At 72.8% G+C, this 57671-nt stretch carries 43 protein-coding genes, 2 tRNA genes and 1 pseudogene; 16 read left to right on the top strand and 30 right to left on the bottom strand.

What is annotated here, in order from left to right; all coding sequences use genetic code 11:
* Positions 1-439: 439 nt before the first annotated feature.
* Entirely contained in the window at positions 440-1105 is a 666-nt protein-coding gene (locus EIO00_RS11265) for a hypothetical protein (protein ID WP_140177911.1), read from the top strand.
* Positions 1106-1267: 162 nt separating this feature from the next.
* On the opposite strand, the gene EIO00_RS11260 is transcribed toward EIO00_RS11265, so the two are convergent.
* The 9 genes from EIO00_RS11260 to EIO00_RS11225 all read right to left on the bottom strand — a co-directional run bounded on the left by EIO00_RS11260 (position 1268) and on the right by EIO00_RS11225 (position 8678).
* Entirely contained in the window at positions 1268-3238 is a 1971-nt protein-coding gene (locus EIO00_RS11260; RefSeq protein ID WP_140177909.1) for a hypothetical protein, read from the bottom strand.
* Entirely contained in the window at positions 3235-4413 is a 1179-nt protein-coding gene (locus EIO00_RS11255; protein WP_140177907.1) for a 5'-methylthioadenosine/S-adenosylhomocysteine nucleosidase family protein, read from the bottom strand. The genes EIO00_RS11260 and EIO00_RS11255 overlap by 4 nt, the downstream gene beginning before the upstream one ends.
* Positions 4410-5144, bottom strand: a complete 735-nt coding sequence (locus EIO00_RS11250; protein WP_140177905.1) for an NUDIX hydrolase — start codon at positions 5142-5144, stop codon at positions 4410-4412. Before EIO00_RS11250 ends, EIO00_RS11255 begins: the two co-directional genes overlap by 4 nt.
* A 102-nt stretch (positions 5145-5246) precedes the next feature.
* Positions 5247-5372 (bottom strand): hypothetical protein, encoded by a 126-nt coding sequence (locus tag EIO00_RS25620; protein WP_277752871.1) that lies wholly within the window; start codon positions 5370-5372, stop codon positions 5247-5249.
* Entirely contained in the window at positions 5318-6061 is a 744-nt protein-coding gene (locus EIO00_RS25910; RefSeq protein ID WP_206664108.1) for a winged helix-turn-helix transcriptional regulator, read from the bottom strand. The genes EIO00_RS25620 and EIO00_RS25910 overlap by 55 nt, the downstream gene beginning before the upstream one ends.
* A 377-nt stretch (positions 6062-6438) precedes the next feature.
* Positions 6439-6511 (bottom strand) — tRNA-Lys (locus tag EIO00_RS11240).
* Between the two features lie 172 nt (positions 6512-6683).
* A tRNA-His gene (locus tag EIO00_RS11235) sits at positions 6684-6756 on the bottom strand.
* A gap of 221 nt (positions 6757-6977) precedes the next feature.
* Complete coding sequence (gene orn, locus EIO00_RS11230) at positions 6978-7601, bottom strand: oligoribonuclease (RefSeq protein WP_140177903.1); 624 nt, start codon at positions 7599-7601, stop codon at positions 6978-6980.
* A gap of 642 nt (positions 7602-8243) precedes the next feature.
* Positions 8244-8678 (bottom strand): ATP-binding protein, encoded by a 435-nt coding sequence (locus EIO00_RS11225; RefSeq protein WP_277752873.1) that lies wholly within the window; start codon positions 8676-8678, stop codon positions 8244-8246.
* A 289-nt stretch (positions 8679-8967) separates the two neighbouring features.
* Here EIO00_RS11225 and EIO00_RS11220 point away from each other — a divergent pair, with 289 nt between their 5' ends.
* The 3 genes from EIO00_RS11220 (at position 8968) to EIO00_RS11210 (ending at position 13440) form a co-directional block, all read left to right on the top strand.
* Positions 8968-9606: a DUF5753 domain-containing protein gene (locus tag EIO00_RS11220; RefSeq protein ID WP_140177899.1), complete on the top strand. Its 639-nt coding sequence runs from the start codon at positions 8968-8970 to the stop codon at positions 9604-9606.
* Entirely contained in the window at positions 9584-9772 is a 189-nt protein-coding gene (locus EIO00_RS11215; protein WP_140177897.1) for a DUF397 domain-containing protein, read from the top strand. Before EIO00_RS11220 ends, EIO00_RS11215 begins: the two co-directional genes overlap by 23 nt.
* Positions 9773-10173: 401 nt before the next feature.
* Positions 10174-13440 carry an NACHT domain-containing protein gene (locus EIO00_RS11210; RefSeq protein ID WP_140177895.1) on the top strand — a complete coding sequence of 1089 codons (3267 nt, stop codon included), beginning with the start codon at positions 10174-10176 and terminating at the stop codon, positions 13438-13440.
* 103 nt (positions 13441-13543) lie between these two features.
* Here EIO00_RS11210 and fxlM read toward each other — a convergent pair whose 3' ends face one another.
* The 3 genes from fxlM to EIO00_RS11195 all read right to left on the bottom strand — a co-directional run bounded on the left by fxlM (position 13544) and on the right by EIO00_RS11195 (position 16605).
* Positions 13544-14773 carry a methyltransferase, FxLD system gene (gene fxlM / locus EIO00_RS11205; RefSeq protein ID WP_206664107.1) on the bottom strand — a complete coding sequence of 410 codons (1230 nt, stop codon included), beginning with the start codon at positions 14771-14773 and terminating at the stop codon, positions 13544-13546.
* Positions 14774-14909: 136 nt separating this feature from the next.
* Positions 14910-15857, bottom strand: a complete 948-nt coding sequence (locus tag EIO00_RS11200; protein ID WP_161602698.1) for a DUF2510 domain-containing protein — start codon at positions 15855-15857, stop codon at positions 14910-14912.
* 82 nt (positions 15858-15939) lie between these two features.
* Complete coding sequence (locus tag EIO00_RS11195) at positions 15940-16605, bottom strand: pyridoxamine 5'-phosphate oxidase family protein (protein ID WP_140177891.1); 666 nt, start codon at positions 16603-16605, stop codon at positions 15940-15942.
* 82 nt (positions 16606-16687) lie between these two features.
* Between EIO00_RS11195 and pdxR the strand changes: the two genes are divergently transcribed.
* Entirely contained in the window at positions 16688-18190 is a 1503-nt protein-coding gene (gene pdxR, locus EIO00_RS11190; RefSeq protein ID WP_140177889.1) for a MocR-like pyridoxine biosynthesis transcription factor PdxR, read from the top strand.
* Here the strand turns inward: pdxR and EIO00_RS11185 are convergent.
* Positions 18129-18800: a hypothetical protein gene (locus tag EIO00_RS11185; RefSeq protein WP_241661275.1), complete on the bottom strand. Its 672-nt coding sequence runs from the start codon at positions 18798-18800 to the stop codon at positions 18129-18131. The genes pdxR and EIO00_RS11185 overlap by 62 nt on opposite strands.
* A 358-nt stretch (positions 18801-19158) precedes the next feature.
* On the opposite strand from EIO00_RS11185, the gene EIO00_RS11180 reads away from it, so the two are divergent.
* Positions 19159-20274, top strand: coding sequence for a phosphotransferase family protein (locus EIO00_RS11180; RefSeq protein WP_241661274.1), 1116 nt, complete (start codon positions 19159-19161; stop codon positions 20272-20274).
* A 60-nt stretch (positions 20275-20334) separates the two neighbouring features.
* Here the strand turns inward: EIO00_RS11180 and EIO00_RS11175 are convergent, their stop codons facing one another.
* Together EIO00_RS11175 and EIO00_RS11170 are read right to left on the bottom strand one after the other, a co-directional pair.
* Complete coding sequence (locus EIO00_RS11175) at positions 20335-21903, bottom strand: RNA polymerase sigma factor (RefSeq protein WP_140177887.1); 1569 nt, start codon at positions 21901-21903, stop codon at positions 20335-20337.
* Positions 21904-22170: 267 nt separating this feature from the next.
* On the bottom strand, positions 22171-24720 hold the full coding sequence (locus EIO00_RS11170) for a substrate-binding domain-containing protein (protein ID WP_140177885.1): 2550 nt from the start codon (positions 24718-24720) through the stop codon (positions 22171-22173).
* Positions 24721-25106: 386 nt separating this feature from the next.
* Here EIO00_RS11170 and EIO00_RS11165 point away from each other — a divergent pair, with 386 nt between their 5' ends.
* Together EIO00_RS11165 and EIO00_RS11160 are read left to right on the top strand one after the other, a co-directional pair.
* Complete coding sequence (locus EIO00_RS11165; RefSeq protein WP_140177883.1) at positions 25107-26111, top strand: endonuclease/exonuclease/phosphatase family protein; 1005 nt, start codon at positions 25107-25109, stop codon at positions 26109-26111.
* Between the two features lie 48 nt (positions 26112-26159).
* Positions 26160-26975, top strand: a complete 816-nt coding sequence (locus EIO00_RS11160; protein WP_140177881.1) for a TrmH family RNA methyltransferase — start codon at positions 26160-26162, stop codon at positions 26973-26975.
* Between the two features lie 25 nt (positions 26976-27000).
* Here EIO00_RS11160 and EIO00_RS24175 read toward each other — a convergent pair whose 3' ends face one another.
* The 3 genes from EIO00_RS24175 to EIO00_RS11145 form a co-directional block, all read right to left on the bottom strand.
* Positions 27001-28059, bottom strand: coding sequence for a protein BatD (locus EIO00_RS24175; protein WP_161602697.1), 1059 nt, complete (start codon positions 28057-28059; stop codon positions 27001-27003).
* A 141-nt stretch (positions 28060-28200) separates the two neighbouring features.
* The gene (locus EIO00_RS11150; RefSeq protein ID WP_140177880.1) at positions 28201-28569 is read right to left on the bottom strand and encodes a hypothetical protein; all 369 of its coding nucleotides are present in this window, start codon (positions 28567-28569) and stop codon (positions 28201-28203) included.
* Positions 28566-31472, bottom strand: a complete 2907-nt coding sequence (locus tag EIO00_RS11145) for an SseB family protein (RefSeq protein WP_140177878.1) — start codon at positions 31470-31472, stop codon at positions 28566-28568. The genes EIO00_RS11150 and EIO00_RS11145 overlap by 4 nt, the downstream gene beginning before the upstream one ends.
* A 249-nt stretch (positions 31473-31721) precedes the next feature.
* On the opposite strand from EIO00_RS11145, the gene EIO00_RS11140 reads away from it, so the two are divergent.
* A complete protein-coding gene (locus tag EIO00_RS11140) occupies positions 31722-32117 on the top strand; it encodes a hypothetical protein (protein ID WP_140177876.1) in 396 nt (131 codons plus the stop codon).
* Positions 32118-32283: 166 nt separating this feature from the next.
* Here the strand turns inward: EIO00_RS11140 and EIO00_RS11135 are convergent, their stop codons facing one another.
* The 4 genes from EIO00_RS11135 to EIO00_RS11120 form a co-directional block, all read right to left on the bottom strand.
* Complete coding sequence (locus EIO00_RS11135) at positions 32284-34503, bottom strand: transglycosylase domain-containing protein (RefSeq protein WP_241661273.1); 2220 nt, start codon at positions 34501-34503, stop codon at positions 32284-32286.
* 1655 nt (positions 34504-36158) lie between these two features.
* Positions 36159-37319 (bottom strand): FKBP-type peptidyl-prolyl cis-trans isomerase, encoded by a 1161-nt coding sequence (locus EIO00_RS25615; protein WP_140177875.1) that lies wholly within the window; start codon positions 37317-37319, stop codon positions 36159-36161.
* Between the two features lie 206 nt (positions 37320-37525).
* The gene (locus EIO00_RS11125; protein WP_140177873.1) at positions 37526-38062 is read right to left on the bottom strand and encodes a hypothetical protein; all 537 of its coding nucleotides are present in this window, start codon (positions 38060-38062) and stop codon (positions 37526-37528) included.
* A gap of 176 nt (positions 38063-38238) precedes the next feature.
* Positions 38239-39090: an acyl-CoA thioesterase gene (locus tag EIO00_RS11120; protein ID WP_161602696.1), complete on the bottom strand. Its 852-nt coding sequence runs from the start codon at positions 39088-39090 to the stop codon at positions 38239-38241.
* A 173-nt stretch (positions 39091-39263) separates the two neighbouring features.
* Between EIO00_RS11120 and EIO00_RS11115 the strand changes: the two genes are divergently transcribed.
* The 4 genes from EIO00_RS11115 to EIO00_RS11100 all read left to right on the top strand — a co-directional run bounded on the left by EIO00_RS11115 (position 39264) and on the right by EIO00_RS11100 (position 46196).
* Positions 39264-41639, top strand: coding sequence for a phosphoketolase family protein (locus EIO00_RS11115; protein WP_175596190.1), 2376 nt, complete (start codon positions 39264-39266; stop codon positions 41637-41639).
* An 83-nt stretch (positions 41640-41722) separates the two neighbouring features.
* Positions 41723-42814 carry an acetate/propionate family kinase gene (locus EIO00_RS11110; RefSeq protein WP_140177870.1) on the top strand — a complete coding sequence of 364 codons (1092 nt, stop codon included), beginning with the start codon at positions 41723-41725 and terminating at the stop codon, positions 42812-42814.
* Positions 42815-43009: 195 nt separating this feature from the next.
* Positions 43010-44434, top strand: a complete 1425-nt coding sequence (locus EIO00_RS11105; RefSeq protein WP_140177868.1) for a cytochrome P450 — start codon at positions 43010-43012, stop codon at positions 44432-44434.
* 418 nt (positions 44435-44852) lie between these two features.
* Entirely contained in the window at positions 44853-46196 is a 1344-nt protein-coding gene (locus tag EIO00_RS11100; RefSeq protein ID WP_161602695.1) for an alpha/beta fold hydrolase, read from the top strand.
* A gap of 69 nt (positions 46197-46265) precedes the next feature.
* Here EIO00_RS11100 and EIO00_RS11095 read toward each other — a convergent pair whose 3' ends face one another.
* Positions 46266-46943 (bottom strand): TetR/AcrR family transcriptional regulator, encoded by a 678-nt coding sequence (locus tag EIO00_RS11095; RefSeq protein WP_140177864.1) that lies wholly within the window; start codon positions 46941-46943, stop codon positions 46266-46268.
* Positions 46944-47355: 412 nt separating this feature from the next.
* Entirely contained in the window at positions 47356-49557 is a 2202-nt protein-coding gene (locus tag EIO00_RS11090) for an MMPL family transporter (protein ID WP_140177862.1), read from the bottom strand.
* A 246-nt stretch (positions 49558-49803) separates the two neighbouring features.
* Between EIO00_RS11090 and EIO00_RS11085 the strand changes: the two genes are divergently transcribed.
* The gene (locus EIO00_RS11085; protein WP_241661272.1) at positions 49804-50547 is read left to right on the top strand and encodes an SDR family oxidoreductase; all 744 of its coding nucleotides are present in this window, start codon (positions 49804-49806) and stop codon (positions 50545-50547) included.
* Positions 50548-50849: 302 nt separating this feature from the next.
* Here EIO00_RS11085 and EIO00_RS25610 read toward each other — a convergent pair whose 3' ends face one another.
* The 5 genes and pseudogenes from EIO00_RS25610 to EIO00_RS24790 form a co-directional block, all read right to left on the bottom strand.
* On the bottom strand, positions 50850-53849 hold the full coding sequence (locus EIO00_RS25610) for an AAA family ATPase (protein WP_140177859.1): 3000 nt from the start codon (positions 53847-53849) through the stop codon (positions 50850-50852).
* A gap of 36 nt (positions 53850-53885) precedes the next feature.
* Positions 53886-54464, bottom strand: coding sequence for a hypothetical protein (locus tag EIO00_RS11075; protein ID WP_140177857.1), 579 nt, complete (start codon positions 54462-54464; stop codon positions 53886-53888).
* 143 nt (positions 54465-54607) lie between these two features.
* Positions 54608-54790, bottom strand: a pseudogene (locus tag EIO00_RS25905) (DUF504 domain-containing protein); the annotation flags it as partial.
* Positions 54790-55407, bottom strand: coding sequence for an ATP-binding protein (locus EIO00_RS24795; RefSeq protein WP_206664106.1), 618 nt, complete (start codon positions 55405-55407; stop codon positions 54790-54792). The gene EIO00_RS24795 and the pseudogene EIO00_RS25905, both read right to left, overlap by 1 nt.
* A 21-nt stretch (positions 55408-55428) precedes the next feature.
* Complete coding sequence (locus tag EIO00_RS24790) at positions 55429-55845, bottom strand: RNA ligase family protein (protein WP_206664105.1); 417 nt, start codon at positions 55843-55845, stop codon at positions 55429-55431.
* Between the two features lie 147 nt (positions 55846-55992).
* On the opposite strand from EIO00_RS24790, the gene EIO00_RS11065 reads away from it, so the two are divergent.
* Positions 55993-56754: a hypothetical protein gene (locus EIO00_RS11065; RefSeq protein WP_140177855.1), complete on the top strand. Its 762-nt coding sequence runs from the start codon at positions 55993-55995 to the stop codon at positions 56752-56754.
* Between the two features lie 13 nt (positions 56755-56767).
* On the opposite strand, the gene EIO00_RS11060 is transcribed toward EIO00_RS11065, so the two are convergent.
* A complete protein-coding gene (locus tag EIO00_RS11060; RefSeq protein ID WP_140177853.1) occupies positions 56768-57001 on the bottom strand; it encodes a hypothetical protein in 234 nt (77 codons plus the stop codon).
* A gap of 160 nt (positions 57002-57161) precedes the next feature.
* On the opposite strand from EIO00_RS11060, the gene EIO00_RS11055 reads away from it, so the two are divergent.
* Positions 57162-57599 carry a hypothetical protein gene (locus EIO00_RS11055; RefSeq protein ID WP_140177851.1) on the top strand — a complete coding sequence of 146 codons (438 nt, stop codon included), beginning with the start codon at positions 57162-57164 and terminating at the stop codon, positions 57597-57599.
* Positions 57600-57671 lie beyond the last annotated feature (72 nt).

Genomic DNA, 57671 nt, shown 5'->3' with positions numbered 1-57671 from the left:
AGTGCGAACCGCCTTTTCCACAAGGGCTTTGCGCACACGGCGGATCATGCTCCCGAGGCGCCGAACCGGTGCCGGCGCCCTCCCCGACGGTCGCCCCGGACCCCGGAACCGGCAGGTCCCGAGCGGATCCCGAGCGAGTGCCGGGCGACTCCCCGCCGGCCGCCGCGGGACACGCCATGGGGGAGACCGGGCCCGGCGGCCGACGGCGGCCGGGGCGGACGATCCGCGCCGGCCCTCGCATTCCTCCGCCCGATCGAGCGGGATCCGGGGCGGCCGTCGATCACTTCGGGAATACTGGGCCGATATGACCGGTGCGGCCGGGCCTCATTCCCCGATCCCGTGAGCCGCGATCGTCGCCGGCGCGGGACGAGGCCGTCGGCCGTCCGTCTTCGGGCGCGGGCTTTCAGCGTCGGCTCTTCGGATGGACAGGGGCGGTCACGTGCGGAAACAGATCAGCCGTGAGACGTTCGAGTTCCTGCGCGGCTTCGGCGGCAAGCGCACCTACGAGGGGATCGACCTCGAACGGGTCACGTTCATCAGCTGCGTCCTGGGGCAGCACGACGACCCGGAGTACGGGTTCGTCGTCCGCGACGTGACCGCCACGCGATGCCGCGCGAGCGCCTGCCGCGTGCACGGCGTCCGCTTCGAGGACGTCACCGTGAACGGCCTCACCGGCGACCACCTGAGCCTGGACGGGTGCCTGTTCAAGCACGTGACCCTCAAGGGCAAGATCGGGCCGATCCTGACGACGCCGGTGAAAAGCCTCTCGCAGGAGACCACGGCGGCCATGAACGCCGCCGTGATCGACTACTACCGGGACGTCGACTGGGCGCTGGACATCTCCGAGGCCGAGTTCAGCGACGCCAGCCTCTACATGGTGCCGGGGGACCTGGTGCGTCGTGACCCGGAGACCCAGTTCCTGGTGCGCCGGGAGGTCGTCGTCCCGATCAAGGACTCGCTTTCCGGCATATTGAGGATCGAAGCGTCCAGATTCGAGGACACGCCGTTCGACTCGATCGTGGCCGTCGCGCCGCGGCGGTCGAAGCATTTCGCGCGCTACCTCGCCGAGTTCGAGCGGGCCCGCAAGGACGGCCTGGTCGAGTGAGCGACAACGTCCTGGCCGCAGGTTCCCCTGCGCCAGGACGTTCGCCGGCGAGCCGTCGGGGGCTTGAAGTCAAGGTCGCGCCTTTAAGAGTGCGCTGCACTGCGTCAGACTGATATGCCGATTGTCGGTTTGCGTCGCCCTGCTCGTCGCCGATCTGTTGGACTACCGCAGGGAATACTTCCGTTCGGTTCTTCTCCGACGCTCTTGCGTGAGCCACTTCTTTCCTTCTGCGGCGACGCCCTCCATGACATGGAGGGTGTGGTGGATGCCTGAGGCGTCCAGCGTCGCCTCTGTGATCAGGTCGAGCGGCTCATTGGCGTCGAGCTCCTCCTCGGACACCATCACCTCGGCATTGATCCGCTCCCCGTTGACCAGTGCGAGCTCGAATCTGCGTTCCTCATCGTCCTTCTGATGCACTCGGACGGCTGCGACCGATTCGTACCGGTAGTTGGTCCGGTTCCAGCCGTGGAAGGTGCCCTGCTCGAAGTCGAGCTCCACGCTGAGCTGGCGTACTCCGTCCGTGGTCAGGAGGAAGAGGAGCAGTCGGTAGCGCGTATAACGCAAAGGTCCGTTTTTTACGCAGGCCCGCCTGGCGCGGGGGACGGGTGACTCGATGAACGCATAAGCGATCATGTCGCTCATGGTCAGCCCGTAGTGCCGCAACGCCTCATCCAGCAGAACTTTGCGGTCGCAATCCAGCCATGCGGCCATCTCCGGGTCCGAGGGCGCGTCGGTTAGCTTTTCCCTCCAGCGCTCATAAGCCTGTTTGTACTCCTGCTTTCTCTGATCGTTCTCGGAGCAGTCTTCCTTGTATCTCCTTCGCTCTAGGAGAATGTGCTTCCAGGTGAGCGTGCTGACCGCTCCGGTGAGCAGCGCGAGGAGCACCGAACGGCTTGCGCTCACAGGGGCGATCTGTATCGCGCTCTCCACCGCCCGGGCGGCTCCCATGGCCAGGACGATCAGGCCGATAATCGTCAGAGCCTTCGTGGTGAGAGGAGTGGCGAGCTCTTGTCGGTAGCTCCACAGTGTTCCGTTCTCCCACTGTTTCCTGATGGTGCTCGCCTGATGGCGTATCAGCCAGATTATCCTTTCGACGCCGATCCGCTTCTCCCGATAAACATCGACGATCTCGTCCCGCAGCTTCTTGCGGATCCCTGCCGTCTCGGCCATCCAGGCGTCACGGCTCATATTGCGCGGCAGGTACTTGCCGAAGTAGTAGGAGAAACGCTGGTCGACTTTACGGGCGAACCCACCGGCCGGCGCGCGGGACGGGCCTATCCAAGAGATCCTGCGTTCGGCGTCCTTCGCCCGGATTCGTTCGATGCGGAAACGCCACTCCAAACCACTCCGGGCGGCGCCGTAGCCGCCTGCGATGCTCGCCAGATACGCCAGCAGCGCGAACCCTTGGAGCCCTTGCACCAGCAGATAGCCGATGTGGAGCACCGCCACGGTGAAGACCGCCGTCGCCACCGCCGCCTTGACCCAGGTTCCGGTCGTGACGTCGGGCGGCAGCGGCTCACGGGTGCGGGGCGGAATCGGATCGGGCTCGAAGAACTTCCAGACGCGCACGGACCGGTCCCGGGCCATCTGGTGCTCCCTGGCGTGCGCCGTGGCCCGATGCCACATCTGATCTTTGAGCGACCCTTCCAGGAACAGCTCCAGGTGGCGCAGGATCATGGAGCGTTGAGGGTCGCCGAGCCCATCGAAGTCCTTGAGCAGAGGACGCAGGTCCGCATCGGGCTGCTGTGCGGCCTCCAGCAGGCGGCACACGGTCTTCACCCCGTCCGCCCATGCGTCACCACCGGAGACCTGGCACATCTCCGGTGCGCGTCGCAGCAACGCGAGGTCCTCGTCCGGCATCTCCTGCCGCGCCCTGCCGCTGACGAGGGCCAGCTGCCAGTGGAAGCAGACCCTGTTGCCCTTGAGGCCCGCCATGACGGCTTCGCGGATGAGCTGCCGTGCCTTGCCCGGGACACCGCCATCGAGCAGGCTGACGCCGATTTCGAACTTCTCCGCGGGGGAGGCGTCCGGCGACGACGAGTAGATGTGCACGTCGTGCACGGTCGCCGCCTGAACCCCGACGAAGGCGGAATCACCGGCGTAGTTCGTCGTGGTGGCACCCGGCCCGGTCATGACAGCCCCTGCACCAGTGCGATGACGCTCGCCACCTCGGCGGCCAGCGCCGCCACATCCCCCACGAGCCCGCGGACCTTCTTCAGCGTCCGCGTCACCGCCCCGGTGTCCGGCGGCACGGTCGTCTGCAAGGTCTCGCGGGCCTTGACCAGCTCGGTCTGCGCCTCCTGGAAGGTGTCCTCATCGAGGTGTCCCGCCGCCCGCGCCTGCCGCAACCGGTCGGCCAAGCGAGTGATCGCCTCGGCGGGGTCGGCCGGCGGCATCTGCCCACCGGAGAGCTGAATGCCTCCGTGCACCTGCACCTGACCGGCCTGCACGACCACCCGTGCATTGTCCTTGGCGACGTTGTGGACCGACTCGTTCATCTGCCCGTTCATCTGCGCGTGCCCCGCCTTCTCGGTTTCCTCGTCCCGGTCACGGTTCTCTTCTTCGGCGGCCAGGTTCTCGGCCAGAGCGACGGAGAACGCGGCTGCGTTGGCCACTGCTCGCTCCTGCCACCGCTTGCGATCGGTGGCCTCCTTGGTCCCGTCGGCCCGATCGCTGACGCCCCGGACCACGACCACGGGAAGCGCCCTGTTGAGGTGCGCGGCCTGGGCCACGCCCGCCCCTTCCATCTCGATCGCGAGCGCGTCGTTGTAGTGCTGCCGGATCCAGCGGGCGTGCGCCGACACCCTGGAGTTCAAGACCACCTCGCCGGCCGCGATCGGCCCGAAGTGCACCGTGGGCGTTCTGCGACGGGGGCCCAGGCGTCCTGCCCACGAGCGGTCGCGTGCGACATGCCGGGCGATCTGGTCGGCGCCGTGCGAGACCTCCCACACTCGTGGACGGCTCTTGAACCCGTCGTCCTCGCTGGTGCCTCCGTGGAACGCATAGACATGGGTGGCGACCACCACGTCCCCGAGGGCGATGTGCGAGTGGAGGGCTCCCGCCACCCCTACGAAGATCAAGGCGATGGGGGAGAACTCGGCGATGGCGCGCTCGGCCAGGACCGCCGCGGACTGGTTGCCTTTGCCCACCAGCCCCAGGGCGATCCGGCATCGACCGCCTTCGAGCCGGCCGACTTCGAAACGGGTGCCCTGCGGGTGTCGATGCAAGCGCGGTGCGTCCAGCCTGTTGCGAACGGCTTCGTACTCCACGTCCAAGGCTGTGAGAACGACGATCTGACTGCCGCTCATTCTTCGGACTCCTTGGCGTCCGCCGGATCGACCGGCCGGACCATCGGCGGGTACAGGACCTTGCGGGGACCGGCTCGGAACAGCCGGGCGGGGCGCCCGGCCGTGACTTTGCGTTCCGGACCCGCTGGAACGATGAATCCCTTGGTCTTTTGGACCTTGCGATAGAAGTTGCGGGGGTCGAGCGGTATGCCCCATACCGCCTCATAGACCCGCTGGAGATCGGCGATCGTGAAGGTCGGCCCGCAGAACGCCGTCGCCAGCGCGGAGTGCTCGAGCTTGGTGCGGGCTCGTTCGACGCCGTCCTCGACGATGCGTCGATGGTCGAAGGCGAGCCTCAGGTCTCCGGAGAGCACCCGGTCGACGCGGTGCCACCGGGCTCCGGCCGCGTCCGTACCGGCAATGGGCTCCGGCAGTCCAGGTGCGATGGCCAGGTAGGCGATGGAGACCACTCGGCCGCGTGGGTCACGGCCGGGGGCGCCGTAGACGCCCAGGTGTTCCAGATGCAGTGTTTCGGCGTGCAGGGAGGCCTCCTCTGCGAGCTCCCGATGGGCCGCGGCGGTGAGGTCCTCTTCGGCGTGCTGGAGGAAACCGCCTGGCAGTGCCCAGGCCCCCTGGTAAGGCTCGATGCCTCGTTCGATGAGCAATACGTGAAGACGCCACTCGCGCAGCGTCAAGATCACCAGGTCGACCGCGAGCATCACCGCGGGCGGCGTCCAGTGGTCCTCGGTCACACGACGAGGCTTGCATATTGTCAGAGTGACAAAAAGTATCTTTTGGCTACCCCCTGGGATAACGCAATGTCACCTGTCGGCAATCTCGTTCTGCTTCTGTCCTCAGTCGATATTGCGGTGTGAAGCGGGAATTTCTTGGGCGGCGGCGGTGATTCGTGCTGATGGGTAATGGATCATGTGGAATGTCGGCCAGTTTTTGTAGGAAATGACGGCCTGTCCGTCGGCCATGTGAGCCTGGATCCGGTGCCGGCGGACAGGCCGCCGGCCGATGAAGGTCGTGAGGGGCCGCGGCATGAGCGGTGGCCGGGATGCGCGCTTCGGCGGCCGGACACGGCCCCCGTGTTCTGCGGGGTCAGAGCGCGGAGCGCGCACTGATCCGGGCGGAGCATGCACCGCAGCCGGTTGTCCCGCTGCCGACCTCCTCCGGCGCGTGGTCGGCGGGGTGTTCGTGGGATGTAGAGGGCGGCGAGAGTCCGTTGTCCGGCGAACCCTCTGCGCCGTGGTGGTGTTGTCGGGGTCGAGAAGGGCGCCGCCCGGCGTGGACTCCGGCACGGGGACGCCATGCCGATCGACGAGGACGGAGTGGTGTTCGCCCGACGCGGTGGCGTGGCGCTCTCCACTGCCGCAGCGTGACGATGACGGGGGAAGAGGACGTGGCCGACATCGATGATCACGTACTTCCGACTGCGGTCCGGCAGCGCGGTGCGCTGAACGAGGAGTCCTCGGGCGACGAGCTTGCGGAGACGAGCGGCGAGGATGCTGCGGGCGGTGCCGGTGCGCCGCCGGAACTCGGTGAACGTCCGCGTCCCGTTCATTGCATCGCGGATGACGAGAAGGACTCCACCTGTCCCGACGGGGTCCGGCGCGCGATGGGGCGATTTCGCAGCCGCGTATCCGGATCGCACCAGTGGCGTCATCGGCGGCCGCATGGTGCTCCACCCGCTCGGCTAGGCCTTCGGCATGGCCGCGACCATCGCCGTCTGCACCGCTGCGGTTGGGTGGGCTCCTCGGCGCCGGTTTCGCGGTCTGCGGCCGGGCGCCTGGGCGATCGATGGACGGCTCCCCGCCGCCGGCGCTCGTTCCGAGGAGGCGGGCACGCCCCAGGTACGGAGGGAGGCGCTGGGGCCCGGTGGATGCGACGGGAGGAGACGATGGTCCGGGGCTGCTGAAGCCCTGACGGTCGGCGGTGACGCTGTGAGGAGGCCCGGGAGGCGGCGGGCGCCGGCGCCTCCTGGGGCGCATACGCGACGCGGGGCATTCGCGATCGTTTCGCGAATGCCCCGCGTGCTACGGGTGCGCCGCCAGGGACTCGAACCCCGAACCCGCGGATTAAGAGTCCGCTGCTCTGCCAATTGAGCTAGCGGCGCTTGTCGTCTGGGAGGCGGTGCCTCTCGCTCGCGACGTCAGGAACTTTATCAGCAGGAAGCGCGCTACGCGAATCGGTTTACCGGACCGCTCGGAGAGCCGCCGGAAGCGGCGGCCGGCGGACATGTCGAGGGCCCGGCCACCGTGACGGTGACCGGGCCCTCGATCGACGCGGGTGAGTGAGGGGACTTGAACCCCCGACACCCAGGACCACAACCTGGTGCTCTGCCGACTGAGCTACACCCACCATGCTCCGGGTTGGACCGGCCTAGAGAAGTGTAGCGGCTTTCGAGGGGTGTTCGCGCGCCGGTCGGCTGCGCGGCGTCCACGAACGTCCACCGGGCGTTGCCGTACGGCCGTGCGGCCGGGGCGATCCGGCGTGTCGCCGTTCACGCGCATGCGGCGCCTTGCGACGTCGCGGAGCCGAGCGGGCGACCCCCTCGATCCGCCGCCGCGGACGAGGCGACGTCAGCCCTTCTGCGGGGCCGGGCCCGTGGAGGTGGCGATCACCTCGGCGGCCACGGCGCGGGCGGTGTCGGTGTCCGGGCCGGGATCGGGGACGAAGATGGCGCGGCGGTAGTACCGCAGCTCCAGGATGCTCTCGGTGATGTCGGCCAGGGCGCGGTGCCCTCCGTTCTTCGGCGGGCTGGCGAAGTAGGCGCGGGGGTACCAGCGGCGGGCCAGCTCCTTGATGGAGGACACGTCCACCATCCGGTAGTGCAGGTGGGCGTCCAAGGCGGGCATGTCGCGCGCGATGAACGACCGGTCGGTGGCGATGGAGTTGCCGCACAACGGGACCTTGCGCGGGTCGGGGACATGGGTGCGCAGGTAGCTCAGCACCATCTCCTCGGCCTCGCCGACCGACACCCCGTTGGGCAGCGCCTCCAGCAGACCGGAGGCGGTGTGCATGTCCCGGACGACCTTGGACATCTGCTCGACGGCCTCCTGGGGCGGCTTGATCACCACGTCCACCCCTTCGTCGAGGATGTTGAGATCGCTGTCGGTGACCAGGACCGCGATCTCCACCAGCGCGTCCTTGCGCAGGTCGAGGCCGGTCATCTCGCAGTCCGCCCACACGAGCAGGTCAGACATCAACAACCCCTCCTCATCTGAGACCGCGTCCCGGACGGGCGCCTGGAGCGTTCAACGATGACGAGGGGTGAAAGAGCCGGTTGCAGCAGCGTGGCGGCACAAGCAGCGGCGCGGCCACGGACGCGGATACGTACATGCGACCAGCCTATGACGACCGAAGACGACACGATCCCCGACATCGCAGTGCTCTCTCGCGGGGCGGGCCTCCCGTCCCGGCCGGCACGGACCCCGATCGGACGAGATGAACGCCTCGGCGTGCCGTCTGTTCGTCGCCCCCTTCGGCCGCCGTCCGCGGGCCGCCGCCGTCGATCGAGGCCCGCCGTCGCCGCCCCGGCCTCGACGCCCCATCGGGTTCCTCTCCGCCGGCCGCCGGAGCCGAGGCGGACGAGAGACGGCAGAGCCCTCGTCCACCTGCGTTCTCCCTGATGACGCGCGCCCTGCGTCGGACCGGCCGCCGGCCTCACCACCTCCTCTCTGCGCCACGAGTCGTCCGCTCGGGCCTGTGGCGGGGGCCCCTGGCCCGTCTTCGGGTCCAGGTGAGGCCCCGCATGGTCGGGAAGGTCGCCGGGGCGCCGGCGGCGGCGCCGACGCCCCGGCGGACACCGGCCAAGAGGGACGGCTCGTCGAAGCGATGGCCGACCGTCACAGCTCCGCCCACACGGTCTTGACGCCGCCCGGCCGCCGGGCGAAGTCCCACCTCCTGGCGACGGCCGACACCAAGGCGAGCCCTCGGCCGGTTTCCGCCTCCGAAGAGACGTTCCGGCGCCGAGGAGAGCCCGGCGCGCAGTCCGTCACCTCGAATCGCGGCCGGCCCTGGGAGGTGAGGATCAACCGGACGACGATCGGCTCGGTGGGGAAATGGTCCGCCTGTTCCCTCGCGGCGTTCGTGACCGGTTCGGACGCCACAAGGGCGGCGTCGCCCGTCAGCTCCGGCATTCCCAGCTCGCGCATGCGCCGCTTCACGAATGCGCGGGCGAGACCGGGGGCCTCTCGATTCGGCGGCACGGACAGAAATGTGTCACCGGTGGGCGAAGGAGGGTCATCGTCCCTCTTCCTGGTGGTTAAATTCTCTGACATGTATCGCATCCGCGGCTCCCGTGGTTTCGTCCATAGGATGACCGCAACTCAGCCGCCCTCGAAACGAAACATCGAGGATTGTTTGCATCCGGGAGGACCGCGTGCCCCTCGCCGATGAGATCAACCCGGACGACTCCCTGTAGAGCTGGCTGGCCTTTGAAGTGCGCAGATGGCGCACGGAGGCGGGGTAGTCGCAGGCCCGGCTCGGCCGGCTGATCGGGTGCCGAGGCAGACGGTAAACAACGTGGAGTCGGGGCTGCGCCCGCCCACCGAAGAGCAATGCGCCGAAATGGACAAGCTCTACAATTCGGGCGGATTCTTCAAGCGGCTGCTCATGTTCGCCCGGCTGGCGCACGACCGGGACTGGTTCCGACAGTACACCCAGTACGAGGCCCGTGCTCTCATGCTTCGGATCTACGAGGGTCAGCTCGTACCGGGACTGCTGCAAACGCCGGACTACGCACGAGCCTGTCTGGTCGCGGGGCGGGTGGCCGATGTGGACCTCCTGCTGGAGAGACGCATGAAGCGTCAGGTCCTCCTGGAGAGGGCGAACGCCCCCGCCGTCCAGGTGCTTCTCGACCAGGCCGTTCTGCATCGGATGGTCGGCGGCCCGGCGGTGATGAAGGACCAGCTGGCAAGGATCTTGGAGCTCTCTGAGCGCCCCAACATCATCATCCGGGTGGTTCCCTGGTCGGAAGGGGCTCACCCGGGCATGGACGGCGCGTTCAAGGTCATTCGGATTAAGGAAGGGGAGGTGGCCTTTGTAGAGGCCCCTGGAGGTGGGAGACTCATTCATGAGCCTGCTGAGGTTCTGGAGTTCACAGTAAGGTTCGACCGGATCGGGGCGAAGGCCCTGTCCGAAGACTCGTCTCGAAGTCTGCTCGTTCGAGTGATGGAGAGACTGGATGACCCCTCCGATCTGGCGTAAGAGCAGCCGGTCCACGACTCAGGGAGGCGACTGCGTCGAGCTGGCCGACCTCACCGCGGCGGTGGGCATCCGGGACAGCAAGAACCCGGATGCGGGTCACCTGGCGGTGGAGCGGGCCGCCTTCGCCGCTCTCGTCAGGCGGATCAAGTCCGGCGAGCTGCACTGACCTGCCCCAGGGAGTCCTCCGGTCGTGCATGTCCGGGGGACTTTCCTCTTCCGTCAGAAGCCGTTCCTTGTTTCTGACGTCCTCAACGGTCCTCTGGAGAGGTGCCCCTGGAAGCGCCGTGGGCGCTTTCGGCTCTCCCTTCGACCGCGCGTGCGGCCTTCGATCCGTCCGAAACACTGTCCAGGACTCATTCGCGGAGGAGCAAGGCCATGGAGTCGGCGTGCCCGACGGCCTCCTCACCGGCCCACAGAGTTCGGACATCGTGGCGGTAAGGCCCATCATTCGCCCGCTTGGTTCGTGCGGGGCCGCAAAGGCGGCGGACATCGGCCTTAAACGGCCATCTCCGGAACGGAGAGGCGGCTCGCGGCGATACTGGTTGCTTCGAACGGATTGGGGGTGCCGTGTCCGTCGAAGCAGCCGCGCTGGGAGTCGGAAAAGCGGTGGCGCAGCTCGTGGCCGGGAGGTGGCTGGCCGGTCGTACGACCAGATCGGCGGCCTCCAAGGATCTCGTCGAGCTGATCAAGACCGGGATCCCCGACGAGATCAAACGGCGGAAGACCCAGCGGCAGTTCGAAGACCTGGCCGACACGGTGACCGAGCGGCTGCTGACCTTCGCCCGGCAGGAGTACGGCGGACTGGACGACGGGGACCGCGAGGCCGTGCTGCACCAGGTCGTCCTCACCCTGGAGCGCGCCGACCTGTCGGACGAGGCGCTGCTGGCCGACGACATGGACCCGGTGAAGCTGGCGCGGCGGCTGCGCCGCACCCTTCCCGCCCGGGAGGCGGAGTTCCAGCTCGGTGAAGCCGGGGCGCGGCTGTATGAGGCGGTGCTGGAGGAGTGCTGTGATTGCCTGGCGCGCATCCTCATCCATCTGCCGCAGTTCGAGCCGCGCGCCCTCGCCGAGACCCTGAACCGGCTGTCCCGGATGACCGAGCAAGTCGAGGCGGCCTTGGCCCGCCTTCCGGTCCGGTCGCTCACCGCCCCGGAGGGCGAGACGCACGATGAGGAGTTCACCCGCCGCTATCTGGCCTTCATCAGCGAGAGCCTGGACCGGCTGGAGCTGTTCGGCGTGCGGTTCGAACGCTTCACCCGGCCGCAGACCACGCTGAGCGTCGCCTACATCAGCCTGAACGCCTCCCCCGAGGACCGGTCGCGCACGCGCAGGGGCGAGGCGGTCCCCATCAGCGACTGGCGTTCGGAAGAACGCGACGGCGGCAGCGTCCGGGTGGAGCAGGCTCTCGGCGCCCATCGGCGGGTGCTCGTCCGCGGTGAGGCGGGCGGCGGCAAGAGCACCCTGCTGCGCTGGCTCGCCGTCACCGCCGCCCGCGGCGCCTTCACCGGGGAGCTGTCCGACCTCAACGGCCACGTGCCGTTCCTGATCAAGCTGCGCAGCCACGCCGGCCAGGCGCTGCCGCGTCCGGAGGAGTACCTCGACGACGTGGCGGGCAACCTGAGCGGGCTCATGCCGCGCGGCTGGGTGCACCGGCGGCTGCTGTCCGGCCGGGCCCTGCTGCTGGTCGACGGGGTCGACGAGGTCACCGACTCCCAGCGGACGGCCGTCCGCCAGTGGCTGCAGCAGATCGTCGCCCAGTTCCCGAGCATCCGCATCGTGGTCACCTCGCGGCCCGCGGCCGCCGCCGCGGGCTGGCTGCGCGCCGAGGGCTTCGGCACCGTCTTCCTGGAGTCGCTCGGCCCGGCCGACCTGCGCGCCCTGGTGCGGCACTGGCATGAGGCCGTGCGCGACTGCGCCGACCTGCCCTGCCCGCCCGAACGGCTGCCCGCCCACGAGGCTCGGCTGCTGGCCCGTCTGGAGTCGGCGCCGCACCTGCGGACGCTGGCCGCGACCCCGCTGCTGGCGGCGATGCTGTGCGCGCTCAACCTCGACCGCCAGGCCCTGCCCCGCGACCGGATGGGCCTGTACGCGGCGGCCTTGGACATGCTGCTGGAGACCAGGGACGCCCAGCGCAACGTGCCCAGCGCCCGCACGGTCCCGCTGGAACGCGAGCAGAAGATCCGCATCCTGCAGGATCTGGCCTGGCATCTGTCGACCAGCAACCGCGTCGAGCTGCCCAAGCCGATGGTGGAGCGGCTGATCGCCGACCGGCTGGCCACCATGCCGCAGGTCCGGGCGAAGGCGGACACGGTGCTCGAGGTGCTGCTGGAGCGCAGCGGCGTGCTGCGCGAGCCGGTGCCCGGCCGGATCGACTTCGTGCACCGCACCGTTCAGGAGTACCTGGCCGCCAAGCAGGCCGCGGACCTGGGCGACATGGACCTGCTCATCCGCAACGCCCACCGCGACCAATGGCGCGAGACCGTGGTGATGGCCGCGGGCCATGCCAACGAACCGCTGCGCCGAGAATTGATCACCGGCATCCTCGACCGGGCACGGACCGAACGACGGCATGCCCGGCGGCTCAAGCTGCTGGCGGTGGCGTGCCTGGAGACCCTTCCCTCCGTCCCCGACGACCTGCGCGTCGCCCTCGACCGGTGCCTGGACGACCTCATCCCGCCGCGCACCCCCGCCATGGCGCGGTCCTTGGCCACCGCCGGCGAGCCGGTCCTGGCGCGCTTGCCGGAAACCTTGGAAGGGCTGTCGGAGACCACGGCAAAGGCGACCGTGCAGACGGCCTGGCTGATCAACGGACCTCAGGCCCTCGACGTGCTGGCGCGCTACGCCACCGACCAGCGTCTCAACGTCCAGTACGAACTCGGCGAGGCATGGGCGTATTTCGACCCCCACGAGTACGCCGAGCGCGTCCTGGCGAACATGCCACCGGGTGGACGGCTCTGGGTGAGATCACCGGCTCAGCTCGCCGCGCTCAGTAAGGTTCCCCCGCTCTCCAGTCTGGGTGTGTACAACGTGAACGAGCCGGTTGATGCGAGCTTTCTTACAGCGCACGCAGCCTCGCTCCATATTTTGAGATTTCAGTCCAATAGGTCGATTGTCGACCTGTATGACCTGCCCGAACTGCCACGGCTTCAAGGGTTCGCCACTAGTGTCTTCGGACTTGCTGACCTAGGTTTTTTGGATGAACTTCCGTTGTTGGAGAGTATCTGGATTACTGAATGCGGTGACGTGGAAGACCCCTCTTCTCTGCTGCGGTTCACCGCGCTAAAAACTTTGGGATTGCATGACTGTGGATGGTTGCATAGCCTGCGGCAGCTTCCTCCGCTCAAGACAGTGGAAACGCTCTATTTGTCGGGGGCGAGGCTTGGCCGTGAACTTGATGCACTCGTTGAGGCTGCTTCGAATGTGAAAAGTCTCATCCTTTGCAACTGTGAAGGGTTCAATAATCTTCGTCTGCTGGGTGAACTTCAGCTCACTAGCTTGCATGTCGGCGGAAACACTGCAGTGAGCGACCTGCATCCGCTCTCTAGGCAGCTCCACTTGTCGTACCTCAGCCTTTCAGAGACTAGTGTCGACGACCTGACTCCTCTGCAAGGGCTTTCCGAGCTGAAGGAGTTGTGGCTGGATGATTGTGCCGCCGTCACGGATCTGCGTCCGCTGGCGTCGCTGCCCAATCTCAGGGAACTTCACATCGAGGGCATCGCACCCGGAGTCGACCTGTCACCCCTGGCTCACAACCGGCGGCTGACCGTGTACATCAAGGCCGGGCAGGATGTGCGCGGCGGGGAGAAACTGGGGCGTCGCCTGAAGATCCGCTGAGTCCTCAGCCACGCGCAACGAGGGCCCACGTGCAACGGGAGCCAGTCGTCGGCAGGCCTCCGAGCGCGGCCTCCCCGCACGCACACCCCGCGAGGATCAAGCCCTACGACCAGGTCACCTCGACGACCCCGTGCCGTTTGGGGATGAGCCCGCCGCTCGGCTCCTCCGCCTCGGCCGGGGCGTCCACACCCCCTGGGAGGTAGCGGATCCGTGCCGCGCCGTGGCGGCGGTGCCGGTGCGCCCAGCGGCGCAACAGCTCCACATACCGCTCCGCGAGCGTCTCGGCCGCGGGACCGTGCGCGAAGACACCGGTCTCGAAACCGCCGGTCTCCTCGTTCGTCCGCTTGACGCGGTAGGCGATGCCGCCGTCGGCGATCAGCGCGGGCACCCATCCGGCGGCCGAGGGAGCGAAACGGCCCTGCCGGATGAGCTTCTCGTCGGCGTGCAGCAGCGCCGTCCGCGGCGAGCCGGTCATCAGGAACAGCTCCAGCTCGTCCGGCAGGTCGAAGGCCGCACCCGACCAGCGCTCCACCCGCGGCCCGCGCAGCGCCGCCCGCAGCTCCTCCACGTCGAACTTCAGGGCCTCGTCGTCGACGCACAGCATGACCCCCTCGTCGAGGGGGACGAGCCGTTCGCTGTGGGCCCCGGCCCCCTGCATGGGGACGAAGGCCGCCAGCCGGTAGTCGCGGCCGACGAGGGTCTCCCCGACGCGGTCGAAGGCGACCACGCGGGTCAGCCCTTTCAACCGCAGCGGGACGACGAGCCTGCCGTTCTCCGTCAGCTGCCGGATCCAGGCCGGCGGGATGTTCCAGGCCCCGGCCGTGACGATGATCCGGTCGTAGGGGGCGCCGTCGGGGACGCCGTGCTCGGCGTCGGCCTCCACCACCTCGACCCGGTCGTAACCGGTCGCCTCCAAGAGGTCGCGGGCGCGCCGCACGATGTCGGGGTCGATGTCGGCCGAGACGACCCTCCCGCCGTCCCCGACCAGCTCGGCGAGGAGAGCGGCGTTGTAGCCGCCCGATCCGATCTCCAGCACCCGCATGCCGGGCTCGATCCCGGCCTGCTCCAGCATCGTCGCGTGGATGCAGGGGGCCGAGACGGTGCTGGTCGCCGCGCCGCGGGCGTCGTGTTTGACCGGCAGCGCGTTGTCGGCGTCGTAGGCCTCCGCCGGCGGTCGCTCCGGGACGAACAGGTGCCGCGGCACGGCGGTCATGGCCGCCGCCACCGGCTCGGAGACGATCGCGCCCCTCTCACGGAGCGCGTGCACCATGGCCGACCGCAGGGCCGCCGCGTCCTGCGGTTCCTCGCCTCGGGTCGTGATCGGCGCCGCCACGGCGACATGGTCGCAGACCCGACCCGCCTCGGGAAGGCGAACGCGAATCGTCGGGTCCTCCCCGCTTCGCCCCGGCCCGAGCGGCCCCGGGCCGGGGCGGAGCGCCGGTCACGGCGTCCCGGCGTTCACGGCGCCTTCACAGCACCTTGATCGAGCCGAGCACCTGGTCGAGGTCGCCGCTGTGCGGGTGGCTGTCGGGCATGCTCATCCACAGCACGGCGGGGCGCTTGTCCTCGCCCCGGTCGATGAGGACCACGATCACCGTCTCGGAGGTGAAGTTCCAGCCCTGGCTCTGCGCCTGGGGGAAGGTAAGCTTGAGCTTGACCAGGTACCCGTCGTGCCCGTCGAAGGTGCGGGGCTCGGTCTGCAGCTCCTGGGTGCCGTGCGGCGAAGGGTAGCTGGCGTGCGGCCCGGCGGCGGAGGTGACGGTGCGGGCGAACAGGTTGGTGGCCGTCGCCAGGTCCTCGGAGTCCTTGTAGGGCACCTGGTCGGGCAGCGAGCCGGAGTAGACCGACGAGACGTACGACCCGCCCCGCCCGTCGTAGTTCTCCTGGACGACGGCGGTCTGGCCCTGGCGCATGCCGTAGACCTGGTGGCTCACGCTTCTCCGGGGGATGGGGGCCGCTCGCCAGACGCCGCCCAGCTGCGCGTACGAGACGCCGGCCTCCCGGTCGGTGATCGTGCCGGTCACCGGGGAGGTGGCGGACGGGGTCGAGGGCGTGGGGGCGAGCGGCGCGGAGGCGGTCGGGGCGGGGTCCGCGGCGGTCGTTCCGGAGTCGTCGCCGCCCAGCACGCCGACGGCGAACAGGGCGACCAGCACGATGAGGACGGCCGCGACCGCGCCGCCTCCGATCAGCAGCGCCATCAGCGCGGCGTTGTTCGGCTCCTTGGCCGGGGCAGGGGCGGGGGGCGCCCACGGCGGAGGCGTCGTCCCGCCCTTGTGCAGGCTCGGCGCAGGGGGCGCGAAGGGCGATATGTCGTCGGCGGGGCGGGTGGCGTCGGTCCACTGGCTGCCGTCCCAATAGCGCAGGTCGGACGTGCCATACGGATCGGCGTACCAGCCCGCCGGAGTCTGGCCGCTCATAGCGCAGAGGCTATGCGGCATACATCACGAACCGGTCACCCGCCCCGGAAAGCAGACCGTCGTCATGGTTCACCAGGGTTCATCACGGTTCGCCGTCCGCGGCCAGGGCCGCGATCCGGCGGGGCACCGGGATGCCCGGCCGCAGCCGCGGGTCGGGCACGGGCTGATCGAACACCTGACGGACCGGCAGCACCCCCGCCCACACGTTCAGGGAGTAGTCCTCCTCCTCGTCGACGGGCGGACCCTGGCGGATCTTGACCGAGGCCTCGTCCAGCGGGATCGCCAGCACCGCGGTGGCCGCCAGCTCCTTGCGGTTCGGCGGCCGGGCCGCGTCCCACTGGCCGGGCGCCAGCTGTTCGACGATGGCGCGCAGCCCGGCGAGCTTCTCCTCGGGGTCGGTGACGCGCCGGGGCGTGCCGTAGATCATCGCGGAGCGGTAGTTCACCGAGTGGTGGAACACCGATCTGCCCAGCACGATCCCGTCCAGGTGGGTGACGGTCACGCAGACCTCCCGACCGGGGGCCTCCCGCAGGCTGCGCGCCCCGGTGGAGCCGTGCACGTAGAGGGTGTCGCCGATCCGTCCGTAGGAGGTGGGGATCACCCGGGGAACGTCGTCCACGATCACGCCGAGGTGGCAGATCCTGCCGGCGTCGAGCACCGCGTGCAGCGCGTCCCGGTCGTGCACGCCGCGGTGCCGTCCCCGGTGCAGGGCGGTGCGGGGGGTGGAGGACAGTGGTGGCTGGCTCATGCTCCGTACGCTAGAGGGACGGTGGCATCCTCCCCAGAGCCACTTTCGGTCGATTGCCGAAGACCACTTCACGACCACTTCGATGTCTCGTCAGGCCATTGATCTGCCGCTGCCGCTCGACCGGTCCGCCGCCGAGCCGCTGACCGCCCAGCTCGCCGCCCGGTTGCGGACGGCGATCCGGGACGGCGTGCTCACCGCGGGCGAGCGGCTGCCGGGCAGCCGGACCCTGGCCGCCGAGCTGGGCGTCAGCCGCACCGTGGTGATGGAGGCGTACGCCCAGCTGTACGCCGAGGGCTGGCTGGAGGGGCGGCACGGCTCGGGCACCTATGTCGCCGACGTGCGCCCCGACCCCGCGCCCGCCGCGCCGGAGGCGGTGGAGACGGTGGAGGCGGAGGAGGCGGGAGTCGCCGGGGAGGCGCCCGAGGGGTGGGTGGACCTGCGTCCCGGCGTCCCGTGGGTCGGCGCGCTGAACACCCCCGCCTGGCGTCGCGCCTGGCGGAGGGCCGCCGAGATCGCCCCGAGCGGACGGCCCGACCCCTGGGGGTCGGCCGGGCTGCGCGCCGCTTTGTGCGAGCACATGCGGCGCACCCGCGGGATGACCTGCCGGCCCGGGCAGGTGGTGGTCACCCGCGGGGCGACGAGCGGGCTGGACGTGCTGGCCGCGACGGTGCTGCGGCCCGGCGACCGGGTGGGCGTGGAGGAGCCCGGTTACCGGCGGGCGCGGGCCGTGCTGGAGGCCCGCGGGGCCGAGGTCGTGCCCTGCCCGGTGGACGAGCACGGCCTGGTGGTGGACGCGCTGCCGGACGGGCTGCGGCTGATCTACACCACCCCCTCGCACCAGTACCCGCTCGGCGGGGTGCTGCCGGTGCCGCGCCGCCAGGCCCTGCTGGCGTGGGCGCGGCGGACGGGGACGCTGGTGGTGGAGGACGACTACGACGGGGAGTTCCGCTTCGATGCGGCCCCGTTGCCCGCCCTGCACGGGCTGGATCCGCAGACCGTGGTCTATCTGGGCACCATGTCCAAGAGGCTGACCGCCGACATCGGGGTGGGGTGGCTGGCGGCCCCCCGTGAGCTGGCCGCGGCGGTGGCGCGGCGGCGGCTGGAGCTGGGCGACCGGACGCCGGCGGTGCCGCAGGAGGCGGTCCGGCTGCTGCTGGAGCGCGGCGACCTCGACCGGCACATCCGCCGGATGCGCGCCGAGTACGCCCGTCGCCGCGCGCTGGTCGTGGAGGCGTTCGCCGGGCTGCCGCTGCGGGGCGCGGGCGCGGGACTGCACCTGGTGGTGGAGCTGCCGCCGGAGACGGTGGAGCGGGTGGTGGTCGCGGCGGCGCGGGAGGGCGTGCTGCTGGACTCGCTGGACCGCCACTACGCCGGCCCGCCCACCTCCTCCGGTCTGGTGATCGGGTACGGCGCCGCCCGCGCCGCCCTGCTGCGCGACGGCTGCCGCCGGGTGCGCGCCCTGATCGACGGGGCGGACGGCGGGGGAGGGGACCGGTGCCGGCCCTCCTCCGGAGGGAGGCCGGTCAGACCGCCCCGGGCGTCAGCACCGGCTCGGCGGTCGGCCTGGGCAGCCGGTGCGGGATGAGCGCGGCGGGGGCGTCGGCCTGCTCGCCGATCGGCGCGCGGGGACGCGGCACGTCCACCACCGGGGAGTCGCCGCCTCCGGTGATGCGGTGGATGTCCAGGTTGCCGGGGTCGGGCAGCATCGACTCGGGCACCTGCGAGGCGCCGAAGTGCCCGCCGCGCGCCCACGACCGGCGCTCCCGGGAGGAGTGGTAGGACTGCGGGGACGGCAGCGGGGGGCCGGCGGGCCAGCGGCGCGGCACCGACCAGCTGTCCAGCCAGCGCATGATGCGGTCCAGCCCGTTCAGCGGCCCGGCGGTGAACGGCTCGCGGGCCAGCCCGATCACCACGATCTGCACACAGGTGCGGCCCTCGGCGCGGACCGGCTCGGCCAGCAGGCACGCGGCCCGGGTGATGGGCAGCAGTTGAACGATCTCGCCGGTCACCGGGTTCCACACCAGATGAGGCGGGCGCCCTTGCCGGGCCAGGTCGAAGGCCGCCGAGCGAGCTGAGACCCGCCGCGGGTCGTTCTCGCTGGTGAACCAGACGACCCTGGGGGCACCCCCCTTCAGACGTCCGCCGTCCTGGCAGACCGGAATGCGTCCGGCCCCGGGTAGCCATGCGTCGGCCACTGTGCGTCCCCCCCAAATCGGGTGATCGGCCCCGAGAGGTTCAACCCTTCGTTGTTAGCCCACACTGACCGGTAAGTCCAGGCCGAAGATGCAGGAAGGCCCGGCGGTCGTGCGGTGCGGGACGGTCGGCTCCGCCCGGGTGGCATGTAACCACCTGAGCCGGTGGGATATCCAGGTCGCTCATGACCTCCCTCTCCGGTGCATCGGCGCAGGTGACGGTGGGTGCGCGCGGGGGTTGTGAGAAATCTGCGAATGAAGGCCGGATGTGGCCAATGATCTACCTCACGGCCCTCGTCGGCGGCGTTGAGGCCGACCCGGATCTGTCAACGGAAACCGAGTTGCGTTCTAATAGTTCGCCATGAGCGAGCAGGTGACGAGGGAGGCCGACATGAGCGAGTCGCGCACGAGCACGACCGAGGTTCCCGGGGTGGACGTGCCCCGGCTGTCGGCCTGGCTGCGGCGGACGCTGCCGGACGCCGGCCCGATCGAGTCGGTGCGGCTGATCGCCGGCGGCCGGTCCAACCTGACCTACGGGATCGCCCTGGCCGGCGGGCGGCGGATCGTGCTGCGCCGGCCTCCGCTCGGGCACGTGCTGCCCACCGCCCACGACATGGCGCGCGAGTACCGGGTGCTGAGGGCGCTGTCGGACGGCTCCGGGGTGCCGGTGCCGACCCCGCTGGCGTTCTGCGAGGACGAGGAGGTGATCGGCGCCCGGTTCTACCTGATGGACCATGTCGACGGGCGGGTGCTGCGCACCGTCGAGGACGCCGCCGACGTCACCCCCGAGCAGGCCCGCGAGCTGAGCGAACGGCTCGCAGAAGTGCTGGCCGCCATCCACACCGTGGACGTGGAGGCCGTCGGGCTCGGCGACTTCGGCCGCCCCGCCGGCTACATGGCCCGCCAGCTCAAGCGCTGGGGCCAGCAGTGGCAGCGGTCGCAGGAGGCCATCGCGGCCACCGGCGCCTCCCGGGACCTGCCCGAGTACGACCGGCTGGTGAAGCGGCTGGGCGAGCGGCTGCCCGAGGACGGCCGCTCCGGGCTGGTGCACGGCGACTATCGGCTGGACAACGCGCTGGCGGTGCTGGAGCCGCGGCCCGCCATCGCCGCGGTCGTGGACTGGGAGATGTCCACGCTCGGCGATCCGCTGTCGGACCTGGGCCTGACGCTGACCTACTGGGCGCAGGCCGACGACCCCGACCGCCTCCCGGTCGGCGCCACCGTCACCGCCTCGCCCGGCTTCATGACCCGCCGGGAGTTCGCCGAGCGGTACGCCGAGATCACCGGGTTCGACCTGTCGCAGATCGACTTCTACGTGGCGTTCGCCTGCTTCAAGCTGGCCGTCATCCTGGAGGGCATCCACGCCCGCTTCCTGCAGGGCGCCACGGTCGGCGAGGGCTTCGACGCGATCGGGGACGCGGTGCCGCCGCTGCTGGAGCGCGCCCACCGGATCCTGGACACCCGCACCCCCTGGTGAGCCGGACCGTCCGGAGGTCCGCGGCGTCCGCCGGCGCCGCGGGCCCCGCGACGCCGCCCGTCACTCCCACCAGTAGCACTTCCAGCTCACCCCGGCCGCGCCGTTGGGGGAGAAGAACACCGTCCCGGACTCGTCCTCGTCGCAGCCGCCCCTGCGGCTGACGGTCAGGGTCTCCGTCTGGCCCGGCGCCAGCCTGCCGCCGCCGCCCGCCACGTTGATCGGCCCCTGCGTGCCCGTGACGCGCCAGTCCACGGCGCCGCCCATCGCGGTGATCCGGATGGTGCAGGAACGCTGTCCCCGCCCCATCTGGCAGCCGCTGACCTGCAGGCTCCCCTGCGGGGGCTGGGGCGGTTGCGGGGGCTGGGTCTGCTGCGGCGGCTGGGGCCGGGTGGTGGCGGTGGGGCCGGCCGTGGGGGTGGGGGAGGCGGTCGACGGAGACGCCGAGGGCGTGGTCGGGCTCGCCGAGGGGCTGCTCGGCCCCGGGGTCGGCGAAAAGACCGAGGAGGCGCTCGGCGCGGGGGCGTCGGAGGGGGCGTCGGAGTCCGCCAGCATCGGCGGCGCGGGCCGGGCCCCGCCCGCCAGCGGCTCCCGCCCGCCGGGCAGCAGCCAGAACACCCCGCCCAGCACGGTCGCGACGGCGGCGGTCACCGCGAGCACGGGCAGCACCCGGCGCGGCCGCCGCGGCGGCTCGGCGTCGCCGGGGCGGAGGACCGGCGTGCCCTCCGGCAGCGGCCAGCCCCACTCGTCCAGCGGCTCGACGTTCCGGGCGGCCGCCAGGCGCGCCTGCTCCCCGGCCGGGTCGGTGGCCGCGCGGAGCACCCGGGCGCGCAGCTCGGCCGGGACCAGCGCCGCCGGGAGCGTGCGCAGCAGCGTCGCGGCGGCCAGCCGGGAGCGGTCCTGCTCGCAGATCCGGCAGCCCTCGGCCATGTGCCGCTCCACGCTCTGGACGACCTCGGGGTCCAGCGGGCGCCGTTTGCCGGTCACCGTCGCGGTCACCTCGGGGCAGCGCCCGAACTCCGCGACCGCCGGGACCCGCAGCGCGTCCTCCAGCGCGGTGCGCGCCGACACCGCCAGCTCCGCCGCCGTGGCGTCGTCCAGGCCGAGCACCCCGGCCAGCTCGGCCGGGCTCATGCCGTGCCGCACCAGCAGGTCGACCGCCTCGCGTTCGCGGCTCTGCAGCCCGCTCAGCGCCCCGTGCACCAGCTTGCGCGTCTCCAGGCGGCGGAGGCGGTCCTCCTCGTCCAGGAACGCGTCGTCGGCCTCGGGGGCGGGCTCCATCGGCCGGGCCTCACCGGTGAGCGGGTCGGCGATCCAGCCGCGCCGGGGGCGTCGGCCCTCCCGGTCGCAGGCCCGCCGCAGGCGCAGGCAGACGACGCGGGCCAGCGCGTACAGCCAGGCCCGCAGCAGGTGCGGGTCGGCCAGCCGGCCCGCGTGCACGCGGGCCGCCAGGAAGGTGTCGTGCAGCGCCGTCGACGCGGCCCCCTGATCGGGCAGCAGGGCGTGGCAGTAGTCGTGCAGCCTGGGTGCGTAGGCGTCGTAGAGGTGCGTCAGAGCGTCGATGTCGCCCCGTGCCAGGGCCCGGGTCAGGCGAAGATCATCGTCGCGGTCGTCGTTCGACCATTCGGACACTATGGGTTTCCCCCGTGCTGTGCGGCGCTCGAAGGCTGATACCGGTTCACGGGAGGCGTGGAGGCCCGACGCCCCGCTCCCGTCGGGCCTCCATCTAACAGGACGAGCGGGGCGCCCCGCTGGTTGACAAGAGATTCCACGCAATTTTCGTCAAACCGGCGGAATGCTTGCAGGGCCGCAGACGCGAACAGGTCAGGCGATCGCATTGCGGTGCAAATCGCCTGACCTGCTCGTTCGCTCCGCCGGCCGCCCGAGGGCGGCGCGGGATCAGTTGGAGATGCGCCGGGACATCGCCTGCAGGAAGATCTTCTGGATCTCCGAGGGGGTCCTGGCCACGTACACGCTGCCGCCGGTGACCGAGGCGATCTGCTTGAGCTCGTTGACGTCGATGCCGTCCCCGATGCCGATGATGATCACCTGCACCGGCTTGGCGGAGTCGGTCATCTCGCGCAGCCGGTTCAGCGTCTGCCGCAGCGTCGGGCCGTTGGCGTCGTCGTTCTTGCCGTCGGTGAACAGCACGATCGAGTTGACGAACTCCGGCTTGTACGTGCTGGTCATGTGCTTGTACGCGGCCAGGATCGTGTCGTACAGGCCGGTGTCGCCGTTCGGCTTGGGCTGGATCTGCGACAGGCTGGAGAGGATCAGCTGGCGGCGGGTGGTGGAGCCGATCCGCTCGCCCAGCGGACCGACCGGGATGATCTCCTTGTAGTCCTTCTTGCCGTCGACCTCGGTGGAGAACACCCACTGGCCCAGCTCGCTGTCGTTGGACATCATCGCCAACCCGCCCTGCGCCACCCGGGCGGTGGCCTGCATCCGGGTCACCCCGCCGGTGCTCTCCAGCATCGAGCCGGAGATGTCCAGGATCGACAGCATCCGCATGCCCAGCGACAGCTTGGCCCAGGCCTGCGTCAGCTCCTGCACCACGGCCGGCTGCGGCGCCGGCAGCTGCCTCACCCGCCGCGGATCGACCCCGCTGTTCTTGTCGAACGTGGTGGGCGCCTTGCCGTCGGCGGACCGGAAGCCCTGCCCGCGCACGTCCTCACGGGCCGGCTCGGTGTTGACCGCCTGCTCCAGCAGCCGGGCCGCCTGCTGGCGGGTCGGGTCGGTGGTGCTGATCGCCAGCGGGTAGTCCAGCAGCAGGGTGCCCTCGGTGGGGTAGATCGCGACCGCGGGCTCCTGCGGCTTGTCCCGGTTGTGCGCCCACACCGCCTGCTCGGAGGCCAGCGCGACCGGGTAGCGGCCCTGGCGGTCCCGGCGGAACGAGGCGAACTGCGCCTTGACCGTCGGGGTGGTGTTCTCCCGCATCTTGCGCACGATCCCGGTGAGCGCCGACTCCCGGTTCGGGTCGTTGGCCAGCAGGGTGTTGGCGATCAGCAGGGACCCCATGCCCGCCGCGTTGCGGGACGGGTCGGGCAGGTACAGCCGCACGCTCCGGGCCGGGATGAGCTGGTTCTTGGTGATCGTCCCGGCCTGGCCGCCGCCCGCCACGTTCAGCAGGCTCTCCCAGGAGGGGGTGGACATGGTGCCGTTCTGCTGCAGGCTCTGCACGAGCTGCCGCGGCATCGCCACCACGATCGGGCTCTGCGCCACCGAGGTCTTGGTGAGCCGGATCTCGTCCTTGCCCTTCTCGGAGGTACGGACCAGGGAGATCCACAGCGAGGAGTCGGGGATCCACACGTCCGGACGCCGGTTGCTGGCGCTCTCCACGCTCTGCCCCTGCAGGAGGGTGGAGACCGCCGAGGGCTCGGCCGCCCGCACGGTCGCCTTGACGCACTTGCCGTCGACCTTGTGCTCGGCGTCGTTGAACCGGCCGACCGTCTTGGCGACCGCCAGCTCGATGTCCGGCGACACCGCCACGTCCAGCGACAGCGCGTCGTCGCCGCAGCCGCCGCCGACGAACGCGTACACCCCCACGCCCAGCAGCACCGTCAGGCCGACCGCTCCGGCCAGCGGGCCGATCATCCCGGCCCCGCGGCGCTTGCGGCGCCGGCCGTACTCGTAGTCGCCGCCGCCGTAGTCGCCGGAGCGGCGCGAGCCGCCGCCGGACCGTCCGCCGCCGGACCGTCCGCCGCCGGACCGTCCGCCGAGCGTGGGGCCGCCGTCGGACCGGCTGATGGACTCGTACGCGCCGAAGCCGGCCTCGGCGAAGGAGTCGCGCTCACCGCGCCCGCCCGGCTCCCGTCCGCCGGCGGAGCCGAAGCCGCCGCCGTCGAAGGCGGACCGCCGCCCGCCCTCGGTGCCGAACCAGTCGGGGATGTCGCTGCCGCCGACGTCCTCGCGTCCGCCCGCACCCGGCGTCTCATGGCGGCCGGGCGTCTCATACCCGCCGGAGCCGGGGCGCTCGTATCCGCCGGAGCCGAGCCGTTCATGGCCGCCCGAACCGAATCGTTCGTACCCGCCGGAGCCCGGGCGCTCATACCCGCCGGAACCGAATCGTTCATACCCGCCGGACTGCTCACGGCCGCCGCTGTCGGAGGGGCGGGGACGGCCGCCGGCGACGGGGTGCTCATAGCCGCCGGAGCCGAAGCCGCCGCCGGCGGCGGGGCGCCGGTACCCGCCGGACCCCCCGGCGGGACGAGAGGGGTACCGGTCCGTCGGGTCGTCGGCCGGATAGCCGCTCGAGCCGCCCGGCGGGGAGGTCAGCGGGTCCTCGTCATAGCCGGGGGACCGCCCGGCGGCGGGGCGGCTCTGGGAGTCCCGGGGAGTGAACCAATCGGACGTGCCCGCATCGGACCCGCCATAGGAAGGGGGAACAGACGCCTCGTGCCCGCCCTCGTCGTGCTCGTCCGGCAGGTCGTTGCGATGACGTCCGCTCACGGCTGTCCTCGTTTCACCAGATACCGTCCAATGCTTCCCGGCACTGTAGCCGCACCATCATGTGGTGACAAAGCGCTACAAAAGGTGATCTCGCAGGTCAGCGAGCGTGCAGTGGGGGGATCTCCCTGTGCCGGGCCACGATGCCCAAGGGGTGCGGTGGACGCGGTTCGCCCGTGCCGCCGATCACACGCTCGATGGACTGCTGCTGTATGTCGCGTACGTCCGGCTCCCGCGAGGCCTTCCCGGAATGGTACGCCCCCCTTGGCCCAAGGTGCTGGATATTCGCCTGGATTGATCGGAAAGTCCGCTTTTGAGTGCGGGGAAACTTCCGTGCACGCGGCGACGTCAACAGCGTAGGACCGGCGCACGACCACAGGGGGCGATCAGTGGACGAGGAGCAGCCCGGCGTTGGAGGGGACCGGACCGGCGCCGCCGGACGAACCGACCGGTGGGTCTCGGCGCTGGCCTGGGCGGCGGTGATCTGCTGGGGCCTGTGGGCGCTGGCCCGGCTGACGGGGCTCGACCGCGCCCCCGGGATCGACGCGGCCGCCGTCCCCCTGGCGTCGTTCACCCCCTACATCGCCGCCTCCTCGGTGCTGCCGATCGCCTTCGCCGCGCTGCTGCGCCGCCCCCGCGCCGTCGCCGGCGGCGCAGTGGTCGCGCTGACGCTGGCGTGCTGCGTCCTGCCGCGGGCCCTCGGCGGCGGCCAGCCGGACGCCCGCGGCCCCGCCCTGCGGGTGCTGACCGTCAACCTGCTGTTCGGGCAGGCCGACCCTCGCGCCGTGCGCGACCTGGTCCGCCGTCACGACGTGGACGTGCTGAGCCTGCAGGAGCTCACCCCCCAGGCGGTCGCCCGGCTGAGGGAGGCCGGGCTGGAGCGGCTGCTCCCGCACACGGTGCTCAGCCCCCGGCCCGGGGCCGGCGGCACCGGCCTGTACGCGCGGCATCCGCTGCGGGCGCTGCCCACCGTGCCGGACACGGTCTTCGCGATGCCCCGGGCGGAGCTCACCCTGCCCGGGGGCCGCACGGCGGAGGTGACCGCCGTGCACCCGCCGCCCCCGGTGTCCCGCGCCGCCGTCCCGCAGTGGCGGCACGACATCCGCGCCCTGCCCTCCGCCGGCGACGACGGGGTCGTGCGCGTCCTGGCGGGGGACTTCAACGCCACGTTGGACCACGCCGAGCTGCGGGGCCTGCTGGACCGCGGATACGCCGACGCCGCCGACCGCACGGGAAAGGGCCTGATCCACACCTGGCGGGACGCCCGCCTGCCCGCCTACCTGACCATCGACCACGTGCTGGTGGACCGCCGCTGCGCGGTGCGCGCGACGGCGGTGCACGACGTGCCGGGCAGCGACCATCGGGCCGTGTTCGCCGACATCCGCCTGCCCTGACCGACGCCGCGGCCGGCCCACGGGCCCGAAGGCGGCAGACTGGAGGGCATGGGGCGCCTGATCACCGTCGAGGACGCCGCCGACCCACGGCTCGCCGACTACGTGCGGCTGCGGGACGTGCAGCTCCGCAAGAGCCTGGAGGCCGAGCACGGGCTGTTCATCGCCGAGGGCGAGAAGGTCATCCGCCGGGCCGTGGGGACCGGCTACCGGGCGCGCTCCCTGCTGATGGCGCCGCGCTGGCTCGACCCCCTGGCCGACCTGCTGGAACGTATCGACGCCCCGGTCTACGTCGCCGATGAGGCCGTGCTGGAGGGCATCACCGGCTTCCAGGTCCACCGGGGCGCGCTGGCGTCCATGGCCCGCCGCCCGCTGCCGCCGGTGCCCGGGCTCATCGCCGACGCCCGCCGCATCCTGGTGCTGGAGGATCTGGTGGACCACGGCAACGTCGGCGCGATCTTCCGCTGCGCGGCGGCGCTCGGCGTGGACGCGGTGGTCCTGTCGCCCCGCTGCGCCGACCCGCTGTACCGGCGCTCGGTGAAGGTGTCCATGGGCGCGGTCTTCGCCGTCCCCTACGCCCGGATGACCGACTGGCACCACGGGCTCGAGGAGCTGCGCGCCGCGGGCTACCGGCTGCTGGCCCTGACCCCCGACCAGTCGGCCGTCCCGATCGAGAAGGCGGTCTGGGGCGAGCGGGTGGCGCTGCTGCTGGGCACGGAGGGCGACGGGCTGTCCTCCCGCTGGCTCCGGGCCGCCGACGAGGCGGTGTGCATCCCGATGAGCCCCGAGGCGATGGCCCGCGGCGTCGACTCCCTCAACGTGGTGGCCGCCGCCTCCATCGCCTGCTACGGCCTGATGCGCTCCTGAGTCCCCGGCCGTCGCCCGGAGCGGCTCAGCGGCGACGGTGGACGCCCCGGTAGCGGCGGCGGCGCCGGGCCGGTGCGGCGTTCGTCCCGGCCGACCCGGCGGCGGCCGCGGCGGCTCGGCCGCGGTTCAGCCGGAGCTGGGCCGCCAGCAGGAAGAACGCCACCAGCAGGGCCGACAGCCAGGCCGCCTGGGCGCGCGCCAGCCGGTCGAGCTCCTGCCGGGAGGCCACGGGGTCGCCGCGCAGCGTCGTCTGCGGGGCGACCTGTGCGGCCGTGCCCGGCGCGACCGACGGCAGGGGGGCGTTCGCCTGCGGCGGGCGGACCGGCGGCAGCGCGGCGGCCGACCCGTGGGGCGCGGGCGGCGCGTCGGAGACCCCGCCGGAGATCGACGGGTCGTCCGATCCGCCGGAGGAGACCCCCGACGGCCCCGACGAGGAGGACGAGGGGCGCTCCAGCCGCCCCGGATCCCCGGAGGGGGTCGCGGCGGGCTTGGAGGGGGATTTGGAAGGGGTCTTGGCGGGGGGTTCGGTGGGCGTCGCGGTGGGGGTCGGCGACGCCGTCCGCCGCTCGACCCGCACGGTCTCCTCGTCCGAGCCCACCTCGATGTCGTCGGGGTCGCGGACCGAGGCGACCAGCGTCAGCGTCTCGGCCGCATAGTCGGCGGGGAGCGCGAGGGAGACGCTCTCGGTGTCGCCCGCCGGCCCGCCGTCCTCCGGCCCCGACAGCTCGCACGGCTCGTCCTCGCTGCAGCGCGACACGGAGAGGTCGGGAACGCCCGGCGCCTGCACCACGAGCTTCAGCTCGGCGAGCGGATCCCGCGGGGCCGGGTCCTGCGATCCGTCCGGCGGCTGCGGCCCGTCCGCCTCCCGGGGCGTGACCGTGACCGTGACCGTGAACCGCTCGCCCACGGGGACCGGCTCCCGCACCGAGAGCTCGACCGTCACCCGGTCCTGCGCCGCCTCGTCGGCCGGGGAGTCCGCTCCGGCGGGTCCGTTCAGCGCCCAGGCGGGATAGGCCACTCCCAGCGCGACGATGGCAGCCGCTCCCAGTCCCACCGCGATCGGGTTGCCCGCCGATCGGAACACGCCCCCGTACCTCCGTCGATCGCCTCCGGACGGGACGATCCACCCCGGGATCCGTCACACCGTGCCGTCACGTCACTTGGGTGTACGGAACCATCCGAACATGGATCATCCTCATGGGCAACCCGGAACGGAGCGTGAAGATCACACGAACACTTCGCGGAGGTCCTCCACCTCCGAGCGCGCCGCCCAGGCCTGCCACACCCCGTGGTCGATCCGGTCGAGCTCGAGGCGCTCCGCCACGTGGGCCCGCCCTCCGGCGTATTCCACGCGCAGCCAGTTGTCGTGCTCCCCGACCACGATGAAGGGCTCACCGCGCCAGGTGCAGGCCGTGCGGACGTACCGGAGCGACTCCACCTCCTCGGCGGGCACCACCCGGCAGTGCCGGCCCGGCCGGACCTCCTGGAAGCCCTCGGCGGGGCCGGCGGCGTACAGCCTGATCCGGCCGTCGGCCCCCGGGCTGGCCTCGTACTCCACTCCCTGCCACGTCGCCAGGTACCCGTCACGGATCATCGGCCGACCTCCGCCCTGTCCTCGCGTTCCGTGGTCCCCTCGGACTCCTCCTGCTCGGGGCGCACCCAGGCCAGGCGATCGGGGTCGTACATGGCCACGAACCGCTCGGTCCCGTCCCGGCCCAGGTAGTACATCTCCGCCCCGTGCGGCAGCCGGGCGCTGTCGACCTTGTACTCGCGGATCGACCCGGCGCTGCCGGGGGCGAACCCGGTGCCCAGGAACGGCGGCCGCTCCTGCACCCAGCCGGCCTCGCCCCAGGATCGCACCTCCTCCTCGGTCCGGCCGCCGAACGGGATGCGGTACAGGTCCGGGCAGTACCCCGGCCAGCGGATGACGTACACGCCCTCGTCGTCCAGGGAGAACGGCGAGTCCTCGTACAGCAGCCCGAGCGCCTCGTACAGCTGCGCCGGGGTCCGCAGCTCGGCCACGTCGGACATCAGGTGCACGAACCCGCCGATCCGGTCATAGCCCTGCTCCAGATACCAGCCGACATGCCCGTGCGGCACGACCTTCTGCAGGGTGGGGGGCCGTCCGGAGGGGTCGGCGTGCGGCCCCCCGTGGACCGCGCCGGCCACCGGACGTTCGGGCCGCCGGGGCCGGTGGACCGGCTCGGCGGCGCCGGCCGGCGGCATCGCCGCCTCGGCCCCCGCCGGATCCATCACCGTCTGCGTCGGGTCGCCGCCCGCGGAGCCCTCCACCGGGTCGGCGGTGGTCCGCAGCGGGTCCTCCACCCGCGGCACATCGACCATGGTGGCCGTGGGGTCGTTCGGCGGCGGCATGTCGTCGGTCACCGGCGGCAGGTCGAACACCGTCTCGGCCGGGTCGTCGGAGGCCGGGGCCGGCGCACCGGGCGACGGGGCGGGCGCGGCCGGCTGCGGGGCGGCCTGCGGGGGCGGGGCCTGCGGAGCCGACGGCCGCGGCTGGAGCAGGCCCACCCGGACCGCCCACTCGCCGAGCGCCTGCACCTGGTCGCCCTCCAGGGAGGCCCCGATGCGGGTGCCCGGGTTCAGCGCCATCCGCCAGTCCGAGCGCGGCCAGTGCCGGATCAGCTCCCGGAAGTCGGCGTACACGAACCGGGAGGCGGGCAGCACCTCGCGCAGCCGCAGCAGCGAGGTGAACACCTGCACCGTGGTGGCGTCCCGCATCGCCGCGGCCCAGCGGAACTCCGGATGCGTCGGGGAGACCTCCAGCGGCGCGTCCGCCGGGATCGGCACCAGCACGTTGGCCGCCAGCAGCACGCGCAGGAACGCGTCGGTGTCCCCGGCCAGCACCGCCTCGTGCAGCTCCTGGTCGATCCGGTTGCCGGGCTCGAACGGCGGCTCGGGCCGCTCGGGCGGCTCCGCCGGCTCGGGCCGTTCGGGCTGCTCGGAGAGCTGAGCGGCGGGCTCGGCGGGCCGGGCGGGCACCCAGTCCTGCGCCGCCTCCTCCGCCCGGTCGGCGGCCTGCGGCGCGTCCGCGGCGGGATCGTGGACCGTTTCCAGGGCCGGCTCCCGGGCCGGCTCCGGGGTCGGCTGCGGGGCAGGCTCCGGGGCCGGTTCGGCGGCCGACGGGGGAGCGGCGGCCGGGGCCGCCGTCGCGGCCAGCTCCCGGATCCGGTCGGCGGTCAGCACGGTGCCGATCGGGGTGGCGGGGTCGATCACCAGCGCCCACTCGTCGTTCGGCCAGGCCGCCAGGATCTCCCACAGCCCCGGCATGACGAACCGGGACGGGCCGATCGTCTCGTGCATCCACCGCAGTGAGGTGAACACCTGGATCGCCGGGACGCCCCGCACGGGCACCGGACGCCACGGGAACTCCGGATCGTCCGGACGGATCCCCCACGGGGTGTCGGGATCGGCGGGCACCAGGACCTGGGCCCCGGCCAGCACCTTGTCGAACGCCTCGCCCTCCGGTGCGGCCGCGGCCTCGACCAGCCGCTGCTCCAGGTCGTTCTGCGGCTCGAAGCCCTCGGTCGCGCGCTGCGCGGCGACCTGGTCGGCCCACTCCGACAGCCCGGCCAGCCGGTCGCCCGGCAGGACGGCCCCCACCGGGGTGCCGCCGTTGACCGACAGTCCCCAGCCGCGGTCGGGCCAGTACCGCGCCACCGCCGTGAACGGCACCGTGATGTGCTCGGCGGGGCCCTGCCCGGCGCCGTCGCCGGCCGCGTCGCGCAGTCGCTCGGGCGAGGTGAACACCGGGACGACGGTGTGCCCCTCCACCTCCTCGGTCCGCCACGGGAACCCCGCGCGGCCCGGCTTGAGCGCATAGTCCATCTCCCGCGGCACCGGCAGCAGCACCTCCGCGTCGGCCAGCGCCTTGAGGAACGCCTCCTCGTCGTCGTCGGCCAACGCCCGCAGCAGCTCCCGCTCCACCTCGTTGGCGGGCTGGAACGCCTGCTCGGAGGCGCTCGGGGCGGGCTCGGCGGCGTGCCGGGCGGTCACCACCGCGTTCGGCGGCTCCTGCGCCGCCGCCTCCGGCGCCTGCGGGGCCGGGGCGGGCGCGGTCAGCGGGCCGGCGCTCGGCGGACGCGGGTCGCCCTCGACCAGCTGGGTGAGGAACCACGACGGCAGCCGGGCCTCGATCGGCAGGCCCGCGTCGACCAGCAGCCACCAGCGGGCGTCGGGCCAGGCGGCCGCCACGTCCGGAAAACGGAGCGTGACAAAGTGCCGATGGGCCGAGCCGAGGCTCTCCCGCATCGCCGCCGCCGAGGTGAACGCCAGCACATGGACCCGTTCGCGCTCCCGGCGGGACGGCCACGGCGGCTGCGCCCGTCCCGCCAGCACCTCGTCGACCAGGTCGGACGGGACGGGGACGACGAGCTCGGCCTGCGCCAGCACCCGGAAAAAGGTCTCCTGGTCACCGGCCTGCACGGCGTCCCGCATCCGGTGTTCGAGATCGTTCGCCGGCCGCCACGCGTCGGCCACGTTCGCCACCCCCTGGTGAGGCTCAGTGCGCCCCCATATCACCGAGCACACTTACGGACCCGCATACGCTACACGGGCGAATGGACGGCACGTGCCCGCCCCCGAGCAGGCGAGCGGTCCTGCACGGCGGTGCTTCGGCCCAGAGTAGGCGGCCGATCGGAGGTGTTCCACCGAGCCGGGACGGACGCGTGCACGGCGGTGGATGCGCAAGGATGGGCACCGCCGGTGGGTCCATTCTGGGAGGGTTCGATGCGTGACGGGGTGCGATGCGGCGGTGCGGTGCGGGGGACGACCGCCGCGCTGCTGCTGGCGCTGGTGGCCGTCGGCGCCGGCGGCTGCGGGATGTTCGGCGGCAACACCAGGGAGGTGTGCGCCGACAGCAGACGCGCGGTCCAGGAGTTCGTGAACCGGCTCAACCAGGTCCCCGCCAACGAGCCGGCGCGGTGGAGGCAGGTCACCGAGCAGCTCGCCGGGCGTTTCGACGCCCTGGCGGACACCGCCGAGGACGCCGCGCTGCGCAAGGCCCTCAAAGAGGAGTCCGCCCGGCTGCGCACCGCCGCCAAGGCCTTGGCGACCGGGGACGCGGCCCCGCTCACCGCCGCCCTCTCCCGGACCCCCGCCCATCTGGGCGCCGCCTGCGAGTGACCGGGGGCGGCCTCCGTCGCGATGCCCGGCCGCGGTGACCTGGATCGCGGCGGCCTGGGAGACGCCCTCGAACGTGATCTCGGACACGTGGGGCGCCCGCCGCCGAGGACAGGCGCCCCACGCGGCCCGTCGACGAGCCCCGGAGGGCGTCAGGGCCGGGAAGGGCTCAGGAACGGCGGCCGGTGAACGTGCCGTTCTGCTGCGGCAGCGCGTTCATCCCGCGGAGACCGTCGCCGCCGTCGCCGCCGCGACCGCCGCGGCCGCCGCCTCCGCCGGTGGGCGGCTCGAACGGCGGCTCCGGGAGCTGCGGCTCCTCCGGCTCCTCCGGAGGCCCGCCCGGACCGCTCGGACCGCCGGTGCCGGGCCCCTCGTCGCGGGACGGCGGGCTCAGGTCCGGCCCGCTCGGGCCGTTCGGACGGCCGGTGGAGTCGCCGGCGTCCGGCGCCGGTCCCTGGACGCCGCCGCCGGGGGCGTAGGTGGACGGCGGGCCGAAGCTCTTGGGCGGCAGATTCTTCAAGGACACCGCCTCGGTCATGTACGACCGCCAGATCTGCGCCGGCAGCACGCCGCCGTAGGCGCTGTAGCCGCCGATGTCGACCTGCTTGACGGGGCTGTCGCTGCGGAAGATCGCCACCGAGGTCGCCATCTGCGGGATGAACCCGTTGAACCACAGCGCGTTGCCGTTGTCGGTGGTGCCGGTCTTGCCCGCCACGTCTCGTCCGTCGAAGAGCCGGGCGGCGGTGCCGGTGCCGCTCTCCACCACCTTGGTCATCGCGTAGGTGGCGTCCCGGGCCACCTGGGTGCTGAACACCCGCTTGCCCTTCTCGGTGTAGGTGTGCTCGTCGCCGTCGAGCTCCTTGACGGACTTGATCACGTGCGGGGTGCGGAAGACGCCCTCGGAGGCGAACGTCGCGTACACCCCGGCCTGCTGCACCACGCGCACCGACGCCACGCCGAGCGGGAAGGTGGGCGCCTTGTTGGCGCCGTTACGGGTGAGCTGGTCCTTGGGGATGCCCATCTTGACGGCCAGATCGGTCACCTTGTCCAGGCCGATCTCCTGGCCCAGGTTCACGTACGCGGTGTTCACCGAGTTCTGCGTGGCGGTGACCAGGTTGATGTAGCCGTAGCTGGTGCCGCCGCTGTTGCGGACCGGATGCCCGTTGTAGTACTGCGGCGAGGCCCCGTTCACCGTGGTGTTCAGCGTCTTGCCCGCGTCCAGCGCGGCGGCCAGCACGATCGGCTTGAAGCCCGATCCGGCCTGGGCCCAGTGCCCGAACGACGTGGACAGCTGCTCCACCAGGTAGTCGCGGCCGCCGTAGAACGCGACCACCTCTCCGGTCTTGGGGTCCACCGACACCAGCCCGGTGAGGGTGGTCTTGCCGGTGTTCTTCGGCAGGTTGGCCTTGACCGCCTTCTCGGCGGCGTCCATCAGCTGCTTGTCGAACGTGGTGGTGATCTTCAGGCCGCTGCGGTTGATCTCGTCCTCGGTGTAGCCGCGGCGCTCGCGCAGCTCCTTCTGCGCGATCCGGACCATGTAGCCGACCTGGCCCTTGAGGACGTCGGTGACCTTCTGCTTGACCGGCATCGGGAACTGCATCCGGGCGGCCTCGTCCGGGGTGAGCGCGCCGGTCTCCACCATCGCCCGCACCACCGACCGCCAGCGGCCCTCGGTCATCGCCCGGTTCTCCCCGGTGGGGTCGCCGAACGGGGTGGGCTGCTGGATCGCCGCGGCCAGATAGGCGGCCTCGGCCTTGGTCAGCTGGCTCACGTCCTTGTTGTAGTAGGCGTGCGCGGCGGCCTGGATGCCGTAGGCGTCCCGGCCGAAGAAGATCGTGTTGAGGTACTGCTCGAGGATCCAGTCCTTGTCGCGCTGGCTGTCCACCTTCAGCGCGACCATGATCTCCTTGAACTTGCGGCTGATCGTGCGCTCTTGGCCCAGCCCCTGGTAGTAGTTGCGGACCATCTGCTGGGTGATGGTCGAGCCGCCCTGCAGCTGCTCGCCGGTGACGGTCGACCAGAACGCCCGGATCGTGCCGCGCACCGACACCCCGGGGTCGTCGTAGAAGCTGCGGTTCTCCGCGGCGATCACCGCGTCGCGGACGTGCTCGGGAACCTGCTCCAGGTCGACCTTCTGCCGGTTCACCCCGATCTTGGCGATCAGGGTCTTGCCGTCGTTGTAGTAGAACTCCGGCCCTTGCGCGATGGCGTCCTCCTGCGGGGAGGGCACCGGGGTCAGCAGGTACGCCACCGTGAACGCGGTGACCGCGAGCAGCAGGAGGCCCAGCACCCCGAAGACGACCCGGCGGGCGATCCGCACCGCTCGGCTGCGCGGCTTGCGTCGCCTGCCGCTCCCGCGGCCTTCGCCCGCGTCCGCAGCCGCCCCCACAGCCGTGTCCCCCTCCGGCTCGCCGGTCGTGCGACTTTCGACCTTCTCCTTGTCGACGTCCTTGTTGACGCCCGTGACGACCTCGGAGTTCGCCTCCGTGCCGCCGGCGTTCGATCCGTTGTGATCCTCCCCACCGGCGCCGCTGTCGGAACCCCCGCCGGAGGCGGTTTCCGCGGCCGACCCGACGGAGCCCGGGAGAGCGGTGCCCGCGACGGCCTCCGCGGCGGTGCCCGCGGAAGCGGCGCCCGTGGCGGCCTCGGCGGCGCCCGCGGGGGCGGTGTTCGCGGGGGCGGCTCCCGCGGCGGCGGTCTCTGCGGCGGCGTCCCCCGAGGAGGCCGTCGCGGCGGGCCGGGGCGGCTCGTCCTCGGCGATCACCGGGAGGTCGACGGCCGTGGTCTTGGCCGAGGCGTGCTCCGTGGGGTCCTCCGCCGTCGCGGCGGCGTCCTCGGCCGGCCGGTCGTCCTCGGGGCCGTCCTCCGCCGCGGCCGTCGGCGGCGGGCCGGCGTCGTGCCCGACCGTCGGCCGCTCGGCGTCCGCGGCCTCGTCCGCGGCGTTCCCTCCCGCGTCGGCGGCGTCCGCGGGCGCCTGCTCCCGGGCGGCGCCGTCCGTCGGCTCCTCCGCCGGCGGAGGAGCCGACCGGTCCTCGGCGGCCTCGTCCTCCAGGACCGGCAGGTCGACGACGGTGGCCTCGCTCGAGGCGCCCTCCGGCGCGGACCCGGCGGCCTCGGGGGCGGCCGGCTCGGGGGCGTCCTCGGAGCCGTTCGCGGGGACGGGATCGNGCCTCGGGGGCGGCCGGCTCGGGGGCGTCCTCGGAGCCGTTCGCGGGGACGGGATCGGTCTCGGAGGCGGTCTCCAGGTCGATGGGGTCGGGTGCGGTGTCCTCGGGCGTGGTCCCGGCCCCGGCGTCCCGGGAACCGGTCTCCTCGGTCCCGGCGTTCTCCGGCGGTCCTGCGGTCTCGGCCGCTCCGGCGACCGCGGGCTCGGCGGCCTCGGTCGCATCGCCCTCGGGGGCGGGGTCGGGCTCGGCGGTCTCGGATCCGGTGTTCGCGGGGGCGGCCTGCGGCTCGATGGGGTCGGGCGCGGTGTCCTCGGGCGCGGCGGTCCCCGGGTCGGCCTCCCGGGAGCCGGTCTCCTCGGTCTCGGCGCCCTCGGGTTCGACGGCCTCGGCCGTCTCGGAGTCGGTGGTCTCGGAAGCGGTCTCGGGGCCGGTGGTCTCAGGTGCGGTGCTCTCGGGGTCGGTGGACATCTGGTCGGTGGAAGAGGGGTCTGTGACGACGGGCGGGTTCTGAGCGGACGAGGAACCGGGAGCGGAGGCGGCGGGTTCGTCGTCCGCGGGGTCGGGGGTCGGCGGATCCTTCCTGCGACCGGCCCTGGTCTCGTCGGATCCCTTGCCGCTGCTGCTCACTCGCCCCCCGTGATGGTCCGATGACGGATGCCCGCCGAGATCGTCCGCTGTGTCGGTGCGTCAACGCTCACGTTCGATGGCTTCCACATTGACGACGGTCAACACCCTTCGAAGGTTGTCGTGAACGCCGTTCGGTCGGTGCACGGAGACGAACGGCGCCCCGCGGCCGCCCGGTGGGCGACCCGGAACGGCGAGACGGCGGGAACTCCCGTCCGGAAGTCCGCCGCCGTCTCGGCAATACGATCGTGGATCACTTGGGCGCGGTGCCGAGCACGTCCACGATGAACACCAGTGTGTCGTCGCCCTTGATGCCGGCGTCCGGGTTGCCCTTCTTGCCGTACCCGTCCTTGGGCGGCACGATCAGCATCACTCGGCTGCCGACCTTCACCCCGACCAGGCCCTTGTCGAAGCCGGGGATGGTCTTGCCGGTGCCGATCTCGAACTGCTGCGGGAAGCCGTGCTTCCAGGAGGAGTCGAACTCCTTGCCCGTCCGCCAGATGAGGCCCTTGTAGTGGGTCATCGCCTCGTCGCCCTTGGCCAGCTCCGGGCCCTCGCCCTTGATGAGGGTCTTGACCACCAGCTTGCCGGGGGCCTCGGCGTCGGGCATCTTCACCTCGGGCGCCTTGCCCTTCTCCGCCGTGACCGTGGGCAGGCCGTCCTCGGAGAACTTCTTCTGCTCGTCGGGCAGCGTCGAGGGGAACGCCTTGATCAGGTCCAGCACGAACAGCAGCGAGTCGTTCTTCTGCAGCCCGAACTGCGCGGCCTCCTCGCCGATGTCCTTCTGCGGGATCTCCACCATCACCCGGCTGCCGACCGCCTGACCGATCAGCGCCTTGTCGATGGCCTTGTCCAGGCCGGTGGCGTCCTTGCGCCCGACCGCCAGCCCGCGGGGCCCGCCCTGGGCGTAGCTGCTGGCGATCTTGTTGCCGTCCTCCTGATCCTCGTCCTCGCCCATTCCGGCGGAGGGGGTGGGCTTGGTGCCGAGCCAGCGGTAGTAGGCGAAGTGCAGGTACACCACGTCGTCGGCGGCGAGCTTGGCGCCCGTGCCCTGGATGAGGACCTTGGCGGAGTACGACCCGCTGGGCCGCACCTCGTCGGGGATCTTCACCTTGGGCTCTTTGCCGAACGCGCCGGTGACCTCGAGGGTCGGGCCGGGACGGGTGAACCACCAATAGCCCACGCCGCTCACCGCCAGCGCCGCCGCCAGCAGCCCGGCGATCATGATCCGCCGTCGGCGGCGCGCCTGCGCCGCGGTCAGCGGAGAGGGGCGGGCAGGGATCCGACGGTCGCGTCCTGCGCTGATGCCGTGCGGCGTGAAGTTCGACGGTTTGATGCCCTGGGGGCTCGGCAGCTTGGCCTTCAGGCGCGGGGCCGGGGGCGGCCCGCTGTCCGGCTTGTCATCCTCGGGCATTTTCCTCACTGTCTCCGGCTAGACGACACCTCAAGAGCACACCACACCTTGCCGCCACCGGCCTAAAGAGAGCGTGAAACCGTGCGGGCAAGATCGGACCGAATGTATCGGCCCGGACCGGTCGCCGGAACCGGATGGGAGCGGTGAATCCCACCAATCCTGGGACCGGTCGAGACCCCGGGATGTGGAGCCGTGCCCAAGGCAGTCTAACCGCGCGGGATGGCACCGTTCCGGGTCCGGCGACGAGGCAGGCGGCCCCCGGGCTTGTAGATCGACAGCGCGGTGGCGGCCAGCAGCATCGCCAGCTGGGCGGCGACCTCGGCGTTCTGCGCCCACTGCCGCCCGGCGGTCAGGGCGGGGGCCGAGGCGAGCTCCTCGGGGTGCGACAGCAGCGCGCCGATCAGGATCACGGCGACCAGCAGCGCCGTCTTGGCGACCACCCACACGTGCCGCAGCACGCCCCAGCGGGTGCCCAGCCCCAACGCGATCCCGCTGGCCAGGGAGATCATGCTCAAGGGGATGCCGCCGGCGCGGACCAGCGGCGTCTGCAGCCGGTAGGCGTGTTCGGCCAGTCCCGCGTCGTCGGTCAGCGTGGCGGTGAGGTCGAGCACGGTCAGCGCCCAGACCTCTCCGACCAGGGCGACCGAGGCGAGGATATGGAGGAGCAGCAGGGCCTTGCGGGCGCGCGGGCGCAGCCGGATCCTCGGCGCGGCGGCGCGGGCGGGGCGTTCGACGACGGACATCGCGGGCTCCCTCGCTCGAGGTCTTCGGGCGTACTCTCCGCAGACTCGCCGCGCGGTCCCGCGTCCGTCGTCGCACGGGCGGCGGATTCCCCGCTGCCCCGCGGGGAGCAGCCGGCCCGCCCCCGCATGCTCCCGCCGCGGTAGGCCGAGGGCGGCGCGGGGGACGGCTCAGGGCCTCAGCGCCGCTCCTCCGCCGGGCGCAGCAGCGCCTCCTGGGCGATCGAGGCGACCAGCACGCCGTCCGCGGTGTGCAGCGACCCGCGGGCCAGGCCCCGGGCGCCGTGGTTGACGACCGGGTCCACCGAGTACAGCAGCCACTCGTCGACGCGGGCGGGCCGGTGGAACCACACGGCGTGGTCCAAGGTCACCGCCTGCGCCAGCCGGCGCGGCGAGCCCGGCGCGCGGGCGCTGCTGACCACCGCCATGTCCGACAGGTAGGTGGTCAGGCAGGCGTGCAGTCCCCGGTCGTCCTCCAGCCGGTCGGCGAGCCGGATCCAGAACGGGTGCGGCAGCGGGAAGCGGCCGGGCAGGGGCGTGCGTACCGTCCGGATGTCGAACATCCGCGGATGCCGCATCCGCCGCAGCGCCTCCGGCCGGGGCAGCTCCTCCGGAGCGGGGACGCGGGGCGGTTCGGGAGGCGGCCAGTCGTAGCCGGGCTCGGGGTCGTGGAACGAGGCCACCATCTCGAAGATCGGCTTGCCGCCCTGGGCGGCCGTCACATGTCGGGTGGAGAACGCCCGCCCGTCCCGGGTGCGGTGCACCTCCAGCCGCAGCGGCTCGCCGGGCGTTCCGGGGCGGAGGAAATAGGCGTGCAGCGAGTGCGGCGGGCGGTCGGGCGGGACGGTCAGGCAGGCGGCGCGCAGGCTCTGCGCGGCGACCTGCCCGCCGAACAGCCGCTCGCGGCCGTACCCGTCGGGGGCGACCAGGAAGACGTCGCCGTCCAGCGGCTGCAGGGCGAACAGCCGGGCGACGGCGGAGCGGACGTCCGCCGCCTCGCCCGGCGCTCCCTCCGAGGTCTCGTCCGGCATTGGAATCCCCTTCGGTTTTGCCCGCCATGGTGGCATGCGCCGAAGGTCCCGTCCGGTTCGGGTCCGCCGGCGGGTTCGTTCCGCCTGCTCGCGGGCAGGGTCGGAGCGTTCCCTCCATGAGGGGCAAGGCGGACGGGCCGTCCGAAGTCGTCCGGGCAGGGAGGAACGGGCCGATGACCGATGTGATGACACCGACCGCGCCCGCCCTCGCCGACGAGGAGCTGCGGGCGCTGCACGCGCACTGGCGGGCCGCCAACTACCTGTCGGTGGGGCAGATCTACCTGTTGGACAACCCGCTGCTGCGCGAGCCGCTCAGACCCGAGCACATCAAGCCGAGGCTGCTGGGGCACTGGGGCACCACGCCCGGCCTGAACTTCTGCTACACGCACCTGAACCGGATCATCAAGGCCCGGGACCAGGACATGATCTACGTCATGGGCCCCGGGCACGGCGGACCGGCCGCGGTCGCCAACGCCTGGCTGGAGGGCACCTACAGCGAGATCTACCCGGAGGTGCCGCAGGACGAGACGGGGATGCGGCGGCTGTTCCGGCAGTTCTCCTTCCCCGGCGGGGTGCCCAGCCACGTCGCCCCCCACACGCCCGGATCCATCCACGAGGGCGGCGAGCTGGGATACGCCCTCGCCCACGCCTACGGGGCCGCGTTCGACAACCCCGACCTGGTGGTGGCCTGCATCGTGGGCGACGGGGAGGCCGAGACCGGGCCGCTGGCGGCGAGCTGGCACTCCACCGCGTTCCTGGACCCGGTCCACGACGGGGCGGTGCTGCCGATCCTGCACCTGAACGGCTACAAGATCGCCAACCCGACGGTGCTGGCCCGCATCCCCGAGGCCCGGCTGCTGGCCCTGTTCGAGGGGTACGGGCACCGCCCCTACGTGGTGTCCGGCGACGACCCGGAGACCGTGCACCGGGAGATGGCCCGGGCGCTGGACCGGGCGATGGACGAGATCGCGGCGATCCAGCGGGCGGCGCGAGAGGGCGGCGACGGGTCCCGGCCCCGCTGGCCGATGATCATCCTGCGCACCCCGAAGGGCTGGACCGGTCCCCGGGAGGTCGACGGACTGCCGGTCGAGGGCACCTGGCGGTCCCACCAGGTGCCGTTGGCGGGGGTGCGCGAGGACCCCGCGCGGCTGGCCCGGTTGGAGGCGTGGCTGCGCTCGTACCGGCCCGAGGAGCTGTTCGACGAGAGCGGCGCGCCGGTGCCGCTGGTCCGCGCCCAGACGCCGGAGGGCGACCGGCGGATGAGCGCCAACCCGCACGCCAACGGAGGCCTCCTGCTGCGTCCGCTGGCCATGCCGGACTTCCGCGACCACGCGGTGCCGGTCGACCGGCCCGGGGCCGCGTCCCACGAGCCCACCCGGGTGCTGGGCCGGTTCCTGCGGGACGTGATCGTCGGCAACCCCGGGACTTTCCGCATCATGGGCCCCGATGAGACCGCCTCCAACCGGCTGGACGCGGTGTTCGAGGTCACCGACCGGGTGTGGCGGGCCGAACGGCGGGACACCGACGAGCATCTGGGACCGTCGGGCCGGGTGATGGAGGTGCTCAGCGAGCACCTGTGCCAGGGCTGGCTGGAGGGCTACCTGCTGACCGGCCGGCACGGGCTGTTCAACAGCTACGAGGCCTTCGTCCACATCGTGGACGCGATGTTCAACCAGCACGCCAAGTGGCTGAAGGTCGCCCGGAGCCTGCCGTGGCGGCAGCCGATCGCCTCGCTGAACTACCTGCTGTCCTCGCACGTGTGGCGGCAGGACCACAACGGCTTCACCCACCAGGACCCCGGCTTCCTGGACGTGGTGATGAACAAGAAACCCGAGATCATCCGGGTCTATCTGCCGCCGGACGCCAACACCCTGCTGTCGGTGGTCGACCACTGCCTGCGCTCGCGGGACTACGTCAACGTGGTGGTGGCCGCCAAGCAGCCCACGCCGAGCTGGCTGTCGATGGAGGAGGCCGCCCTCCACTGCGCTCGCGGCATCGGCATCTGGGAGTGGGCGAGCACCGACGCGGGCGCCGACCCCGACGTGGTGCTGGCCTGCGCGGGGGACGTCCCGACGCTGGAGACGATGGCCGCGGTGGACCTGCTGCGCCGCCATCTGCCCGAGGTGCGGGTCCGGGTGGTGAACGTGGTGGACCTGATGCGGCTGCAACCCGACACCGAGCATCCGCACGGGCTGCCGGACGCGGAGTTCGACGCGCTGTTCACCACCGACAAACCGGTGATCTTCGCCTTCCACGGCTACCCGTACCTGATCCACCGGCTGACCTACCGCCGCCACGGCCACGCCAACCTGCACGTGCGCGGCTACAAGGAGGAGGGCACCACCACCACGCCCTTCGACATGGTGATGCTGAACGACCTGGACCGCTTCCACCTGGTCATGGACGTCATCGACCGGGTGCCCGGGCTCGGCGGGCGGGCCGGGCACGTGCGGCAGCACATGACGGACGAACGCCGCCGCCACCGCGCCCACACCCGTGAACACGGCCGGGACCCCGCCGACGTCACCGACTGGGTCTGGCCCGGCTGACGGCCCCGTCGCAGGAGGCCCGTCGCAGGAGGCCCGTCGCAGGAGGCCCGTCGCAGGAGGCCCGTCGAAGGGAGGAACGGCCCATGCGGGTGCTGACGGTCAATCCCGGATCCAGCAGCCTGAAGATCAGCGTCCTGGAGGACGACGACTCCCTGGTGGGACACGCCGAGCTGAGCACGGGCCCGGTCCGGCGGGAGAGCGAGGTGCTGGCCGGCGCGCTGGCGGGCCTGCCCGCCCCGGACGCGGTCGGCGTGCGGTTCGTGCACGGCGGCGCGGAGTACCGGGGGCCGGTGCTGATCGACGACCGGGTGACCGAGCGGCTGCACGAGCTGGCCGACCTGGCGCCGCTGCACCAGCCGCTGTCGCTGTACGCGCTGGGGGAGATCCGGCGGGAGCTGCCGGACCTGCCCGTGGTGGCGTGCTTCGACACCGCCTTCCACGCCGGGATGCCGGACGCCGCGGCGACGTTCGCGCTGCCCGCCGCCTGGCGCGAGCGCTTCGGGCTGCGGCGGTACGGGTTCCACGGGCTGTCGCACTCTTACGCCGTCCGCCGGGCGGGGCGGCTGCTGGGCGCCGACCCGGCCGCGCTGCGGACGGTGGTGTGCCATCTGGGGGCGGGCGCCTCGCTGGCGGCCGTCGCCGGGGGCCGCTCGGTGGACACCACCATGGGCTTCACCCCGATGGACGGGCTGGTCATGGCCACCCGGCCCGGCAGCCTGGACCCCGGCCTGCTGCTGTGGCTGCTGGCGCAGGGGATCTCCGCGGCGGAGCTGCAGGAGACCCTCACCCGCCGCTCCGGGCTGCGGGCGCTGGCCGGCACGGGCGACATGCGGGAGATCCGGCGGCGCGCCGCCGAGGGCGACGCCGACGCCCGCCTGGCGCTGGCGGTCTATCTGCACCGGCTGCGGGGGTGCATCGCCGCCATGACCGCCGCGCTCGGCGGGATGGACGCGCTGGTGTTCACCGGCGGGGTCGGCGAGCACGACGCCCGGCTGCGGCGGGAGGTCGCCGAAGGGCTGGCGTATCTGGGGGTGGCGGTGGACGAGCGGGCCAACGGGTCCGCCCGCGGCGACGCCGACGTCACAGCCCCGGGCGCGGCCGTCCGCACCCTCGTCGTCACCTCCCGGGAGGACCTGGAGATCGCCGCCGGGGTGCGTCGGGTGCTGGGCCGCTAGTACGCCGCTAGTACGAGGCCGTTGGCACGAGGCCGTCGTTACGCCGCGCGACCGTGCGAATCGGTTATGCCACAATTTTTCCTCCAGGCGCGCTAGATTGGGTCCTCGCGTTCACTTTCCTGTCGATCCAGCGCTCGGCTCGGGGTGGGAGCGATGGATTCGCAGACAATCTGCGACCCAGAGTGAGGAAAAGTGATGGATGGGACCTTTCAAGCCGCCAATCCGTCTTCCACCGAGCAGCCGCCCCTGCGCGAGCTGGCCGCCGATCCCCTCATCACCCGGGACTACGAGGCCCGGCCCGCCCTGGTGTATGAGTCCCTGCGCGCCCGGCACGGCGCGGTCGCCCCGGTCGACCTGCTCGGCGTGCCGGTGTGGCTGGCCCTGGGCTATGCCGAGGTGCTGGAGGTCCTGCAGAACCGCGGCCGCGTCTGGAGCAAGCGGCTGGACGCCTGGCGGGACTACGCCGAGGGCCGGGTGCCGCGCGACTGGCCGCTGCTGCCCGCGCTGGAGGTCGACCACGTGGTCTTCCAGGAGGGCCGGCGGCTGGAGGAGTTGCGCGGCGCCTACCACGCGGCGCTGAGACCGTTCCAAGACCCCTCCTCCCCGCAGGCCGGGGAGCTGCGGGCGGCCACCGCCCGCTACGCCGACGAGCTGATCGACGTGATCACCGAGGGCGGCGACAGCGGGTTCGCCGACCTGTCCGCCCAGTACGCCCGGCCGCTGCCGCTGATGGTGGTGGACCGGCTGCTGGGCTTCGCCAACGGCGCCGACGAAGAGGTGCTGATGGACATGTGGCGGGTGCTGGACGCCGGCCCCGACTCCGGCCCCGCCCTGGAGCGGCTGCTGTCGGCCCTGGCCGGGCTGGCCGCCGCCAAGATGACTCGGCCCGGCGAGGACTTCCCCTCCTACATGCTGGCCGCCCGTCCCGAGTTCACCGTCGACGAGCTGTCCCGCGAGCTGATGATGCTGGTCGCGGTGGCCGGAGACTTCCCCGGCGTGCTGATCAGCAACACCGTGGTGGAGGTGATCAACGGCGGCGCCGGGGCCCGCGAGAGCCTCTCCAGCGGGCTGATCCGGGAGACCGTCAACCGGGTCGTGATGGCCAATCCGCCGATGGCCAACCTCACCATGCGCTGCCCGTCCACCGACGTGCGGCTGGGCGGCCGGCTGATCAGGGCGGGCGAGCCGGTGATGCTGTCGGTGGCCGCCGCGCACGCCGACCCGGCGTTCACCGGCGGGGCCGACCCGAGCCGGTCCGATCGGGTCTACCAGACCCGCGCCCATCTGGCCTGGGGCGCCGGCCCGCACCACTGCCTGGGCGTCGGGCTGGCCACCATGATCGTGGAGATCGCGATCGAGCGGCTGTTCAGCCGGTTCGGCGCCCTGTCGCTGACGCTGCCCTCCGACCAGCTGCCCTGGCGCTCGTCCCCGCTGATGCGCGGCCTGCGCTCGCTCCCGGTCCGCTACCGGGTGGCGCCCCGCCCGGCGCAGGCCGCCCCCGCGCCTCGGCCCGCCCCGGCCGACCCGGGCGCCCCGCCGGCCTCGGCCGTCTCCCAGCCCGAGCAGTCCCGCTCGGCGCTGTGGCGGTTCCTGCGCGGTCTGCGCCGCGGCGGGCGCTGATCACCGGCGCCGGCAGGCCGTCGGGACGTCGGGGCGCCCGCCGCCCCGACGGCCTCCGCCGTGCCGTTCCCCGGATGGAGCCCGCCGGCCGGTCGCTCCTCGGCGGTGCACGTCCTCACCGCCGGGCTCTGTGCAGGTCGGCCGCGGTCCGGCGCGCTCTCGGGCCGGACGGCGCTGCACGGCCCTGAGTCGACTCCAAAGTGAGAGCGCGAAAGTGTGTGGGGCCGCACAACGCCGGGCGGGCGCCCGCACTGCGCCGGGGAACCGGCCCTGACCAGGGCCGATGCGGGCCCGCCGGAGGAGCGCTCAGCCGGCTGACAAACCGCGGGGCCCGAGTTTGTCCGCTGCGCCGAGGCGGCGTACGTCGCGTCCGCTTACACAACAACCGTCATCCGTCTCAGCGCAGGAGGAACCCGACATGTCTCTCACCGGTCGATCATCCCCCGCCGTGCGCCGGGTGCCGGTCCTGTTGACCGTGCTGGTCCTGGTGCTCTCGACGCTGGCGGCCGTCGAGGGCGTCGCCCGCGCCGCCGACCTGCGGCCGATCGTGTTCGTGCACGGCTTCTTCGGCTCCGGCAGCCAGTTCCAGACCCAGGCCAAGCGGTTCGCCTCCAACGGCTACCCGGCCGACTACATCGACTTCGTCGACTATGACTCGCTGTTCCTCAACGAGTCGCGAAGCGACGTGCTCGCCAAGCTGGACCGTACGATCGACCGGCTGCGGCAGCGGCACGGCGCCGACAAGGTCGACCTGGTCGGCCACTCGATGGGGACCGCGCTCTCGCACGCCTACCTCGGCTCCCCGCAGCGGGCCGCCAAGGTCGCGCGGTACGTCAACATCGACGGCGTGACCGCCGGCTCGCCGCCCGGGGGCGTGCCGACCCTGGCGGTGTGGGCCGAGGGCCGGGGGAACGCCTCCATCCCCGGCGCCGTCAACGTGCACCTGAACGACGAGTCGCACGTGGAGAACGCCTCCTCGTCGGCCACGTTCGCGGCCATGTACGAGTTCTTCACCGGTGAGCGCCCCCGCACCACCGACGTGGTCGCCGAGAGCGGGCAGATCCAGATCGCCGGCAAGGCGGTCCGCTTCCCCAGCAACACCTCGCCGGGCGACGCGACGATCCAGGTGTTCGAGATCGACCCGGCGACCGGTCGGCGGATCGGGCAGGACCCCGTCGCGACGCTGAGCGTCGCCTCCGACGGCTCGTGGGGCCCGTTCACCGGCCGCGGCGACGCCCACTACGAGTTCCTGCTCACCCGCTCCGGCACCCGGCAGCAGCACCACCTGTACTTCCAGCCGTTCCGCCGCACCGATCTGGGCGTCCGGCTGCTCAGCTCCGACCCGGGCACCGGCATCGACCGGCTGATCCATCGCAGCCGCAACCACGTGGCGCTGCTGGCCTACCGCAACAAGGAGTGGTGGGGCGACCAGGGCGCCTCCGGCGACCGGCTCACCGTCAACGGCGTCTCCGTGGTCAACGCGGGCACCACCCCGCGCGACCAGCGCGTCATCGGCCTGTTCGTCTTCGACCGGTTCTCCGACCGCCGCTCCCACCCCGACACCTCGTTCGGGCTGTTGGGCCTCCTGCCGTTCATGACCGCCACCGACGTGTTCCTGCAGGCGTCGGCGGATGCGAGCGGCAGCGTCGTCCTGGAGACCGTCCAGCGCGGCGGCAGCGGCGCCGTCGAGCGCCTGGCGATCCCTGACTGGCCCTCCGACGCCCACACCGTGACGGTGAACTTCAACGACTTCCCGTCCTGATCCGGCCTCACCGTCCTGATCCCAGGGGTCCGCGGGTCCGTTCCGTCTCCGCCCGGAGCGGACCCGCGGTCATTCGTCCGACCCGGCGGACGGACCGGCGGACGGGCGGGTGAAGCGGCGCAGCAGGACCGGCAGGGCCAGCCGCTCCACCTGGCCGGGGGCGACGGCGTCCGGCTCCAGGTGACGCTGCACCAGGGCGCCGTCGTACAGCGCGACGATGACGCGGACCACGTCCTCGGGCGGGGTGACGAACGTGCGGCCCGCCCGGCGGACCGCCTTGACGATCAGGGCGATGAGCTGCTCGGTGAAGCGGTCGCGCTGCCGCCGGAGCTCGACCGCGGCCCGGGGGTCGCGGGCGGCGTGCAGGATCAGCTCGGTTCCCACCAGCCACCAGCGGCGGTCGTCGTTCATCGCCGACAGCACCGTGTCGACCGCCTTCTCCAGCACCGCGTCGCCGTCGCCCTCCAGCAGCCCCGGGTCCGTCAGGATCTCGCCCACCCGCTCCAGGACCTGCTCGCACCGGTCGTCGGCGACCGCCAGCAGCAGCTCGTCCAGGGTGCGGAAGTTGGAGTAGAACGCGCCGCGGGTGTAGCCGGCCCGGTCGCAGACCTCCTCGATGCTCGCCCCGCGCAGGCCCCGCTCGGCGAACACGTCCAAGGCGGCCTCCAGCAGTCGCCGACGCGTCTCGGCGCGGCGCCTGGTGACCCGCTTGGGCTTGGATCGTGGCTCGGGGCCTGCGCTCGTCATCGTGCTCCCCGGGGGCGGTGGGGCGTGCCGCGGCGGGCCGTGCCCCCGCGGCCCGCCGGGCGCGGCCCGCGGCGGATGCGTGCTGTGGGCATCGGCCGGCCTTTCCTGGTGCGGGCGCGGGGGCGGCCGCTCGGCCGCGGGCCCTCCGCGCCGGTGGACGGAACGGATCGTGGTCTCATGGCGACCGCCGGGCGCCGGGTGAGGCGGGGGAGGCGGCGCCCGCGGGGCTCGGTATGTCGTCTATCACATGCGGGCCCGCGGGGCGATGCTCGCCACCGCCCCCGCGGGCCCGGAGAGTTCTTCCGGGCGCGGGGGACGGGAGCCCACGTCCGGCGCCGCACCTTGGCCTACCGGCGGCCCTTCCGGGCGTCCGGGGCGGGGCCGGCGGTCCGGGGCGGCGACGCCTCCGCGGTCAGCGGGGCAGGCCCGCCGGCTGCGGGGCGGGCGGCGGGGCGGGTTTCGCGGCCAGCGACTCGCCCTCGATGTCGACCCGCGGCAGCACCCGGTCCAGGCGGGCGGGCAGCCACCAGGCGGCGCGCCCGGTCAGCGCCAGCACGGCCGGCACCAGCGTCATCCGCACCACGAACGCGTCCACCAGCACCCCGGCCGCCAGCGCCAGCGCCATCGGCTTGACCACCATGTCCTCGGTCGTCACGAACGAGGCGAACACCGAGAACATGATCAGTGCGGCGGCGGTGACCACCCGGGCGGCGTGCCGGGAGCCGGCCACGATCGCCTCGCGGGGACCCGCGCCGTGCACGAAGTCCTCCCGGATCCGCGACACCAGGAACACCTCGTAGTCCATCGCCAGCCCGAACAGCACCGCGATCACGATGATCGGCAGGAAGCTGATCACCGGACCGGTGGTGTGCGCGCCGAACGCCTCCGCCAGCCAGCCCCACTGGAACACCGCGACCACGATCCCGAACGCGGCCCCCACCGACAGCAGGAACCCGACGGCGGCCTTGACCGGCACCACCACCGATCGGAACACCAACAGCAGCAGCACCAGCGCCAGCCCCACCACCACGGCGGCGAACGGCGGCAGCGCCTCCGACAGCCGCTGGGAGACGTCGATGCCGGCGGCGGTGCTGCCGGTGACGGCGATGGACGTGCCGGTGGCCTTCTCCAGGTCGCCGGCCCGGTCGCGGATGGCGCGGACCAGGTCGGCGGTGGCCTCGTCGGCGGGGCCGGTGCGCGGGATCACCTGGACGATCGCGGCGTTCCCGTCCGGGCTGAGCTGCGGCGCGGACGCGCCGACGACGCCGGGCGTGCGCGCGACCTCGGCGGCGACCCGGCCGGCGGCCTGCTGCAGCCCGGCCTTGCCGGAGGAGCCGGGTTCGATCATCAGCAGCAGCGGCCCGTTGAAGCCCGGCCCGAAGCTCGCGGAGATGATGTCGTAGGCCTGCCGTTCGTTGCTCTCGGGGGCCGAGCGCCCGTGGTCGGGCAGGGCCAGCGACAGATCGCGGGCGGGCAGCGCCAGCACGCCCAGCCCCGCCAACAGCACCAGCACCGTGACGGCGGGCCGGGCGATCACCAGCCGGGCCCACCGCTCGCCCAGCGATCCGGGGCCCTCGCCGGCGGCCAGCCGGGCGGTGCGCGACCCCGGCCTGGGCCGCAGCCGCTCCCCGGCCAGGCCGAGCAGGGCGGGCAGCAGGGTGATCGCGACGGCCACCGCGATCGCCACGGTGAGGGAGGCGGCCAGGCCCATCACGGTCAGGAACGGGATCCGCACGATCGCCAGCCCCGCCATCGCGATGATGACGGTCAGCCCGGCGAACACCACCGCGCCGCCGGCGGTCCCGGTGGCCCGGCCGATCGACTCCGGCACGCTCATGCCCTCGGCGAGCTGGGCCCGGTGCCGCGACAGCAGGAACAGCGAGTAGTCGATGCCCACGGCCAGCCCGATCATCAGCGCCAGCGTCGGGGCGGTGGACGACAAGGTGATCAGCTCGGTCAGCGACAGCAGTCCGGCCAGCCCCACGCCCACGCCGAGCAGCGCGGCCACCAGCGTCATCCCGGCGGCCAGCAGCGACCCGAACGTCACCAGCAGCACCACCAGCGCGACCACGACGCCGATCAGCTCCGTGGCGCCGACCGGGACGCCGGTGGTCTGGTAGGCGTCGCCGCCGACGACCACGCGCAGGCCCGCCTGCTCGGCGACCGCGACCCGGCGTTCCAGCTCTTCCAGGGAGCCGTCCTCCAGCTCGGCGGTCTTCACCGGGTACTGCACCTGGGCGAGCGCCACCCGCTGGTCGCGGGAGACGGTGCGCGCGGTGAACGGGTCGACCACGGCGGCCACCTGCGGGGCGGTGCGCGCCGCCGAGAGCGCCCGGGCGATCGCGGCCTGGGTCTGCGGCGCGGTGATCGTGCCGCCCTCGGGGGCGATGAAGACGACCTGCGCCGAGGTTCCGGAGGCCGCCGGGAAGCGTTCCGCCAGCACGTCGAGCGCCTGCTGGGACTCGGTGCCCGGGATGCGGAACTCATCGTCGGTCTGCGCGCCGGAGGCCGCCACCCCGGCGACGGCGGCGACCAGCAGGATCACCCAGATCCCGATGACCGCCGCTCCGCGCCGGGCGGACGCCCTCCCCAGTCGGTACAGGAGCGTCGCCATACCGTTCCTCACGTTCGATACATGAATGTATTGGATGCTTCAATGTATCGGATTCATTGGTGTATCAAAATGTGCGCCCGCTCACCGCCCGCAGGTGGTCCGGTCAGGCGCCATGCCCCGTGCGCGGCGGTTCGAACACGCCGGCCCGCCACGACGCCGTCTCGATCCCGTCATCGCGGGAAAGGGAACTCCGACCATCCGGGGAGGGACCGCTCTCGCCCGCGGCGACGAGGAAGGACGGACACCGTGAACGCTGCACCACCGGATCGCGTGGCCTTCGTCACCGGCGGCTCCCGAGGCATCGGCCGCCAGGTGGTCCGCCGCCTGGCCGCCGACGGATACGGCCTCGTCGTGGGCTATGCCGGCAACGAACAGGCGGCCCGCGCCGCCGTCGAGGAGGCCGTCGCGGCGGGCGGGCAGGCCGTCGCCGCCCAGGCCGACGTCGCCGACGAGGAGGCCGTGGCGCGGGCCTTCGACCTGGCCGAGGAGAGATTCGGCGGGATCGACGTGCTGGTGAACGCGGCCGGCCGGATGATCCTGACCCCCGTGGCGGAACTGGACCTGGCCGTGCTGGACGAGCTGTACCGCACCAACGTCCGGGGGACCTTCGTCGTCGCTCGGCGGGCGGCTCGGCGGATCCGCCCCGGCGGGGCCGTCATCACCTTCTCCAGCTCGGTCATCGGCCTGGCCCCGCCCGAGTACGGCCCCTACGCCGCGACCAAGGGGGCGGTGGAGGCGCTGACCCTGATCCTGGCCCGGGAACTGCGCGGCCGGAACATCACCGTCAACGCGGTCGCCCCCGGCCCCACCGCCACCGAGCTGTTCCTGGTCGGCAAGGACGACCGGACCGTCGCCCGGCTGGCCTCGGCCCCGCCGCTGGAACGCCTGGGCACCCCCGAGGACATCGCCGAGGTCGTCGCGTTCCTGGCCGGGCCGGCGGGCCACTGGGTGAACGGCCAGGTCCTGCGGGTCAACGGCGGCATCGTCTGAGAAGACCTCCCGGCCGGGGAACAATCCGGCCCGGCCCGGGGTTCTCTCTCATGTCGCCGGTATGCCTGGTGTCCCCGGGCCTCACCCATCGCCTTCGCGGAATACCGTTCGGCTGGAGCCGCGTTGCGCCTTTCGCCGAGAGGCGACCCGCATATCGGCGTCATCGTCGCGGCCCCGCCCGGTGTTCCGGGCGGGGCCGCGGCCGTCCCACCGCCCTCCCGGCCCGGCCTTCACCCGACCCGTCCCCGGCCTTCACCCGAACTTCGGGCGGCCTCCGCCCGATCGAGGGGCGGCCGGCGGGGTCAGTCGGCGGACAGGTCCTCCGGCAGCAGGACGGTCAGCTGCTCCTCGGTCAGCTCGTGCCCGGCGGCGGCCAGCGCCTCGGTGCGGCGGGCGTGCGCCGCGACGGCGGCGCGGAAGAGCTTGTCGACCTCCCTGCCGTTGCCGAGCGCATACCGGTCGCGGGCCGCCTCCAGATGGGACAGCAGCGCGGCGCGGGTCTGCTCGGGCACCCGATAGTCGGCGCTGGCCGCCTTGGTCGTGAAGATCTCCGCCAGCTCCTCGACGGTGAACGGGCGGAACTCCACCGTGTGGGTGAACCGGGAGGCCAGGCCGGGGTTGGCGGAGAGGAATCCGCGCATCTCGGCGGTGTAGCCGGCGGCGATCACCACGACCTCGTCGCGGTGGTCCTCCATCAGCTTGACCAGGGTGTCGATGGCCTCCTGGCCGAAGTCGGCCCCGGTGCCCGCCGGGCGGGAGAGGGTGTAGGCCTCGTCGATGAACAGCACCCCGCCGCGCGCCCGCTGGAACACCTCGGCGGTGCGCTGGGCGGTGTGCCCCACGTACTCGCCCACCAGGTCGGCCCGGGACACCTCGATCACCTGGCCCTGCGGCAGCACCCCCAGGGCGACCAGCAGCTCCCCGTACAGCCGGGCGACGGTGGTCTTGCCGGTGCCCGGCGGCCCGGCGAAGATCAGATGGCCGACGGCCGCGCCGACCTCCAGACCGGCCTCCCGCCGCCGACGCGCCGAGGCCAGCAGCGCCATCAGCTCCTCGGTCCGCCGCCGCACGTCCTCCAGGCCGACCATCGCGTCCAGCTTCGCCAGGATCGCCTCCGCGTGGCCGCCGTCGCGGACCCGCCCGAACCGGGCGGCCGGGCCGGTGGGGAGGTCCAGGTCCTCCGGCAGCAGCAGCGCCAGCTCCTCCGCCGAGGGCGTCCCGTCGGCCTCGGCCAGCCGCTGCGCCTGCCGTTCGAAGGCCGCCTCGAAGATCCGCCGCGCCTCACGGCCGTTGCCGAAGCTCTCGTCCCGGCGGACGGAACGGAAGTGGCCCAGCAGCGCGGCGCGGGTCTCCTCGGCCAGCCGCAGGCCGTGCGGGGCGCACATGCTCTCGACGATCGCCAGCAGCTGATCCGGGCTGTAGTGCTCGAACTCCACCACGCGCGGGAACCGGGAGGCCAGCCCCGGGTTGGCGGCGAGGAATCCGCGCATCTCGGCGGTGTAGCCGGCGGCGATCACCACGACCTCGTCGCGGTGGTCCTCCATCAGCTTGACCAGGGTGTCGATGGCCTCCTGGCCGAAGTCGGCCCCGGTGCCCGCCGGCCGGGAGAGGGTGTAGGCCTCGTCGATGAACAGCACCCCGCCGCGCGCCCGCTGGAACGCCGCGGTGGTCTTGGGGGCGGTGCCGCCGACGTTCTCCGACACCAGGTCGGCCCGGGACACCTCGACCACCTGGCCCTGCGGCAGCACCCCCAGGGCGGCCAGCAGCCTCCCGTACAGCCGGGCGACGGTGGTCTTGCCGGTGCCCGGCGGCCCGGCGAAGACCAGGTGCCGGGCGATCGCCGGACCCGGCGGCAGGCCCTGCTCGCGCCGGCGGGCGGCGATCCGCTGCAGGTTGACGATCTTCTTGATCTCCGCCTTGACCCCGTCCAGGCCCACCATCGCGTCCAGCTCGGCCAGCAGCTCCTCGGCGGTGGCCTGCGGCGCCTCAGGGGCCTCCCCGGAGCGGGAGGCCTCCGCGGGGGAGGGGGCGGTCGAGGCGGGCTCGGAGGCGGCCGGCGCGGAGCCGGGGGCCGCCGGCGCCGGTTCGGAGGCGGCGGCGGTGCTCGTCTCGGCCTCGACCTCCACCTCGAACATGTCGGGCAGGCCGTTGTCGCGGCTGTCCAGCCGCTCCACCGTCACCGTGGCGCCCCGCGCCGTCGCCACGCCCGCCTTGCGGTTGCCGGTGACCGTGCAGTCCCGCAGGGTGAGCCGGACCCCCGGGTCGGCGGCGATCCCCGCGCCGTTCCCGGTGAACGCGACGCCCTCCGCCGACGCCGTCGCGCCCGGCATCAGGCTCATCCCCAGCTCGCCGCTGCCGGTGACCGCGCCGCGCGTCATGGCGACCCGGGAGGTGCCGTCCAGGGCGATCCCGTGCCGGGCCGACCCCAGCACCTCGCAGTCCTCCAGCGTCAGCGACGCCCGCTCGTCCAACGCCACGCCGCACCGCCGGGCGTTCTCCAGCCGCAGCCGGCGCCCGGTCAGCCGTCCGCCGCCGACCACCCACACCGCCTCCACCCCGGCGTCGACGATCCGGCAGTCCTCGGCGACGGCGGCGGCGCCGTCCCGCACGACCAGGGCGCACTGGCCCGAGCGCTGCAGCGACGAGCCCAGGATCTGGGCGTCGGCGCGTTCGCCGACCAGGATCGCGGCGGCGCCCGCGTCGGTGACCGTGGTCTGCTCGATCGACGGCCGGGCGCCCTCGGTCACCCAGATGCCGTGTCCGCCGGCGTTCTCGATGCGGCAGCCGCGGACGGTCACCGCGCTGCCCTGGCGGAGCGCCACGGCGTTGCCGCGGGTGTCGTGCACGAGGGTGTCCTCGACGCCGCCGGTCGCCGAGGAGTACACCACCGCTCCGCCCTGCACCTGGCATCCGCGCAGCGTGAGCCGCCCGCCGGTGAACGCCTCCACGGCGTTGACGCTCGCGGACTCGAACCGGCACTGCTCGGCCAGCACGTCGCCGCCCCGCGCCAGCAGGGCATAGCCGTCGTCGTTCCAGTTGCGCACGACGAGGCCCTGCAGGGTGACCCTGCCGCGCAGATCCATGGTGGCCTTCGTGTTGTCGTCCAGGATGACGCTGCCGGGGCCGGCCACGGCGGTGAGGATGAAGTCCGCATCGGAGTAGAAGCCGGCGCTCGGATAGTGGCCGGGTTCGATGAGGATGTGCCGGCCCCGCGGCGCCCACGCCGGGAGCGGTGCCTTCAGCGCCTCCAGCACGGAGCGGAACGCTCTCGGGGCGGTCAGGGAGACGACAAGCTGCTGCACGAGCCCTCTTCCGTCGCGGCCTACGAGATCATGATCTCAGCGCAGCGTCGGAACTTCACCGCGTTCCCGGCGTTCGACCGTCACTCCCGGCAGATCGGCCGTCCAGCCGGCGGCGACGTCCGCCAACGCGGCGGCGTCCGGGGGACGGCGGCCGAGCCCGACCGCGTACCGGGCCGGGCGGGGACCGGTCTGGAACGGGCGGGGCCAGGCGTGCACCTCGCCGGCGCCGGCGTCCTCCAGGGCGGCCGGCAGCAGCGGCATGCGCCCTCGCATCCGTCCCAGCGCGTCGGCGAACCGGTCGTCCCGATCGGCCCGCACGGTCACCACCGCCCACGCCGCATGACGGCGGTGCATCGGCGGCGGCCGGAGCAGCGCGGCCTCCTCCCCCGCCTCTACGGCCTCCCACGCGGCGTACAGCTCGGCCGTCAACAGGTCCCGCCCCGCCGTCCCGACCTGCTCGCTGCACCACCGGAACGGCGCCGACGGCGTGGCGATCCGCACGGGCGCGTCCCCGGGCGGCGTCTCCCCGGGCGCGACCGGATCCCGCCAGTCCCAGGCCGCCCAGCGGGCGAAGAACTCCCGCAGCAGATCCTCGCCCGCGGCGGCCTCGCGCACCGTGCGGGCCGCCAGCCGTTCGCCGGGTCGAACGCGATCGGCGTCAGGGGCGTGAAGAACGGCTCGCGCAGCACCCGCCGGCGCGAGACCCGCCCGGCGGGGGAGGAGCCGAGCACGTCCCGGCCGGTCGCCCGATCCCACACCACCTCCCCGTCGGCCTCGAAGAACACCACTCGATGCCAGGGGATGTCGCCGCCCGGCGCGAACGACGGCAGCGGCACCCGCACCACGCCCGAACCCCGCGCCCGCACCCCCACCGTGAACCGGGCGGGATCGAACCGCGGATCCCAGCGGATCCGGTGATAGACCTCCTCGCTGGTGCGCATCACCGCTCCTCCTCCAGCGACCCCGCCACGTCCCCGATCCGCCCGTCCGGCCCCACGTACCAGGTGCGGTGCGCCTCCCCGGGGTAGGGCGGGTCGAACCGGCGGAGCTGCCGCCGCGGCACGGCGTCCGGCACCGGATGCTCGCGCCGCGCATGGCGCCGCAGCAGGATCTCCTCCGGCGCCATCGCCACCGCGTGCGTCACGAACGCCCCGCGGCGGCGCGCCACCGCCAGCACCCGGGACCGCTGGTGCCGGTTCAACGCGGTGGCGTCCCACACCACGGTCGCCCCCTCCCGCAGCGCCGCGTCCAGCTCCTCCAGCGCCCGGCGCAGCACCTCGGCGTTGGCCCGCTGATCGGCCCGCGACGAGCGCTCCTCCCGCAGCACGTCCATCGAGACGATCCGGTCCACGCCCGGCAGCCCGGCGTCCTCGGCGTGCAGCATCGACCATTCGACCTGCTCGTGCGCCTCGGCGGCCGCCTCGCCGGCGCGGCCGGCGAGCGCCGCGGCGGAGACCGCGTGCAGCACCCCCAGATCGGCGGCCAGCCCCATCCGGGCCGGCCCGGCCCGGCGCTCCTCATCGGGGAAGTCCCGGTGCAGCGCCTCGTGCAGGCCCAACCAGGTCCGCGACCCGCCGCGTCAGCAGCGCCGCGGCACCGGCACCCCCAGCCGCCGCGCGAACCGCACCGTGGAGTCCCAGTCCAGGCAGCGGTCCCCGTCCCACACCGAGAACGCATGGAACCAGCTCTCCAGATCCTCATAGGGGATCGAGTGCCGGGCGTACACGTTCTCCCCGCACACCCGCCACCCCGGCGGGATCAGCCGGGCGATCCTGCCGTGCAGCGCCTTCACCCAGGCCCGCGACGGGTGATGCGCCGAGTCCGGTGAACGGGCGCGCAGCCCGTCCGCATACAGCGTGGTGTTCTCCCCGTCGAGCTTCTCGGTGACGACGACCTCGCGCCCGGTCGGCCCGGCCAGGCGCCCGGCCCGCACATCGTCCGCCGACGCCCCCGGCGACCACGGCAGATGCGGGGTGCGCGGATAGTGCACTCGCATGCCCCCGCCTCCGGTGAACGATCGTCGCGCCGGGGAGGCTGGCGAGGCGCGGATCTGCCGTGCCAGCGAATATCCCCGCCGCGGATCACGGCGCCGCGGTGTGGCCGGCCCGGCCCGGCCGGGTAGAGCAGCAAGGGGGTGTCGGCCATGGCGGATTGGTTCACCCGGGAGATCATCGACACGGGCCGGCTGCGGCTGCTGTGCTTCTTCGTGGCGTTCATCGCGGCGTTCGGGTTCATCAGGTTCAGCGTGCGGATGGTCCGCCGGCAGGTGCGCTGGTGGCCCGGCAACGTGGCGCCCGGCGGCCTCCACGTCCACCACGTGGTGTTCGGGTTGGTGTTCATGTGCGTCGGCGGGGTCGGCGGCCTGGCCGTCACCGACGACGGCTCCGGCTGGGCCGCGACCGCCGCGGCGCTGTTCGGCGTGGGCATGGCCCTGGTGCTGGACGAGTTCGCCCTGGTCCTGCTGCTGAAGGACGTCTACTGGAGCGAGCAGGGGCGGCTGTCGGTGGAGGTGGTCTTCATCGCCATCGCCCTGTGCGGCCTGGTCCTGCTGGGGCTGCACCCGCTCGGCGTGGACGAGGCCGTCGAGGACTCCGATGCGCTGTGGCAGGTCGCCCTGATCGTCCTGGTCAACCTGACGCTGTCGATCGTCGCCCTGCTCAAGGGCAAGATCTGGACCGGCCTGCTCGGCCTGTTCATCACGATCTTCGCGCTGGTCGGGGCGATCCGGCTGGCCCGCCCCGGCTCCCCGTGGGCGCGTCGCCGCTACCGGCCCGGCTCCCGCAAGGACGAGCGGGCCCGCGAGCGGGAACGCCGGCTGTACCGGCCCGCACAGCGCGTCTTCACCGCGGTGGCCGACCTGGTCGCCGGCCGCCCCAGCGACCCCTCCCGACCGCCGGGATCCTGACCGCCGGGGCGGCTCAGCCGCCGAGCTCGGCGACGGTGGCGTTCAAGACGCCGGCCAGACGCCGGAGCTCCTCCTCGCCGGGCGGGGCGTCGCGGTCCTTCCACAGGTCGGCGCGGCTCGCCACCAGCAGCCCGTCCTCGGCGGCGGGCGTGGTGGTGATCTTGGGGCGGCCGCCCACCATGACCAGGGCGGCGTCGGGGGAGTCGGAGTTCAGCAGCTCCCGCACGTGATCCACGGTGATCGTCATGGTCGTCCCGCCTTTCGCCGGGCGTCGCCCGGACGCGCTCCGGCCGTCGGCCGCCTGATCCTGCTCTCGGCGGCATCCCTTCCCCGTCGGCGGGAGGTTTCACGGCGGCACGGCGGGGATGACCACGCCCGTCGTCCCGGCGCCCGCGGAGGAGGAGATCATGAGACGTTCGGTCGCCATCGCCGCGTTGAGCGCGGGCGTCGCCGTGGGGATCGCGCGACGGCTGATGGACCGCGCCGCCGGCAGGACCCCGGCGGGGGAGGAGCCGGAGCGGTGGCTGGCGGTCACCGTGGACCGCCCGCCCCAGGAGGTGTCGGACCGCCTGCCCGGTCTGCTGGGCGGGCTGCGCGGCCCCCTCGAGGTGCGGATCGACGGCATCCTCGGCGGACGCGGCACCGAACTGGCCATCCGGCCCGGGGGACCGGCCGGCGCCGAAGGCCGCGCCGGCCGCGACTCCCGCGCGGAGCTGTGGCGCGCGCTGCGCGACGCCAAGGCGCGGCTGGAGGCCGACCGGCCGCCGCGCCCCGACCCGCCCTCCGCCGACTCCGTCTCCGGCGACGCGGCGGAGCGGACCGCCCGCCGCGACGAAGGGACGTGACGGGGGGACGTGACGGGGGACGCGACGGGGGAAGGCGCCGGAGCCGAGGGCGGCCGCCGGCGCCCGCGGAGA

It is taken from the genome of Thermomonospora catenispora (genome assembly GCF_006363815.1).
Taxonomy (GTDB): domain Bacteria; phylum Actinomycetota; class Actinomycetes; order Streptosporangiales; family Streptosporangiaceae; genus Thermomonospora; species Thermomonospora catenispora.
The sequence above is the reverse complement of the archived record's forward strand: the minus strand, read 5'-3'. Positions and strand labels throughout refer to the sequence as shown.

Coding starts and splice junctions, on each gene's coding strand:
- EIO00_RS11260 (WP_140177909.1), bottom strand. CDS start 3,238: ATGACCGGGCCGGGTGCCACCACGACGAACTACGCCGGTGATTCCGCC.
- EIO00_RS24790 (WP_206664105.1), bottom strand. CDS start 55,845: ATGCGAGTGCACTATCCGCGCACCCCGCATCTGCCGTGGTCGCCGGGG.
- EIO00_RS11055 (WP_140177851.1), top strand. CDS start 57,162: ATGAGACGTTCGGTCGCCATCGCCGCGTTGAGCGCGGGCGTCGCCGTG.
- EIO00_RS11115 (WP_175596190.1), top strand. CDS start 39,264: ATGACCGATGTGATGACACCGACCGCGCCCGCCCTCGCCGACGAGGAG.
- EIO00_RS11120 (WP_161602696.1), bottom strand. CDS start 39,090: ATGCCGGACGAGACCTCGGAGGGAGCGCCGGGCGAGGCGGCGGACGTC.
- EIO00_RS11220 (WP_140177899.1), top strand. CDS start 8,968: ATGGACAAGCTCTACAATTCGGGCGGATTCTTCAAGCGGCTGCTCATG.
- EIO00_RS25615 (WP_140177875.1), bottom strand. CDS start 37,319: ATGCCCGAGGATGACAAGCCGGACAGCGGGCCGCCCCCGGCCCCGCGC.
- pdxR (WP_140177889.1), top strand. CDS start 16,688: ATGTCTCGTCAGGCCATTGATCTGCCGCTGCCGCTCGACCGGTCCGCC.
- EIO00_RS11125 (WP_140177873.1), bottom strand. CDS start 38,062: ATGTCCGTCGTCGAACGCCCCGCCCGCGCCGCCGCGCCGAGGATCCGG.
- EIO00_RS11065 (WP_140177855.1), top strand. CDS start 55,993: ATGGCGGATTGGTTCACCCGGGAGATCATCGACACGGGCCGGCTGCGG.
- EIO00_RS11255 (WP_140177907.1), bottom strand. CDS start 4,413: ATGAGCGGCAGTCAGATCGTCGTTCTCACAGCCTTGGACGTGGAGTAC.
- EIO00_RS11100 (WP_161602695.1), top strand. CDS start 44,853: ATGTCTCTCACCGGTCGATCATCCCCCGCCGTGCGCCGGGTGCCGGTC.
- EIO00_RS11195 (WP_140177891.1), bottom strand. CDS start 16,605: ATGAGCCAGCCACCACTGTCCTCCACCCCCCGCACCGCCCTGCACCGG.
- EIO00_RS11110 (WP_140177870.1), top strand. CDS start 41,723: ATGCGGGTGCTGACGGTCAATCCCGGATCCAGCAGCCTGAAGATCAGC.
- EIO00_RS11105 (WP_140177868.1), top strand. CDS start 43,010: ATGGATGGGACCTTTCAAGCCGCCAATCCGTCTTCCACCGAGCAGCCG.
- EIO00_RS11215 (WP_140177897.1), top strand. CDS start 9,584: ATGACCCCTCCGATCTGGCGTAAGAGCAGCCGGTCCACGACTCAGGGA.
- EIO00_RS11225 (WP_277752873.1), bottom strand. CDS start 8,678: ATGTCAGAGAATTTAACCACCAGGAAGAGGGACGATGACCCTCCTTCG.
- EIO00_RS25620 (WP_277752871.1), bottom strand. CDS start 5,372: ATGGCCGACGGACAGGCCGTCATTTCCTACAAAAACTGGCCGACATTC.
- EIO00_RS11200 (WP_161602698.1), bottom strand. CDS start 15,857: ATGAGCGGCCAGACTCCGGCGGGCTGGTACGCCGATCCGTATGGCACG.
- EIO00_RS11150 (WP_140177880.1), bottom strand. CDS start 28,569: ATGATCCGTGACGGGTACCTGGCGACGTGGCAGGGAGTGGAGTACGAG.
- EIO00_RS11095 (WP_140177864.1), bottom strand. CDS start 46,943: ATGACGAGCGCAGGCCCCGAGCCACGATCCAAGCCCAAGCGGGTCACC.
- EIO00_RS11180 (WP_241661274.1), top strand. CDS start 19,159: ATGAGCGAGCAGGTGACGAGGGAGGCCGACATGAGCGAGTCGCGCACG.
- EIO00_RS25910 (WP_206664108.1), bottom strand. CDS start 6,061: ATGACGCCACTGGTGCGATCCGGATACGCGGCTGCGAAATCGCCCCAT.
- orn (WP_140177903.1), bottom strand. CDS start 7,601: ATGTCTGACCTGCTCGTGTGGGCGGACTGCGAGATGACCGGCCTCGAC.
- EIO00_RS11160 (WP_140177881.1), top strand. CDS start 26,160: ATGGGGCGCCTGATCACCGTCGAGGACGCCGCCGACCCACGGCTCGCC.
- EIO00_RS11060 (WP_140177853.1), bottom strand. CDS start 57,001: ATGACGATCACCGTGGATCACGTGCGGGAGCTGCTGAACTCCGACTCC.
- EIO00_RS11140 (WP_140177876.1), top strand. CDS start 31,722: ATGCGTGACGGGGTGCGATGCGGCGGTGCGGTGCGGGGGACGACCGCC.
- EIO00_RS11090 (WP_140177862.1), bottom strand. CDS start 49,557: ATGGCGACGCTCCTGTACCGACTGGGGAGGGCGTCCGCCCGGCGCGGA.